The following is a 55,197-nucleotide window of genomic DNA, read 5'->3' as shown; positions in this document are numbered from 1 at the left end:
GCGTACGATCGGTGGCCGGGCGGTTCCGGCCTGATCGTTCGGCGCGGTACGGAATTCCACGGTCGTCCCTCGTGGACGTGGGGCGGCGAGCCCTGCACTGGTCGTCCGTGCGGCGCGACCGGCGGTGCTCGGCGCGGCCGGTCTATGCGCGCCCATCCCTTGGGGAAGGGGTGCGCTCACCCCGAACGATAGTAGGTATTGGAGCCCTCGCTATGGCCATATTGCTCGAGAAAGCCGAGACGTTATATCGCGCACCGGATCGGTCGCTCCGGTCGATCCGCTGCGCGTGTCCGCAGGGGCTGATCGGCTTCTCCTCGGGCTCGACTTTCTCGGGGTAGCGGCCGATGACCACTTTTCTCGACGCCGTGACCGCTGACCACTTCGATACCGAAGTGCTCCAGCAGCATTGGATTCCCCTCGCGAAAGAGGACACCGACACCGCTGCTGTGCTCCGGGAGCGGCTCGGCGTCGACTTCGCCGCCGCCCGCGACCGGGTTCGGGAGACCGACGACTTTCTCTATTTCCCGGTGGTCGCCAACTATCAGCGCGGTGAGACCATCGAACGCGAGACGATCGTCTTCGCGCTCGGTAGTGAGTTCCTCGTGACGCTGCAACCGTCCGAGCATTTCCTCCCGTTCGACAAGGCGGTCGCGAAGATGCGCCGCAACCCGGCGCTCACCGGATCCGCGCAGGGGGTGATGTACGCGCTGCTCTGGGCGCTGAACGAGACCTCGGAGCGGGTGATCCGTACCACGAGCGAAACCTTGGCCCAGGTGCGCGACGAGATCGAGACGGCGACGGGCGGCCACGACGAGCGCGGCCGCGTGATCGACCTGCGCCGCGCGATGTCGCGGATGGACGCGGCCGAACAGATCGTCTCCCGTATCAAGGAGACCCAGCTGCAACTGGCCCGCGCCGCACGCCACCTGGCCGCCGACACCCCGCCGGGGCATCGCGAGCTGGACGGGCTGAGCAACGTCCTCCTCGCGGACATCGACGGCGTGAAACAGCACGCGGGCATCCAGCACGACACAGTCCGCTATCTCCAGCACTCCGTGCTGACTTGGTCGGCGGTGCGGCAGAACCGGATCGTCACGGTTCTCACCACCATCGTCGCGATCTTCCTGCCGCCCACGCTGATCGCCACCCTCTACACGTGGATGCCCGAAGTGCAGTGGCAGTACGGGTTCCTGGCCGCCACTCCGATGACCCTGCTGGCCGCGGTGCTCCCGCTGGCCTACATCAGGAAGAAAGGCTGGCTGCGCTGAGTCGTAGCGGCACCGGTATCCGGCAACCATTACCTCGGGCGTAATCGACGCGGCGACCGGCGCACGGAATGGTAGGAGTCAGCCGATCGGATAGACCCGGATCGGATTACGAAAACCAGTACGGCACAGGAGGATTCATGATGTCGCGCTACCAGGAAGCGGTCGATCGGTACTTCGCCGCGTGGAATGCCACCGACGAGGAAATCAGGGTGAAGGCGGTCGCCGCCGCCTGGACCGAGGACGGCACGTACACCGACCCGCTCGCGGACGTCGGCGGGCACGCCCAGCTGGCGGCGGCCATCGGGGGAGTGCAAACGCAGTTCCCCGGCTTCGAGTTCCGTCTCCTCGGTCCGGTCGACGGCCACCACGACGTCGCACGTTTCTCGTGGGAACTGGTCTCGCTCGCAGACGGCAGGGCACCGGTCGCGGGCTCGGACGTGATCACCCTCGCCGCGGACGACCGGATCACGAGCGTGCACGGGTTCCTCGACAGGCTGCCGTCGGCGTAACGTCCCGTGGCCATGGGCGGGGCCGGTCATCGCACCGGCCCCGGGCGAGCGTGCGCATGTCTTTGCAGGCACCGGCGTCTATCCCGGGTGTGGCCGATATCAGTGCCCGACTCGCGCGCTGATACCGCCGCCACTCACTTGGCTTCCGCGTGTACTGGTAGCGGCGTCGCCCGACTGGTGTGCACTGGCACCGGCACTGCCCAACCGCGCTTGCGTCGAAAGCTGGCCAGCGCCGGCCCGTGCGCCGACAGCCCGGATGCGGAATTGGTCGCCGTAGGCCCGCCGCTGGATTGCACAACTATTCAGTCATAGGCCCGACTTCCCACGTGCCGCTGCACATCTGGCGGAAGACCACGATCGCGCCGAACGCCCCATCCGGATGGCGAAACGACGCAGGGGGTGATCCGGCCGTCGAGCTCGAATCCGTGGACGCCCCGGCGACTCGCGCGGGACGCCGAGGCCTGGTTGCGCCTATGGCGAACACGGTGCGCCGCGGGCGTCCCAGGGGCATGCTGGACACAGTGGTGCAATTCCGGCAAACAGGGTGGTGGTCGGCGTGGACAACGCCGCAATGGATGCCTACTCCCGCACGGTGATCGCGGTGGCGGCGTCGGTGACGCCGCACGTGGCCAGCGTACGGACCAGGCGGGGGAGTGGCTCGGCGGTGGTGTTCACCGACGACGGGTTCCTGCTGACCAATGCGCACGTCATCGGATCGGTCCGCTCGGGTGAGGTCGTTTTCGCCGACGGGGTGGAGTCCCGGTTCGAGGTGAGCGGTATCGATCCGCTGTCGGACCTGGCCGTGTTGCGCGCACGCGGCGGCGCGCCGGATGCGGTGACGCTCGGGGACGCCGATCACTTGGTGGTCGGCCAGCTGGTGGTGGCGGTCGGCAGTCCGCTCGGCCTGGCCGGTTCGGTCACCGCCGGCGTGGTGAGCGCGCTCGGACGCGCGGTTCCGGTCGCCTCCCGCCGCGCCGGACGGGTGATCGAGGACGTCATCCAGACCGACGCCGCGCTCAACCCCGGCAATTCCGGTGGCGCGCTGTCGGATTCGGCGGGCCGGGTAGTCGGGATCAACACCGCGGTGGCCGGAATCGGCCTTGGTCTTGCCATTCCGATCAATGCGACGACGCGCCGGATCATCGACACACTGCATCGCGAGGGACGGGTCCGGCGCGCCTACCTCGGACTGGTCGGCGTGCCTGCGCCGCTGCCCGAGCCGGTCGCCGAACGCACCGGCCAGGCCGCCGGGGTGCGCATCGTCGAGGTGATCCGCGGCGGTCCCGCCGACCAGGCCGGACTGCGCCGCGGCGATCTCGTGCTCAGCGTCGCGCGCTCGCACGTGCATGACGCACAAGGCATCCAGCGGCAGCTGTTCGCGGAGGCGATCGGCGCACAGCTGCCGGTGACGGTCCTGCGTAACGGCGCCATGGTGGATGTGATTGCGGTTCCGGTGGAACTCGCCGCGGACTGAGCGCTCTAGTCCGGGACCGGCACGGGCTCGGTGGACGCCACCGGCGCGGTCTTCCACCGTGCGTCGGCGAGCAGCCCGGCGAGGCCGATCGCGAGACAGGCACCGGACAGCACCAGCATCGCCGGATGCGTTGTCCCGGTGAGCGCGTCGCCGAGGATGACCGTGCCGATCGTGCCGGGCAGCACGCCCAGCAGCGTGGCGACCAGATACGGCCAGAACCGGATCGAGGACAACCCGCAGCAGTAGTTGATCACCGAGAACGGCACCGCCGCGATGAGCCGCAGCGAGCCGACGGCCAGCCAGCCCCGGCGTGCCAGCCGGTCATCGATGGCGCGCACCGCGGGATGGGTGAGCCGGGCGGCGACTCGAGCGCGGTCCAGCCTGCGCACGAGCAGGATCGCTAGCGCGGCACTGACGGTCGTTGCGCTCACCGCGAGCGTGATACCCAGTAGCGGACCGAACAGCAGTCCCGCGCTCACGGTGAACACGGTGCGGGGGATCGGCGCCACCGTCACGAGCGCATGGACCAGGAAGAACAGGAGCGGGAAGGCCGGGCCGACCGAGGCCGCCCACTCTTGGATCTGGCGTGGACCCGGCAGCGGAACCAGCAGCGCCGCGCCGGACAACGCGGCCGCGCCGAGGATCAGCGCGACGATACGCGGGTCACGGATCAGCCTCGTCACGACTCCGCCTCGCTGGCGCTCGGCTGCGCCGTGCCGGTTCGTGCTGTGTTTGATGGTTCCCTCGCTGCGCTCGGTCACCGGCGACAGGTTACCGGTTGGTAGTGGCGGGCAGGGTCAACCGGCCGGGAATCCGCCCGCTAGCATCAGGAGAAGCGGGACGAATGCTCGTTAACCGAAGTAGTCGCTGAGCTGGGCGAATACGCGGGTTCGGGTGCACACTGCCGGTGCGCTCGTGTCGAGGAAGAGGTACAGCAAGCTATGCCGATTGCTTCAGATTCTGGGGCGGATCCGGTGCCCGAGTTCGCCGCGTGGCGCAAGGGTGTGGCCGGGGTGCTGGCGAAGGCTCGCCGGGTCGATGTCACCGACCTTCCCGAGGAGCCCGAGCGGCTGCTCGATGAGACCACCTATGACGGGCTGACCATCGCCCCGCTCTACACCCGGCGCGACGAGTTGTCCGAGCAACCGTTGCCGGGAAGCTTCCCGTTCGTCCGCGGGCGCGACGCCACCCGGGACGTGCACCGTGGATGGTTCGTCAGCGCGCAGGTCGGTGAACGTGATGCCGCGGCGGCCAACCGGGAGATCCTGGCCGGGCTGGAGAACGGGATAAGCGCGATCTGGCTTGCGGTCGGCGAACGCGGCGTACCGGTGGCCGACCTGCCGACGGCATTGGCCGGACTGCTGTTCGAGCTGGCTCCGCTCACCCTGAACGCGGGCGGCGCCGTCGCCGACGCGGCGGAGCAGGTGTTCGCCGTACTCGACGGCTATGCGGCACCCGCGCGCGAGGACATCCAGGTCGCGCTCGGCGCCGCGCCGCTGACCAGCGGCTTCGCCGGTCTCGCCGACATCGGTCCGGCGGAGGCCGTCGCACTTGCCGGGCGGGCGGCGGGGCGGTCGGAGACGGTGCGCGCGATCACCGTGGACGGCACCGTCTTCCACGACGCGGGCGCCTCGGACGCCCAGGAGCTGGGCGCGGCCGTCGCGGCCGGACTGGCCTACCTCCGGGCGCTCACCGAGGGCCTGGATCTCGCCGACGCGCTCGGTCAGCTGGAATTCCGCTTCGCGGCCACCGATGACCAGTTCGCCACCATCGCGAAGTTCCGCGCCGCCAGGCAACTCTGGGCGCGGGTCGCGCAGGTGTGCGGTGCACCGGATTGCGGCGGCGCACCGCAGCACGCGGTCACCTCGGCCGCCATGATGAGCCGGCGTGATCCCTGGGTGAACATGTTGCGCACCACGCTCGCCGCGTTCGGGGCGGGCGTCGGCGGCGCCGACACCGTCACCGTGCTGCCGTTCGACTCCGCGCTGCCGCCCGGCGAACTCGGCGTCTCGAAGTCGTTCGCCGACCGCATGGCGCGCAACACCCAACTGCTGCTGCTCGAGGAATCGCATCTGGGCCACGTGCTCGACCCCGGCGCGGGCTCCTGGTACGTCGAGGACCTCACCGCCGCGCTGGCGGCGAAGGCGTGGGAGTTCCTGCAGGAGATCGAGGCGGCGGGTGGCTACCCGGCCGCGCTGGAGTCCGGTCTGCTCGCCGAGCGGATCGCCGCGACCAAGACCGCCCGCGACACCGATGTCGCGCACCGCAAAACCGCCGTCACCGGCGTGAACGAATTCCCGAACCTGGCCGAGCGTCCGCTGTCGGAGGCGGCACGGCAGCCAGGCCGGGTCGCCCGCTACGGCGCCGCGTTCGAGCAGTTGCGCGACCGGTCCGACGCCTACCTGGCCGAGCACGGCACGCGGCCGAAAGCGCTGCTGGTGCCGCTCGGTTCGGTCGCCGAGCACAACGTCCGGGTCACCTTCGTCGCGAACCTTCTGGCTTCGGGCGGAATCGAGTCGATCAATCCCGGCCCGCTCGAGGTGAGCGCAATCGCCGCGGCGGCAACCGAATCCGGTGCGCCCATCGCGGTGCTGTGCGGCTCGGATGCGCGGTACGGGTCCGAGGCCGGTGCGGCGGTGGAGCAGTTGCGCGCCGCGGGCGTGCCCACCGTGCTGCTGGCCGGTGCGGCGAATGCCGTCGCCGACTTGGACGACGCGCGGCGTCCGGACGGATTCCTCGCCGCGCGCATCGACGCGGTCGCCGCGCTGTCCGGCCTGCTGGAGAAGGTGGGAGCCTGATGACTACCCGTGAGATCAAGCACGTGATCGGCAGTTTCGCCGATGTGCCGCTGGCCGAGCGCGCGCCGGAGCCGGCCGCGGTCGACGCGGCGCAGGTGGCGGCCTACGTGCGGGCTGCCGCGGCGGCCAACCGGTACGCCCCCGAGCAGCTGGTGTGGTCGACGCCCGAAGGCATCGACGTGCCGCCGGTGTTCGCCAAGGCCGATCGGGATGCCATTGCGGCCGAAGGTTATCCGCTCGACAGCGTGCCCGGCGTCGCGCCGTTCCTGCGCGGGCCCTACCCCACGATGTACGTCAACCAGCCGTGGACCATCCGCCAGTACGCGGGCTTCTCCACCGCCGCGGACTCCAACGCCTTCTACCGGCGCAACCTGCAGGCCGGTCAGAAGGGTCTGTCGGTGGCCTTCGACTTGGCGACGCACCGTGGCTACGACTCCGACCACCCGCGCGTGCAGGGTGACGTCGGTATGGCGGGCGTGGCCATCGACTCGATCCTGGACATGCGCCAGCTGTTCGACCACATCCCGCTGGACCAGGTCAGCGTCTCGATGACGATGAACGGCGCGGTGCTGCCGATCCTGGCGCTGTACGTCGTCGCCGCCGAGGAACAGGGCGTCGCACCCGAGCAGCTGGCCGGAACCATTCAGAACGACATTCTGAAGGAGTTCATGGTCCGCAACACCTACATCTATCCGCCGAAGCCCTCGATGCGGATCATCTCCGACATCTTCGCCTACACCAGCGCGAAGATGCCGAAGTTCAACTCGATCTCCATCTCCGGCTACCACATCCAGGAGGCGGGCGCGACCGCCGACCTGGAGCTGGCCTACACCCTGGCCGACGGCGTGGAGTACATCCGCGCCGGTATCGACGCGGGCATGGAGGTCGACAAGTTCGCGCCGCGGCTGTCGTTCTTCTGGGCCATCGGCATGAATTTCTTCATGGAGGTCGCGAAGCTGCGCGCCGGGCGCCTGCTGTGGAGCGAGCTGGTCGCGAAGTTCAACCCGAAGAGCGCGAAATCGCTGTCGCTGCGCACCCATTCGCAGACCTCCGGCTGGTCGCTCACCGCCCAGGACGCCTACAACAACGTCGCCCGCACCTGCATCGAGGCGATGGCCGCCACCCAGGGCCACACCCAGTCGCTGCACACAAACGCGCTCGACGAGGCGCTGGCGCTGCCGACGGACTTCTCCGCCCGCATCGCCCGCAACACCCAGCTGCTCATCCAGCAGGAGTCGGGCACAACCCGCCCGATCGACCCGTGGGGTGGTTCGTACTACGTCGAGTGGCTCACCCACCAGCTGGCCAACCGGGCGCGGGCGCACATCGCTGAAGTCGAGGCGCACGGCGGCATGGCGCAGGCGATCGGCGAGGGCATCCCGAAACTGCGCATCGAGGAGGCCGCCGCGCGCACCCAGGCGCGCATCGACACCGGGCAGCAGCCGGTGATCGGCGTCAACAAGTATCAGGTCGAAGAGGATCACGAGGTCGAGGTCCTCAAGGTCGACAACTCCCGGGTGCGCGCCGAGCAGATCGAGAAGCTCCAGCGGCTGCGCGCCGAGCGGGACCCCGACGCGGTGCGGCGAGCGCTGGCCGAATTGACCCGTGCCGCGGCCTCTTCGGAGGGCGGCATGGCGAACAACCTGCTCGCGCTGGCCATCGACGCGGCGCGAGCCAAAGCCACCGTCGGCGAGATCTCCGACGCGCTCGAGCAGGTGTACGGCCGCCATCAGGCCGAGATCCGTACCCTCTCCGGTGTGTACCGCGACGAGGCAGGAAAGGTCACCAACATCACCAAGGCGAGCGAGCTGGTCGAGGAATTCGCCGAGGCCGAAGGGCGCAGGCCGCGCATCCTCGTCGCGAAGATGGGCCAGGACGGCCACGACCGGGGACAGAAGGTGATCGCCACGGCCTTCGCCGACCTCGGCTTCGACGTCGACGTGGGCCCGCTGTTCCAGACCCCGGAAGAGGTGGCGCAGCAGGCGGCCGACAACGACGTGCACGTCGTCGGGGTGTCGTCGCTGGCGGCGGGCCACCTCACGCTGGTGCCCGCCCTGCGGCAGGCACTGGCCGATGCCGGGCGCCCCGACATCATGGTCATCGTCGGCGGCGTCATCCCGCCCGGTGACTTCGACGAGCTCTACCAGGCCGGAGCCGCGGCGATCTTCCCGCCCGGCACCGTGATCGCCGACGCGGCGATCGACCTGCTGAAGAAGCTCGGCGCCGAACTCGGTCACGAACTCGGTAGCGGCGCCGCGGATTCCGCCGCCACGGAATGAACGAAGCGGGTTCAGCGGCGCGGGACACCGCGAAGGCGGCCGCGGGCCGGACGGTCGATGTCGACGCGCTCGCCGCGGCGGTCCGTGCCAATGAGCGGGCCGCCCTGGCGCGGGCGATCACGTTGGTGGAGTCCACCAGGGCCGATCACCGAGTGCTGGCGCAACAACTGCTGCTGAAGGTGACGCCCGGAGCGGGGGAGTCCGAGCGGCCGCCGGTCTCGAACCGAGTCGGCATCACCGGCGTTCCCGGGGTGGGCAAATCCACCTTCATCGACGCGCTCGGCATGTACCTGATCGGCAAAGGGCACCGGGTCGCCGTGCTCGCCGTGGATCCGTCCTCGACCAGGACCGGCGGCTCCATTCTGGGCGACAAGACCCGGATGGCGCGGCTGTCGGTGGAACGCAACGCCTACATCCGTCCCTCGCCCACCGCGGGCACGCTCGGCGGCGTCGCCAAGGCGACCCGCGAGACCATCGTGCTGCTCGAGGCCGCAGGCTACGACGTGATCCTGGTCGAGACCGTCGGCGTCGGCCAGTCCGAGGTCACCGTCGCGAACATGGTCGACGTATTCTGCTTCCTCACCCTGGCCAGGACCGGTGACCAGCTGCAGGGCATCAAGAAGGGTGTGCTCGAACTCGCGGACGTAGTCGCGGTGAACAAGGCCGACGGCAAGCACGAGGTCGAGGCCAAAGCCGCCGCCAGGGAACTCGCGGGGGCACTGCGCCTGATCCACCCGCACGACGCGCTGTGGCGTCCGCCGGTGCTGACCATGAGCGGGTTGCACGGGATCGGCCTGGACCGGTTCTGGGACACGGTGCTCGAGCATCGCCGCGTGCTCACCGAAGCCGGGGAGTTCGACGAGAAGCGCCGCCGCCAACAGGTCGATTGGACCTGGACCATGGTGCACGATCAATTACTGCGCAGGCTCGCGGACAACCCGGAGGTGAAAGCCCTTCGGGCGCAGGTGGAGAAGCAGGTCCGCGACGGGACACTGACCGCGGCTCTCGCCGCCGAGGAACTACTGCGAGCCTTCGACGGCCGCTGATCGCGGTCTCACGGGAAGCGGATCCACCTGCTGTTATTCGGCCATATTCGGGGTGCTCCGGTGGCCACGGAGGTCATCTACCATTGCTGCATGTCCCTTCCGCGCGCCGACCGGCCGGACCTCCCGGAGCACATGACCTGGGAGGAATTGGAGCGACTCCCGGAGGAGATCGCGGGGCAGATCGAGTTATGGAACGGGCGGGTGGTCTGGGTCCGCGGAGGTCCCGGCGAGCATCAGATATTCACAGCCCGGATGTGGGCAGCGCTGGAACGCTGCGCACGCCAGGACATGTCGGCTGATGCGGACCGCTGCTGGCGTGCCAACCTCGAGACGAACGTCTTCCTCGGGCGGAGCGGGAAATCCGACTTCGTAACGCCGGACTTCCTCGTGCACCGCTGCCTCGAATCCCCATATCAGGATGTACGCGCAGGCGATGTCGTATTGGTTGGTGAAGTCCTTTCCCCATCCAATACTCAGAACGATATCGAGGCGAAGAAAGGCCGCTACGCGAGCGCCGGAATCCCTTGGTACTGGGAGGTCACCCTGGCCCGCGAAGCCAGTGCCATCGCCATCGTCCGTGCCTATGCACTCGAGACCGGGCATGCACATCTCCCTGAGGGCGTACATCCGCTCCGGGCGGCCAACTACCTCGTCGTCGGCGAATGGACACCCGGCCACTCGAACGGCGTCCAGTACAACTTCCCATTCCCGATCGATATCCCCTGGGCTGAACTCGAATTCTGAACCGGCTACTCGGATCGATCGCCCAGTGATTCCAGCAGCAGCCGCAACGTGATCGCCAGCTGCTCGCGTTGCTCGGTGCTGAGTGGTTCGAGCAGACGCCGCTCGGTCGCCACGTGATCGGGTAGAGCCGCGTCGATGAGTTCCTGGCCCGCGGCGGTGAGGGTGACGCGGATTCCGCGGCCGTCGAACTCGCTGCGCGAGCGGCGCACCAGGCCGCGCTCTTCGAGTCGATCCAGTCGCTGGGTGATGGCGCCGGAGGTGACCATGGCGGCACGCATCAGCTCGGTCGGAGTCAGGCAGTGCGGGGGGTCGCTGCGGCGCAGAGTGGCCAGCACATCGAAGGACGCGGCGTCCAGGCCGTGCGCGGCGAACGTTTTGCGCAGTTCGGCCCACGTCAGCTGGGACAGCCTGGTCAGGCGTCCCAGCACGGCCATGGGTGCGACGTCCAGGTCAGGGCGCTGCACCCGCCACTGAGCGAGCACCTGGTCGACATGATCGGTCACCACCGCACTCTAACCAATAGCTCAGCGGTGAGTTATCTCATAGCGGCGATTGTTCAGCGCTAAGCTATGTTCCTTAGAGCTAAGTAATTCGGTCCGAAGGGGTGCGAATCATGCGTATTACGGTGTTCGGCGCGGCAGGTGACGTGGGGCGCCGGGTGGTGGCCGAGGCGTTGGCCCGCGACCATGAGGTCACCGCCGTGGTTCGTGATCCGGCTCGTGCGACCACCGTGCCCGCCGGGGCGCTGATCCGCCGGGGTGACGCGTCGAGTCTCGACGACGTGGTCTCCCTCAGTGCCGGACAGGATCTGGTCATCACGGCTACGCGGCCCGCCCTCGGCCGCGAGCACGAACTGCCCGTGGTCACCTCGGTGCTGCTCGCCGGGCTGGCCCGCACGGGCGCCCGGCTGCTCGTCGTCGGGGGAGCAGCCACCCTGGCCGTGCCCGGAGCGGGTGATGTGACTCTGCACGAAACGCCGGACTTCCCCGCGGAACTGCGCGGTATCGCCCAGGCCTGCGCCGATCAGCTCGCGCTGTGCCGGGCCGATACCGCCGCGGACTGGACCTACCTGAGCCCGCCCGCCGAGCTGGTGCCCGGCGAGCGGACCGGGACCTACCGTCTGGGTGCAGACGAATTGCTGGCGCGTGCGGATGGCCTGTCCGCGATCTCCATGGAGGACTTCGCGGTCGCGCTCCTCGACGAGGCGGAACGGCCCGCCCACCGGCGCACCCGGTTCACGGTAGTCGCAGCCTGACCGGCATTTCGACGCCGAACCGGGGTCATTCGATGCCGAACAACGTCGCCGCGTTGCGATAGCAGACCTGACGCAGCCAGTCGTCGCCGAGCTCGAGCCGCGCGAGCGCCTGGACCGAATGGCCGTAGGAATGCGGGATATTCGGGAAATCGCTGCCGAAGAGGATGCGGTCGGCGAAGGAGCGCAGCCTGCCGTGCTCGCCGATCGGGAAGGGGGCATCGGCCTCCGAGAAATCGGTCCACACCATGGTGGTGTCGAGTCGCACGTTCGGGTAAGCCTCGGCAAGGTCGAGGAATTCGGAGTACTCGGGTGTGCCCATGTGCGCGACGATAAGCGGCAGACGTGGAAAGCGTCGCAGCACACCGGCGATCGGTTCCGGACCGGTGTGCGTTCCCGGTGCCGGTCCGGAACCGCAGTGGATCACGACGGGGATTTGCGCGTCCTCCAGCAGGCCCCAAACCGGGTCCAGGAGCGGGTCTCCAGGATGGTAACCCCCGACTTGGACATGCGCTTTGAAGACGCGGGCTCCGCCCTGCACGGCCGCGGCGACATAGCTCTCGGCTCCCGGCTCGGGAAAGAACGTCGCGGTGTGCAGGCAATCCGGGGTGCGTGCCGCGAAGTCGGCAGTCCATTCGTTGAGCCATGCGGCCATGTCCGGCTTGTGTGGGTACACCAGCGCGGTGAAGGCTCGCACGCCGAAGTCGCGCAGGGTCTTCAACCGGACCTGCTCGTCAGCGCGGTAGGCGATCGGCCAGGCCCGGCCGAGCAGCGGACCGGCCGAGTCGAAGTAGGCCCACACCTTCCGCAGCACCTGGTCGGGCATGAAATGGGTGTGGACGTCGATGATGCCGGGCAGTCCGAGCTCGGTGCGGAAGGCGGACAGGTAGCCGGTGTCGTCGGTGCCGGTCACCGGACCTCCTGGGTAGCGGGCGGGTGGACCGCCCTTGCGAAATCGCCGACCCGGCTGATCAGCCGTTCGAAGAACAACTCCGGGTCGGTGCCGACCACGATGTCGGCGTTCGGTTCGCGTCCCCACATGCCCGCCCAGTCGGCGACCGTGGTCGCGCGGGTGATGGTGCCCGCCAATTCCACGTCCACCGTCGCGGGCCGGGTGCGCGCGAGCGACGGATCCAGCGCCACCGCTGCCGCGAACGGATCGTGCATGTGGGCGAGGTAGCCCAGGTCGTAACCGTCGTGAAAGTCGAAGTAGAACCGCACCGCGTCGGTGACGTACCGGACTATCGGATTGCTTGCGACCGAGCGGGCCTCGGGTGGCTCGGCAGCCGAGACGAGTTCCACCGGAAAGCTTTTCGCGCGCTCGGCAAGACGGACCAGGTGCTCGGGTCGCATCTCGATGGTCTCGGTGACGTCGAGCGCGCACACGATCGGTCTGCGGTCCGCCGGTGCCGCGGCGAAGGCGTCGAAGACCTCTTTGGCGGCCTCCGGATCGACGTGCACGTTCCACTCGTTGGTCGGCGTCGTGTTGCCGGGGTGGTTGAACGCGCCGCCCATGATCACCAAGCGATGCAGCAACCGCGGCAGCTCGGGTTCGATCCGCAGGGCGAGGGCGAGATTGGTCAGCGGTCCGGTGCAGAGTCCGACGATCTCGCCCGGATGCGCGCGCACCAGCTCGGCCCACATCCGCGCGGCCGAACGCGACGAGAGATGGCGGGTGGAGGCGGGCAGTTCGGCGTACCCGACGCCCTGTGGCCCGTGCGTGTCCTCGGTGGTGCGCAGCGGGATCGCCAGGGGGTCGGCGGCGCCGAGCGCGACCTCGATATCCGGTGCGTGGCAGACGTCCAGCCAGGCGAGGTTGTTGGCCGCCACCTGCGCCGCCGACACGTTGCCCGCGGTGGCGGCGATCCCCGCGATCTCGGCCTCCGGGGAGCCGAGCAGGTACAGCAGGGCGAGGGAATCGTCGATGCCGGTGTCGACGTCCAGGATGATCTTCTGCCGCACAGCATGAGACTAACCAGCCGGAGGGCGGTCCCCGCGCCGAGGTGCCGATAGCCGGATGGTGGCGGTAGTTAGTACATTCGTCTAGTACATTTGTCTAAGGCGTTGTAGCCTGTGGTCATGGGAAATCGCGAGGATCTACTGGCGGGAGCACGAAAAGTCATCATCGAGCGCGGCGTGGCCAAAGCCACGGCCCGTGACATCGCCTCCGCCGCCGGGGTGAGCCTGGCGGCGATCGGCTACCACTTCGGCTCCAAGGAGCAGTTGATCACCGAGGCGCTGACCGATGGCCTGGGCACCGCGATCGGCGACAGCATGGAGGCGCTGATCCGCCAGGGTGAGGGTGCAGCGCCGCTGGCCGCGTTCGCCGCACTGTGGAATGCGATGCCCGCGGTATTCACCGACAATCGCGACAACATGCTGGCGAGCATGGAAAACCTGGTGCGTGTCGCGCGCTCGCCGGAATCGCAGAAATTCTTCGCCGAGAGCCTGCCCGGGGCGTATTGCGACATGGCGGAGGCCCTGCGAGAGGCGCACCCGCAGCTGAGCGACGACCAGGCCGAGGCGGTCGCGGAGCTGTATTTCGTGCTCGTGCAGGGACTCGGCGTGCTGCAGACGATCGTCCCGGAGGCGAAACTTCCGGACGGGGACCGGCTTGCGCAGGCGGTGGCAGCCCTGGCCGCAGGCTAGGAGCGGGGCGGCAAGCTGTCAGCGACCGAACCTGCCGCGAGTCGCCGCGACGGTGAAGGCCGACCACTCGGCCGAGGTGAACACCAGTGCCGGGCCTGATGGGTTCTTCGAGTCGCGAACGCCGACAAGGTCGTTCGCGAGGAAGGCGACCTCGACACAGTTCTTGTCACCGCCGCTGCGGGTGCTCTTGAACCACTTCGCCGTCGATAGGTCGACCATCACTCGCGTACTCCTTTGCCATTTGCCGCAGCAGCCTTCTGCTGGCAACATCGTCCAACGCGGCCCGCTCGAGGCTCTTGTATGCCTGATGGTATCGCTCGAGGGCAGTCGATTTTGTCAGGTACAGATCACCTGTGAAGCATTCGGTGTATACAACCGGCGGTTCGATCGTTTGGCCTCTGTTGTCCATGCCGAACTCCAGCGCGACGAACGGACCGACCGCCACCCCGAGCGGGAATCCCGCACTGAAAGGCAGCACGCGAATCCTCACGTTCGGCCGAGTTCCTATGTCCGCCAAGTGCTTCATCTGTGACGACATCACCTTGTAGCCGCCCACCACACCGTGCAGCACCGACTGCCGCAGGATTACATCAAGAGCTACTGGCTGGAACTTCCGCGTGATCCTGGTCTGCCTGCGCATCCGCAATTGCACCCTTCGTGCATGCTCCTCGGCACTGTCGTCGGGATAGACGGCATGGATCAAAGCGCTCGCATAGGCCGGTGTCTGCAACAGTCCTGGCACCAGTTCGGACTCGTAAGTCGTCAGTTTCTGTGCAGAAGCCTCCAATCCCATGAAGAAATCGAACTTGGCGGGAATCAGATCGTCATACTCGTTCCACCAGTTCTGCACATCGCCGCGCGCCGCAAGCGCTTTCATAGCCTCGGTCTGGTTTGCATCGAACCCATAGATCTTGCACAGCGCCTCGAGGTCCACCTCGCGCAGATTCGCTACCATCCCCTTCTCGATCCGCTGCAAAGTGCTGGCGCTGCGCTGAATCAGCGCTGCGGCCTGCTGAAGCGTGAGTCCACACTCTTCCCGCCCTTCACGCAAGTACTTGCCCAGCTGACGCCGCGCGAGCGTCGATCCGTTCTCCGACATTGCCGCCCTCCCTGCGAGTTTCATTGCTCGCAACAGCACAGCACGCCGCAATCCCGCCCCGCGCCACCATCACGAATGCTCATCCGATCGCCGCATAATCCCAGGAAGTGTTGCATCCAGCGGCACCGCCACAGCGCAAATCGGCACTAACGGCAATTCTGTTCGCGAGGAACGCGAATGAAGCGACGCGACGGAACTCAGTCCATCGGTACGGGGTGGAATGAGCCTGTCTCGGGATTCCAGCCCTTGACCAAGACGGCATCGCTGGGTTCGGCAGGCCAGCACTGAATCCGGATGTGTTGCAGATCGGCGGAATCGTCCGAGTCCTCGTCGTAGTCCGCGTCATCCGGCGACCTCGTCAGAGATACGCGCAACCGCAGCCAACCCCTCGGAACTGTCACCAGATCGCCGTCCTCCTCGCCGTAGGTCGGACAAGTGAGCCGCAACGTGCCGGAGTCGGCTCGGAGACTGCACTCCGTCACAGTGCCGAAGGCATCCTTGTCATCGGCCGGCGGGGCGTCGGTCACGTCGATGGTGACGGTGACGTGACCATTGAGCCCCGTACGGATGCCGATCGCGTCGTTCGCCAGTGCCAAGTGGTCGGGCAGTGCGGAATCGAACCATTGGTCTGCCACTTCGGTGGAAGAGGCGCTATCAAGGAGGTGGATCTGCTGGTAATCGGAGAACACAGTCAGCTCTGTTGGCACGGTTCCTTCTTACCCGGCCCCAGGGCTCTAGCGCCCCGGAATCGTCTGGGGAGAAGGAAGTCGCGGACACTGACGCAGTTCTCGCTCGACAGTTCCCCCGGATGTAGCGCAGACGCAGCGCCACGACCACGAACAGCGGCTCGGCGACGCGATCGAGCGTGGTGTTCCACGGCGCTTCCGAAACGTTGCAGCTTGGCTGCGTAGGCTTCGTCTCGTCACGCAGTACGCCGAAACCGGCTATCGCGACATATCGGCCCCTCAGGGGGAAGTGTGCGGCGCGCCGCCCGAGGTAGCCGCCGGTGTCCCGATGTAGGAATCGAGGATGCGGACCATGAGATCGCCTAGCGCCTGGCGGCTGGCGGGATCCCCCGGTCGTGCGATCTCATGCAAGGTGAACCCGTCGATCAGGGCGATGAACTGCCGGGCGGGAATGTCGGGATCGGTGACACCGAACGCCTCGAGTGCCTGCTTCGTCGCGTCTTCGATTACCGCCATGATCCGCTGGACCGGTTGGCTGAGCTCCTGTCGCCGCCGGACAGCGAGATAGGCCTCGAACTGGGCAATCGAATCGTTGTTGTCCTGCTTGGAGACTAGATCGATCAGGCTTTCGGCCAATTGTTCGCGTGTGATTGCACCGGAGTGTGCCGTCCGCAACAGTGTGGCGACTTTGCCGGTGATGGTCTCGGCGACGCGGGTGATGGCGGCATCGATGACCTCGTCGACCGAGGCGAAGAAGTAGCTGGTCGTGGAGGCAGGGTGGCCCGCATGGTCGGCGACCGCTCGGAAGGTCACCCGTTCGAGTCCACGCTCGGCGATGATCGCGATCGCGGAGTTGATCAGCTCATCGCGTCGCTCGCGGCCCCGCGCATAGTGCGCCCGACGTCCGTTGCCCATAAGAGCACGGTACCCACCCCAATGAACTCTGGCCATTTGGCCAAAGTTTGCGTACTGTCGGGTACAGACCCGCTGTCCCTCCAGCGCCGACCACGCGGTCTCCCACCCCAAACCAAGGAGTTCTTATGGCCTATCACCGTCTGCACCTCGGCATCAGTCCGCAGGCGAGCACGACCTCCGATTGGGCGAGCCGATGAGCACTAACAACACCGACGTCCTGGTGATCGGCGCGGGTTTGGCGGGTTTGACCGCCGCGCGGGCGTTGCGCGCCAACGGGCTCGACGTCCATGTTCTCGAGGCCCGCGATCGAGTCGGCGGGCGCACGGTCAACCACGATCTCGGTGACGGCCGCATCGTCGAGGCCGGCGGGCAATTCGTCGGCCCCACCCAGGACCATGTCCTGAAGCTGGCCGCGGCATTGGGGGTCGACACCTTCCCCGCCTACGACAGCGGCGCCAGCACCTACGTCAAGAACGGCAAGGCGCGCCGGTTCGGCAACGGGGTCCCACCGGATCCCACCGCGCTACCCGATGTCGGCAGGCTCATGGCTCGTCTGGACCGCATTGCACACACCATCCCGCTCGCGCAGCCGTGGAACGCACCGAACGCGCGAGCCCTCGACGCCGAGACCTTGGCCACCTGGGCGCGGCGGGGCGCGCTCACCGACGGCGGAGTGGACCTGCTCGACATCCTGCTCGGTTCCGCGTTCGGCGGATCGGCGACCGACTCCTCGGCGTTGTTCGGCCTGTGGTACATCGCCGGAGCCGGCAACGAGCACACCCCAGGCACGGTGGCCCGCATGATGAATGTCGCCGGCGGCGCACAGGAATCGCGCTTCGTCGGTGGCTCGCAACGAATTTCGCTACTGCTGGCCGAACAGCTCGGCGATGCGATCACCCTGAACGCACCCGTACGCCGCATCGACCAAACCCCCGCACTGGTGACCGTCCACACCGATCAGGGCACCTGGACCGCCCGGCGGGTAGTAGTCGCCGTGCCACCGGTGCTGGCCACACGCATCGCATGGGACCCGGTGCTACCCGCCCCCCAGGAGGCACTGTTTCAGCGGATGAACTTCGGCACGCTCGCGAAAGTCGAAGCGGTCTACCCCGAGCCGTTCTGGCGCGCGGAAGGCCTGTCCGGTCAAGGCGCGTTCCGCGACCCGACCGTCCCGGTCTGCTCGATGTTCGACAACTCCCCACCCGATGGCGGGCCGGGCGTGTTGATGGGTTTCGTCGGCGCGCGCCAGTGGCGAGCGTGGGCGCCGAAACCGGCGGGTGCACGCATCGGGGCGGTATTGCGGGCATTCAGCACCGTCGTCGGCCCCCGCGCGCTACAGCCGTCGAGCGTCATCGAGAAGGACTGGACCGCCGAGGAATGGACCCGCGGCGGCCCGACATCGGTGCTGACGCCGGGCGTGCTGACCGAATTCGGCCACTGGCGTGATGTCCCGTTCGGCCGGGTGCACTGGGCAGGTGCCGAACATGCCGACTACTGGAACGGATTCATGGACGGCGCCGTCCGATCAGGCGAACACATCGCCACCGAGATCATCGAAACAGAAGGAGCACAACCGTGACCGACCGATTCGTCATCAGCGCCCACCGCAACCTCGTGGTGACGCCCGAGGAAGTGTGGGCACTGACCAGTGACACCAGCCGCTACGCCGACTGGGTCGGCAGCGTGTTGCAAGTCGAGACCCACCACGGGCAAGCACGCCCCGGCGGCACCTACACCGAACAGGTCCGGTCGATCGGGCCGTTGACCACCCATGCGCAGTGGACCGTGCGGCAGATCGAGCCGATGAGTCTGCGCATCGACTCCGGCGAAGGCTTCGCCCCGCTGCGCGATGTCGTCAACGTCTTTCGCTTCGCGCCCATAGGTGACGGTGCCGCCACCGCAATGACCTACGAGTTTCACTTCAGCCTGAACCCCCGCCCGCTCGGCGTACTGGTCCACCGGCTGCTGTCGAAGTCCATGCAGGCCGACTTCGACGCCTCCATGCGCACATTGGAAACCGTCATCCTCTCCGAGCGTGTCCATGTCGGGAAATGACCTCGCCGGGACGGTGATCCTGGTGGTGGGTGCGTCCTCGGGAATCGGGCGGCGCTTTTCTGAACTCGCCGCCGACGCCGGAGCCGCTGTCGCGATCACCGCCCGCCGCGCCGAGCTGTTGGATGAATTCGCCGCCGACCTCAACAGTCGCGGGCGCCCCTGTTCTGCTCATCCCGCGGACGCGACCGACGCCGCGGCTGCCCGCGAGGTCGTCGAGCAGGTCATCGACCTGCACGGCGGCATCGATGTGGTGTTGCTCAACGCCGGGGGCGCGCCCGCGCTGGACCTGCGCACTTCCAGCGCCGAGGCCATCACCGGCTACATGCGCACCAACTACGACGTCGCGGTCAACTATCTGGTGCCGGTCCTTGCCCATATGCGCGCACGCGGCCACGGCACCGTCGCCCACACCAACTCCCTGGCCGGCTGGTACGGAATCCCTCTGCAAGGGCCATACTCCGCGGCCAAGGCCGCGCTGCGGGTGCTGTTCGATACCTACCGAATCGAGTACGCCGGCACCGGGATCCGCTTCGTGTCCATCTATCCGGGGTTCGTCAGAACCGACGCCACGGTCGGCGACGGCATGAGCGCCCCTGGTGAAATCGATGAAGACACCGCCGCCGAACACATGATCCGCGCCGTAGTGCGGGCAAGGGACTCCTATGCGTTTCCCCGCTCGACCGCCGCCCTCGTGCATTTCGGACGCATCGTGCCGCCCCGCGTGCGTCGCGCGATCCTGGCCAAGCTGCTGCTCGACGACCAGCAGCCTGGAGGCGAGACCGGGGAGCAACGCCGATGAATGCGCCGTCCCCGGTCTCCGACCTGCGAAATACGTTCCAGCGCGGGACCACTCGCCCGATCCAGTGGCGTCGCGAACAGCTTCTCGGGCTGCGGCGGCTACTACGCGACAACGAGGTCGCCCTCACCACGGCTCTGCATCAGGACCTGCGCAAAAGCGCCACCGAGGCCCTGCTGACCGAAATCGGCGTCGTCATCACCGAGATCGATCACACCCTCACGCACTTGCGGCGCTGGCTGCGCCCGCGCCGCGTGCGCATACCGATCAAACTGCATCCCGCCCGTGCCACCGTCGTACGCGAGCCACTGGGCGTGGTGCTGGTGATCGCGCCCTGGAACTATCCCCTCCAACTGGTCCTGGGGCCACTGGTCGGCGCGCTGGCCGCCGGTAACACCGTCGTCTTGCGTCCCAGTGAGCTCGCCCCCGCCACGTCGCGGATTCTGGCCGAACTCGTGCCGCGCTATCTGGACAGGCGGGCCGTGCGGGTCGTCGAGGGTGGTGTGGAGGCCACGACATCGCTGTTGGGTGAGCGTTTCGACCACATCTTCTTCACCGGCAGCGGTCGTGTCGGCCGGATCGTGCTCGAGGCCGCCGCCGCGAACCTGACGCCGGTGACCCTCGAACTCGGCGGCAAATCCCCTGTGTGGGTCGACGAGACCGCAGACCTCACTGTCGCCGCACGCCGCATCGCGTGGGGCAAATTCGTCAACGCCGGACAAACCTGCGTCGCGCCCGACTACGTGCTCACCACACCCCGAGCCCGGCCCGCCGTCGAAGCCGCGCTGCGCGAGGCGATCACCGAGTTGTTCGGCCACGATCCCCGGCACAGCCCCGACTACGCACGCATCGTTTCCGCCGATCACCTTGCACGGCTGACGAAGTTCCTCGATGACGGCGCCGTGGCGGCGGGCGGGCAGGTCGACGAGCACGCACGCTACTTCGCACCGACGGTGCTCACCGACGTCGACCCCACCTCGGCGGTGATGCAACAAGAGATCTTCGGACCGATTCTGCCGATCGTGGAGGTGGCCGACGTCGATGCGGCGGTCGACTTCGTCAACGACCGCGACAAACCGCTGGCGCTGTATGTGTTCACCGGATCGGCGCCCGTCCGCCGCCGGTTTCAGCGGCACACCAGCTCGGGCGCCGTCATCTGCGGAACCGCGCTGCTGCACCTGGCAGTGCCAGAGCTGCCCTTCGGTGGTGTCGGCCCCAGCGGGATGGGCGCTTACCACGGTGAACGCTCGATCGCGACGTTCAGTCACGACAAAGCGGTGCTCGACAAACCGTTGCGTCCCGACCTCACCAGGCTGATCGAACCGCCCTACAACCGTTTCGGCCGCTGGCTGGTGCGACTGCTGTCGACCATGCCCTCGACCACCTCCCACCTCGCGGCCACGCAGCGCTGGGCCGCGCCCACCCGAAAGGTTCGCGATGACAGGCAATGACGCACGACTCCGGGCGGTCGCGTTGGGCGTTCATGTGCTCGATACCCTTGTCCGCCCGGTGGAGGAAATCCCCGCCGGACAAGGCGGGACGCTCGTCGAGCAGATCGCCATCAGCGCCGCCGGCACCGCCGCGGCCACGGCAATGGTCATGTCCAAGCTCGGTGTGCAGGTGCGCACTTGCGGTGTGGTCGGCGATGATCCGATCGGTGCGTTACTGACGACACTGCTGCAGTTCGACGGCGTCGACACCACCCTGCTGCACCGCAAATCCGGGGTTCAGACCTCGGCGACGGTGTTGCCGATCCGTCCCGATGGATCGCGCCCGGCCTTGCATGTCATCGGCGCCAACCAGTATCTGCCCCAATACATCCCGTGGGAGGCGCTCGACGACGCCGACATCGTCCACCTCGGTGGACCGGAGTTCTACGGTGGTGACCTCAGCGGGAAGATCTTGCGCCGCGCCCGCGAACAAGGGGCGGTCACCTCCGCAGACAGCCTGGCCCCTGGTGTGCCCGAGGCGCTGGCCTACTTCGAATCGGCCTTACCCGAGATCGACTATCTGTTGCCCAACGACGAACAGGTCATGGGCTGGACCGTCGCGTCCACTCTGCACGAAGGGTGCCGCCGACTCGTCGAACGTGGCGCTCGCTGTGTCGTGGCGACCGCAGGGGCCGATCCGACGGTGATCGCCACGGCCGAAGGCATCACCGAGGTTCCCTCTTACGCTGTCGATGTCGTCGACACCAGCGGCTGTGGTGACGCCTTCTCCGCCGGGTTCCTGCGCGGGATCTCTCTCGGCATGCACCCCGAGCAGGCCGCACGACTGGGCAACGCCACCGCCGCCCAAGTGGCCCAGGGGCTGGGCAGCGACTTCGGCAGCTACACCCTCGACACCGTGCAGGACTTCATCACCCGTCGCGAACAGGAGCCTTCTCGATGACCACCGAAATCGACGCCGCTCGCGCAGCGGTCGCCGAAACCAGCCGCCAACTCGCCGCCCGCCACCTCGTCCTCGGCACAGCCGGCAACGTCAGCACCCGCGTTGGAGACCTCGTAGCCGTCACTGCCACCGGCGTCACCCTCGCCGACACCACCGCAGACCACGTCACGGTCGTCGACCTGGACGGCCACCACCATGCAGGGCACCTGCGACCGACCTCGGAACTGGAAATCCACCTCGGCGTCTACCGCTCCTCGCAAGCTCATGCCGTCGTCCACACGCACTCCCCGGCAGTCGTCTCCCTGTCCTTGATCACCACCGAACTCCCCGTCGTCCACTACCAGCAACTCCTCCTCGGTGGACCCCTACCGGTCGTGCCCTTCGCCGCATTCGGCACCGAGGAACTCGCCTCGACAACCTTGGCCGCACTACGACACCGAACCGCCGCGATACTGGCCAACCACGGATCGGTCGCCGTCGGAAACTCACTCGACGCCGCCTTCGACAACGCCGTGCTCCTGGAATGGTTGTGCCGGGTCTACCTCGATGCCGCAGCGGTAGCGCCACCGGCCTCGCTGACCGACGCGCAAATCCAGGAAGTCGTACAAGTCGCCTTCCGCACCGGATACGGCAGCACCCACCCGATCCAGTAGGGCTGCGCGGAGGTCCGGGAGGGCAAGGCCCACATCCACGCCACCTTCGCTGCCCACGGCGACCACGTGATCAGCGGGCACGTCCACTCCGCCGAGATCGGCACCCGGTTCGCCCGCGTCTAGATCCTGCCCGTCGGATAGTTGTCCTTCGTTACGAGAAATGCCAGTGAACCGCCGCGTGCCGCCGGTGGATCGTGGTCCAATGTGGTCGAGTAGCAGTCAGCAGGCTCGCCGGGAACCTCGTGCGGGCCAATGCGATTCGAAAGGACCGTCGCAGTGGTCGAGGTGAGCGTGCGCGCGTTGCGGCGTGCCGCTGCGCACCGGCTGACGGCCTTGGACCAGGCCGACGAGCTGACCGGCGAACACTGCGGCTCACCGCGCACACGATCGGAGTCAGCGAACGCACGGTGTGGCGGTGGGTGCAGGCCGGGCCGGGATCCTGGCCGCGCTGCGCCCCGCAGTGCTGCGGCGGCCGCCGTACGGGCCAGCCGGAGGGCTACCGGGCATGGTGCGCATCGACCACGACCGGCGCACCGATATCGCGATCGTGTTCGTCGGTGGCGGGGACTGCTCGATAGCTACCTCGCGGGTAAGGAGCGCAGCCTCGTAGGCGTCGATGATCCATTCTCCGATCGCCTGCCACCGGGACTCCGCAAAGGATTTTCCCGGCGCCCCGGCGCCCCGGCGCCCCGGCGGGACGGTCAGTGCGCAGGCAGCGGCCAGGCGGGACGATCCGCGCCGTAGGCGGGCGCGGGCCAGGCGTAATCCGGGTATTCGGCGAGGGCGGGTGGGGCCGTGACGATTTGCCCGTGCCGGACCGCCTGCGCCGGGTTCGGCGCCGCGGCCTTGGGATGACGCGGCGTGCGATCCGGCGCGTCGAGCAACCAGGATGCGGTGCGTGCCAGCGCGACCCGCACGTCCCGGCCGACGCCGTCCTCGCCGCGGGCGACCAGCGCATCGATCACGCCCGCGGCGAGCAGATAGCCGGACGCGTGGTCCAGCGCCTGCGCGGGCAGCGCACCCGGTACCGCGGGCGCGCCTTCGAGGATCGAGATCCCCGAGGCGGCCTGCACGATGCTGTCGAAGCCGCGGTGCCCGCCCCATGGACCGATCTCGCCCCACGCGGATACCCGCCCGTGGATCAGGCCAGGACGGCTGGCGGCGCGCACGCCCGCGCGCTCCAGCGCGCCCGGCCGGTAGCCGGTGATCAGCACGTCCGCGGCGGCTATCAGCTCGTCGATCCGGTGTGTGCGGAGGTCCACCAGCGTGGAGCGCTTGCCCTGGCAGGTGTCCGCGTACTGCCACGGGATCTCCGGCAGCTGCGGCGGATCGACGCGCAGGACCTCGGCGCCGAGCAACGCCAGCGCCCGCGTCGCGACCGGTCCCGCGATCACCCGGGTCAGATCGAGCACCCGCACACCCCGCAGCGGCTGCAAAGGTGCTGCACCCGACGGCAACCCGGGTTCACCGCGGTCCGCGCGCGGTGCGATCGCCACCACGGGACCCGCGGCGGCGGCCTGTCCCTGCGGGCTCGCGGCCCACTCCTGCTCGGTGCGGACCCGGACCGCGATCGCGCCGTGCGCGGCGGCCCGATCCTCCAGATCGGAGGCGCGGCTCATGGCCATCTGGGCGACGGCCAGATCGACGGGCGCGGACTCGGGCAGGTCGAGGGCGGCGAGCAGGCGGGAGCGGTGGTGCGGATAGTTGGCGTGCGTGCGGACCCAGCCGTCGAAGGTGGGGAAGAAGCCGGACAGGTCGGTGAACAGCGTCGGCCCTCGGTCCCCGACGCGTAGCAGTTTCTCGCTGGAGAAGGCCGCGGTGATGCGGCTGGGGTCGATGCGGTGGGCCACCGGGTCGAGGCCACGCGCTTCGCGCATGCGGTTCGCCGCTGCCGTCAGCGTCGCGACCGAACCGGCCGCCAGCGCCCAGACCGGTAATGTCGCGGCGAGATTGCTACCCGGATCGGGCGCGGGGGAGATGGGCGAGGCGGTGACACCGATACCGGCCTCGTAGTCATGGACGAGCCGTGCGTGCGTGTTCACTCGCTTCAGCGTAGTTGCCGCACCGGAGCAGGCGCGTGCCGCGGTTGATCTTCGCGCGGGCTCTTAGAGGCCACGACTGCCGGCCCGCGCCGCCGATCTCTGGTGCCACCTGCGGCGTTGCGGATGGGGGTGGGAACGTTGCTGGTGCGCAGGCGTGCAATATCACACGTCGCCGGAGCCATCGCCGCTCGGATCTCGTAGCCATCGGTGCCGCGCCGCCGAGCATACAGAGGCTGCGATCATCCCATCGCGGGTAACTTCTCGGCGCGATTGCGGAGCGAGTGCCGACAAGCGGGTCGCATCGGAGCCACAGTGCAGCGCGGTTCAGGGCGTTCGCCGGACAGCGGGGTTGCGTCAATGTCCGGCGATATTGCCGGCCGAGATGTGAAAAGAGCTGTCACACATGCCTTCTCGCCAGTGAGGATAGCGGCAGGCGACGAGACGCGGGAATTCGGTCAATATGTCCAGGTGCTGCACCGCGGCTCACGGCGCGGAAAACAGCGCGTGAATCCGATGACCTGTCCGTCACGTGCGGACATAGGGCTAGAGCATGACTGGCCGCACCGCAACACCACGCGGCACCGATATGTGAGGTCGAGCGACGATGACGAACGCCCATGCCGGCAGTGCGGAGCACGCAGTCCCGACGACGAGGATCATAAGGAACCCCCCTGGGCGGGAGAGGACCCCGGCTTTCGGCAACGATATGCAGCCGCGTTCCGCACTGATCCCCGACCGGGTTCGCCGAGCGCCGATCAAACACGACTACGAACTGATGGCGGTGCAGGATGCCCAGAACGCCGGGTATCTGCGGGAAATCCAGGATCTCGCCGCCGAACGCGCCGCGCTCGGCGGGAGGAAAGGCCATGACCAGGCCAACCGGCTGCGCGTGGAGCAGCTCGAGGCGGCGCTCGCGGCGGCCACCGCGGATGCCATCGCGGCCGGGGTTCCCGCGGGCGACGTCGATCGTGCGGTGGAATACGGACGCGCAGGCGACTACTGGGCCGATCGCCCTGCGCATCGCTATCTCGGGCGCATCGCCCAGCTGACCCACGAAATGGATTCTCGGCTCAGCGAATTGGACGACTACCGGCAGCGGATCGCCGAACTCGAACGACGACTGGCGCGGACCAGCCGCGGCGACGCCTGATCCGTCCGGTCCGGCACGCGACAACGTGCAGTCCGCGGCCGAGGACATCGGCGCCGCGGGCGCGGATGAATTCGCCCGCTGGTTCCCTGCACTGGGCGCCGGTGAGGTGCAGCGTAGGAGCGGACCACCGCCGATATGAAGCTGACGCGCTCGACAGCGATCCCGCGGTTCTGCGGCCGGAAGCGGTATCGGTGCCGCGCGACCGGGAACGCCGCCGGACGGCTACCGTGAGCTGGTTCAGGGTGACGCCGGAACGGACGACGGGCAAGGAGGCCGAACGTTGGCTGGAACTTTCACCGATTCGGAGTGGTTGCGGACTTTGCGATCCGAGACGGTCGTGAATCACCGTCTGCTGTGCTTCCCAGCCGGCGGCGGACCGGCCACGGCGTATCGGAATCTGGCACTGCGATTCGGTACGGGCGTGGCGGTGCACGCCGTGCAGTACCCGGGGCGGCAGGACCGGTTGGGCGAGGAACCGATCACCGAACTCGGCGTGCTCGCCGACCGGATCGCCGCGGAAGTGCTGGCGCAGGGAGTGATCGACCGGCTGTCGTTGTTCGGGCACAGCATGGGCGCGACGGTGGCGTTCGAGACCGCGCGCAGGCTCGAACGCGGCGGGCAGCCGGTCGCCACGCTGTTCGTCTCCGGCCGTCCGGCGCCGACGTTCGAGGAGACGCGGCGATTGCACCTGGCCTCCGACGACGAACTCATCGGCGACCTGATCCGGTTGGCCGCCGATCCCGCGCCACTCGAGATGCTGCGCGCGGAACCCGGTCTCGCCGACCTGGTCCTGCCGGCGGTCCGTGCCGATTACCAGGCGGTGGAGACCTATCGCTATCAGCCGGGCGATCCGCTGCGCGCCGATATCGCGGCACTGGTCAGCACCGAGGACCCGACGATGCGGCCGGAGCAGGCCGACGAATGGCGGGCGCACACCAGCGGTGGCTTCGATCGGGCGACGTTTCCCGGCGGGCATTTCTATCTCGACGAGCGCACCGTGGCGGTCGCCGACTTCGTCGCGCGCCGTCTCGCGCACGCCTGAAGGAGCGGCGGACTTCTCAGTGCGGATGGTTCAGCCGGACGGCGGCCGACCGCTGCCACCGGATCGATACGTAGCCGATCCAGGAGGCCGCGACCAGCACGGCGGCCAGCAACCGCACCAGCCCGAGGGCGTCCTCGGGGTAGAGCACGCCCGTGATGTAGTGGTCGATGAATCCGCTCGACGGCAGCCGGACCAGGCCCGCGCGCTCGCGCGCCCAGTTCTCCACATGGGTCAGCGGGCATTCGAGCCCGAATACGATCGTGCTGAATCCCCACCCGGCCGTGACGACGTGCAGCCAGATGGTGCGCGGAAAGCGCCACGCAAGGAATCCGCCGACCACCACGTAGGCCACGAAGGCGAAATGCGTGGCGGCCGTGGCGTCGGCCAGCAGCCGGTACAGCACGCCTCCAGGGTATCCCTCGCCGGGAATCGACGGTCCCACGACTGCGGGCGCAACCGGTTCTACCAAGGGGATGGCTGGTAGTCCTTGAGGAAGCAGCCGTACAGGTCGGTGCCGTTCTCGCCCTGCACGATCGGGTCGTAGACGCGCGCCGCGCCGTCGACCAGGTCCAGCGGCGCGTGGAACCCTTCCTCGGCGAGGCGGATTTTCGTGTAGTGCGGGCGTTCGTCGGTGATCCAGCCGGTGTCGACGGCGGTCATCAGGATGCCGTCTTGCTCGAACATCTCCCGAGCGCTGGTGCGGGTCAACATGTTCAGCGCGGCCTTGGCCATATTGGTGTGCGGATGTCCCGGCCCTTTGTAGGCGCGGGAGAACTGCCCCTCCATGGCCGACACGTTGACGACGTACTTGCGCCGCGCGGCCGCGGCGGCCATCGCCGGCCGCAGGCGGGAGACCAGGATGAACGGCGCGACCGAGTTGCACAACTGCACTTCGAGCAGTTCGGTGGGATCCACCTCGGCGACGGTCTGCACCCAGCTGTTGGTGTGCGCGAGGTCCGGCACCAGGCCACCCGCATCGATCGCGACGCCGCGCGAAATGCGCTCCGGCGTTGCCGATCCGGCGACCAGTGCCAGCTCGGCGACATCGGCGGCCGACAACGCCGGAGTCAGCGAGGCCGTCAGAGCGCTGGGGTGGGCCTGCATGGTCTTGCCGAAACTCACCACGTCCGGCAGCGTGCCCGCGGGCAGCGGTCCGGACTCGGCTTCGACCAGCGCGCTGTAGGCCCCGGCAGAGCGGCGCACGGTTTGCGCTGCGTTGTTGATCAGGATGTCCAACGGCCCCTGCGCGGCGACATCGTCGGCCAGCGCGACGACCTGGGCCGGGTCGCGCAGATCGATGCCGACGATGCGCAGGCGGTGCAGCCAGTCCGCGCTGTCGTCCATCGCGGTGAAACGCCGGATGGCGTCGTTGGGGAAGCGGGTGGTGATGGTGGTGTGCGCGCCGTCGCGCAGCAGTCGCAGTGCGATGTACATGCCGATCTTGGCGCGGCCGCCGGTGAGTAGCGCGCGGCGCCCGGTGAGATCGGTGCAGGCATCGCGCTTGGCGTGGCTGTTCGCGGCGCAATCGGGGCACAGCTGGTGATAGAACGCGTCGACCCGGGTGTAGCGCTGCTTACAGATGTAGCAGGGGCGCGGACGGATCAGCGTGCCCGCGCTGGCACCGGTCGTGGTCGAGCTGATCGGGATGCCCGCGGTCTCGTCATCGATCCGGTTCGGCGAGCCGGTCGCGGTGGCCGCGACCACCGCCCGGTCGGCGGCCGACACCGACTCGCGCGCTGCGGACCTGCGCCGCTGCTTGAGCTTCTTGAACATGTGCCCGACCGCGCGCTGCACCGACACCGAGTCGGGATGATCCTTGTCCAATGATCCGGCCTGCTCCAGGACGCGCAGGCAGGTCGCGAGGTCCTCGGGATCGATCATGCTTTCGGCCATCGCGGCGGGGGACATCCTTCAGTGAGCTGGGGCAAGCGACCGGCCCATTGTCGCAAACCCGCCCGCGGGGTAGCTCTCCGGTTGCGATCAGCTGCTGCGCCGCGGGCTGATCGCCGCGCGGTCGGCGCGCAAGTCGTCGACGAAGTTGGCGATCGCCTCGGCGACCAGCAGCGGTTCGGTGACCGGCAGCCAATGATCGGCCGGGACGGCGCGGCGCCACACCTGGTCGACCCAGCGCGCGGAGGCGTCGTAGACCGCGGCCGGGACGAACGGATCGGTGGTGTCCACCAGCAACTGCACCGGAACGGCGGTGCGCCGCACCCGCGGCTCCCTCAGGTGATGCGTGAGGTTGACCTGCGCGATCCGTGCACCAGCGACGAGATCCGCCGGCCACGTGCGCGCGAGGCGCGCCGGCACCGGCGAGATACCGCCGAGCCGCCGCACCAGCAGGCCACGGACGCGCGGTGGGTAGAGCCTGCGGGCGATCGCGCCGGGCGTGAGCGCCCACCGTGCCCCGCGCAACCACCAGCCCAGGTCGCCGAGCTCCCGGCGGGCACGCGGCGCCAAGGCGCGCAACCACAGGCCGAGGTGGTCGAGATTCGGGCCGGAGATCGCGGTGAACGACGCGACGCGGGTGTTGGCCCGGTCGTCGCAGACCGCCTCCCACAGTTGCACCGCGCCCCAGCCGTGGCCGCAGATGTGCACGGGCCGGCGCGGGCTGGCGGCATCGATCACCGCGAAGAAGTCCTCCGCCAGCCGGTCGAGGCGATACTCCGAGAGCAGTCCGCGCCCGGCCGAACGGCCGTGTCCGCGGACGTCGTAGCCGATCACGCGGAAACCGTCGGCCAGCAGCGCCGCAACCGTGGCCCAGGTGCGATGGGTATCGGTGAGACCGTGCACCAGCACCAGGGGTTCGGCGGCAGGATCGCCCCATTCGAAGACGGCGAGATCGGCGCCGTCCCGGGCGACCGTCCAGACGCGGTCGGGGCGGGGCGCTTCGGTGGTGTCGAGCGGTTCGGTCATGTCCTGCCTCGTTCGTACCGATTCCAAGGGCACGTCGCCGTCGTGCACCACGTCAGTAATGCCATACGGAGAGTACGAAGAATCGACCGGGCAGGGGAGACGTGCGATGCCGAATATGGCGCAGCTCACGGGGATACGGCTGCCCGCGCCCGGATGACGTGGCGGACGGACCGAACGAAGAACGCCACGCTTGTTGACAACTCGCCAATAGTCCGGGAATCTGAGGGCGGAACCGGCGACGGGGCCGGACCGGAGCGAGCAAAGGATCGGGCGATGAAACGCGCGGCGTGGAGTGACGACGAGGTCGAGGCGGTACGAGACCTGGCGAGAACCTTCTTCGAGAAGGAGGTCGTCCCCCACGAGGAGAAGTTCGTCGCGCAGGGGCACCCGGACCGCGCGCTGTACAACCGGGCGGGCGAACTCGGGCTCCTGTGCCCGGCGATCCCGGCCGAGTACGGCGGTGGCGGCGGCACGTTCGCCCACGAGGCCGCGATCATCGAGGAGCAGGCGCGCGCGGGTGACGGTTCGATGGGCATCCCCGTGCACAGCTCGATCATCGCGCCCTACCTCGACGAGTTCGGCTCCGAAGAACTCAAGCGGCGCGTGCTGCCCAAGGCCGCCAGCGGCGACATGGTCCTTGCCATCGGCATGACCGAGCCGAGCACCGGATCGGACCTGCAGAACATCAAGACCCGCGCGGTGCGGGACGGCGACGAATACGTGATCACCGGTTCGAAGATCTTCATCACCAACGGCTGGCTCTGCGACGGCATCGTCATCGCCGCCAAGACCGACCCGGCCAAGGGCGCGGCGGGGGTCTCGTTGATCTTCGCCGAAGTCGGCGACCACACCCCGGGCTTCACCCGCGGACGCATCCTGAACAAGATCGGGGGCAAGGCCCAGGACACCGCCGAGTTGTTCTTCGACGGCCTGCGGGTGCCAGCGACCAACCTGCTCGGGGGAGTCGAGGGTCAGGGCTTCTATCAGATGATGCGGCTGCTCGCGCAGGAGCGCTTGGTCACCGCGATCATCGCGGTGGCCATGATGGAGAAAGCCGTGCAGCTCACCGTCGAGTACACCAAGGGCCGCGAGGCGTTCGGCAAACCACTGTTCGCGATGCAGAACACCAAGTTCGAACTCGCGGAGTGCGCGACCATCGCCAAGGTCTCCCGCACCTTCCTGGACGATTGCATCAGCAGGCACCTGCGCGGCGATCTCGACGTTTCCACCGCTGCCATGTCGAAGTACTGGTTGACCGATCAGCTCGGTATCGTGGTTGACCGCTGCCTGCAACTGTTCGGCGGCTACGGCTATATGACGGAGTATCCGATTTCGCAGCTCTACACCGGCGCCCGCGTCCTGCGCATCCTCGCGGGCAGCAACGAGGTGATGAAGGATCTCATTGCGCGGTCTCTCTGAAACCAGCAGTAGCGCCGACCCGGCGCTACCGCGCCGCCGTAGGCTCGAACCCGACGAGCGGCGCGCGCAGATTCTCGCCTGTGCGATCGACATGTTCGGCGAGCGGCCGTACGCGGCCGTGTCCACCGCCGAGCTGGCGCAGCGGGCCGGGGTGGCCCGCGGCCTGATCAACCACTATTTCGGCAACAAGCGCGACCTCTATCTCGCGGTGGTGCGGCGGATGGTGACGCTGCCCAAGCTCGACGACATGATCGTGCCCACCGGCACCGCACGCGAACGCGTCGACGCCAGTGTGCACTGGCTGCTGGACACCATCGCCGAGCACGGCAGCACTTGGGTGAAGGTGACCAGCCACGAGGGCGTCGGCGATGACCCCGAGGTGCAGCAGATCCTGGACGCCGCCGACGACGCGGCAGCCGAACGCCTGCTGCTGATGGTGGGGCTCGCCGACTCGGCACACGGCGCCGAATTGCGCGCGATGGTCCGCGCGTACGGCGGCCTGGTCAAGGTCGCGGGCCGGGAATGGATCACCCGGGGCACGCTCACCCGCGAGCAGGTGCACGAGCTGCTGTGCGACATGCTGCTGACGCTGGTCACCGAGTCGCTGCCGAAGGTGGACCGCAGACGATGAGCCCGTGGCCGGGCGGTTACCCGCACGGATATTGCATACTTCGGATCAACTTTTGGCGCTGGGCACCCTATTCTGTGTCGGTATATCGGGGCGGGTCCGGACAGTTCGAGGTTCCTGCGCGGTGTGTTGGTGTGGAGAGGGACCTGGATGACACGAGCGGAACGGCGTGAGACGGATCGCTGGCCTGCGGCACAACCGGAGGAGCGTTGGTCGGAGCCGGAGTCCGACCGCCGCTGGCCGGAGGACGAGGACGAACGCTGGCCGGAGCAGCCGCCGAGCCGCCGCCGGACCGGGCGGCTCCGGGTGGAGATTCCGCCGATCGTCAATCCGTACGCGATCATCGCGCTGGTCGCCGCGCTGCTCGGGCTGTTCCCGGTCGCCATCGTATTCGGATTCATCGCCTTCAGTCATCCCCGCGGTCGCGTCATGGCGATGTTCGCGCTGCTGCTCGGGGTCGCGGAGATCACCGCGGTGGCCGGATTCGTGCTGCTGTCGGGCAACTGGTTGCCGGATGTGATGAACCGCACGTCCGCTGTCGGGCCGACGCCCGTCGCCTCGGTGCCGTCGACCGTGGAGCGTCCGTTGGCGACGACGACGCCCGCCGCGCCGAGCCCCGCCCTGACGACCACGCCGCCGACAGCCGCCCAAGGGCCCGTCACCAAGGGTTCGGTGTGCACCGAGGCCCAACTCGGCCAGATCGGCAGCGGCACCGACGGCAGCACGCTGATCTGCCTCACCACCGCCAGCGGCTATCAGTGGTCCGGTCCGCACACCGTGGCGACCGCCGTGCAACAGGCCGGGGCGAAGTGCGACGCATCGGGACCGAAGACCGGCCGTACCGCCGACGGCCGCGCCCTGGTGTGCGAGGTCAGCGGCCGCAGCGGCACCTGGGTCCTGTGGACCGAGTAGCGGTCGCTATTCGGCCTTCCTCGCCCGGCTCGGCTGCACGCGAGGCGGCTCGTTGGGCATCTTCGGATACTGCGGCGGCCAGGGAGCGTCCATGAGCCCCGCCGCCATGTCCCGCTCGGACATCTCCAGCAACGGGGCGATCGACTGCGGCGTCCGGTCGGCCCACGGGTCGCCGAATTCGGCGTAGCGTGCGGGTACGGTGGCGATGGTCAGATCGTCGGGGACCACCGAATCCAGATCGGACCAGCTGATCGGCGTCGACACCTGCGCACCGACTTTGGGCCGGACACACCAGGCGCCGAAAACCGTTTTGTGCGGCGCGTTCTGATTGAAATCGACGAACACCCGATTCCCGCGCTCCTCTTTCCACCACTGCGCGGTGATGTCCTCCGGATATCGGCGCTCCAATTCCCGCGCCAGCGCGACCGCGGCGGCCCGCACCTGATAACCGTCCCACTTCGGTTCCAATGCGACGTAAATGTGTAATCCGCGCGAACCGGAGGTCTTGATCCGCGATTCGATGCCGAGTTCGGCGAACAACTCCCTTGTCCGCACCGCGGCATGTTGGAGATCGGCGAACGCGATGCCCGGGGAAGGATCGAGGTCGATGCGCAGCTCGTCGGCGATCTCCAGACTGTCGGCGCGGTTGGGCCAGACATGGAATCCGAGACACCCCTGATTCACCGCCCACAGAATATGGGCGAGATCGTGCGCGACGAGCGCGTCGCTGGTGGTGCCGTTGGGCGTGGAGACCTCCACGGTGCGCAGCCACTCCGGCGCGGATTTCGGCACCCGCTTCTGGAACCAGGATTTGCCCGAGGCCCCGTCGGGATAACGCTCCAGCAGCAGCGGCCGTCCGCCGACCACGTTCAGAAACGGTTCGGCGACCGCATGGTAGTAACGCACCAGATCGAGTTTCGTTTCGCCGCGCTTGGTGAAATACACCTTGCCCGGGTTGCTGATCGTGACGGTTCTGCCGTCGACCTCGATATCGACCGACTCACTCATGCCTCCACCTCGCTGGCGCTCGGTTCCGGCACGAGCGAGTGCTCAGCTGTGTCGATTGTTCGCTCGCTGCGCTCACTCATGCCTCCACCTCGCTGGCGCTCGGTTCCGGCACGAGCGAGTGCTCCGTCGCACGCGCAGCGCCTTCGCCGAACAGGGCGCTCAATTCCGCGGGCGCGACTTCGTCCAGCTGCGCGTAGGTGCACGACTCGGGGGTGCGGTCGGTACGGAAACGCACCAGCCTGCCGCCGTGGCGCAGCCGGCCCGATTGGACGTGCTCGTAGCGGACCTCGGCGACCAGTTCCGGTCGCAGCGCTTCCCAGGACAGATCTTTGCCGCCGGTCCAGCGACTCACCCCGCCGGGCATCTTGCCCTCGGCCGCGGCCTGCGCCGCGGCGTCGGCCCATTCCCGCCACGGGTGGTTCGCCAGCGCGTTCGCCCGCAGCGGCGCGAGTTCCTCGACGAGCTCTTTGCGCCGCGCCGCGGTGAAGCTGCTGGCCACGCCGACGTGGTGCAGGTTGCCCTCGTCGTCGAACAGGCCGAGCAGCAGCGAGCCGACCCCGGCGCCGTCCTTGTGCCAGCGGAAGCCCGCCACCACGCAGTCGGCGGTGCGCTCGTGCTTGACCTTGAGCATCACCCGCTTGTCCTGCAGGTAGGCCAGGTCGTCGGACTTGACCATGACGCCGTCGAACCCGGCGCCCTCGAACCGGGTGAACCAGTCCTCGGCGACAGCGGGGTCATGGGTGATCGGAGTGAGGTGCACGCGGGCGAGCGCGGTATCCAGGATCGTCTCCAGCAGCCGCCTGCGTTCGGCGAACGGCTCGCCGGTCAGGTCCTTGTCGCCGAGCGCGAGCAGGTCGAACGCGACGAAACTGGCGGGCGTCTCCCTGGCGAGTTTGGCGACCCTGGACGCGGCCGGGTGCAGACGGTTCTGCAAGGTGTCGAAGTCCAAGCCGTGCTCGGTGACCACCACGATCTCGCCGTCCACCACGCACCGATCCGGCAGCGCCTGCCGCAGCAGCTCGGCGACTTCGGGAAAGTACCTGGTCAGCGGGCGGTCATTGCGGGAACCGAGTTCGACTTCGGCGCCGTCGCGGAACACGATGCAGCGGAAGCCGTCCCACTTGGGTTCGTAGCTCAGGCCCGGCTCGCGCGGTACCGCGGACGCGGATTTGGCCAGCATCGGCCGGACGGGTGGCAGCACCGGTAGGTCCACGCGATCCTCCTCGGGTTCGATCCTCACCCATACCGACGTCGCACACACAGCAAACTCATCGGTATGCCTTGGTTTCGGCTCGATCGTAGGGGGCCGCACCGACACCGGCGTGGACGCCGCCGCTCAGTTCTCCAGCCACCCGTGCTGGTCGGCGAACGCGGTGAGCCGGTCGCGGATGGTGAGGATCTCGCCCGCGGTGAGGGCGGGGCTGGCATCCAACAGCAACTCGGTGATCAGACGTTTGTGTTCGGCGACGGTGAGCTGTCCCGCACCCGGTCGGTCCTTTGCCTTGTGCCGGGCTGGTGGGGCGGATGATCCGCCGACGACGTTGAGATTGACCGCCTTCGGCCCCCGGTCGCCTTCGGTCACCTCGAATTCGAACACCCGCCCCTGACGCAACTCGTCCTCGTCCAGACCGATGTCGTTGACATGGACGAACACGTCCGGTCCGCCATCTTCCGGCCGAATGAATCCGAATCCCCGAGAGCTGTCGAACGACACCAATTTCCCGATGGACACCAACACCCGCTCCTCGTCGCCGTCGCTACCCGGTCACTTTAGCCCGCCTTTTCCTCGTCGTTGGAGGAAAGCGCCTTTTGCAACGAATTGAAAACGGTCAGTCCCTGACCGACCATTCCGTTCACGAGTTCGCCGACCCCATCGGGTCCGTTGAGCACGGTGAGATTCGCGTTCGCCAACCCCTGCGACGCCTGCTTGACGATTTCCGGAAGTTGTTCGATCAACAACTGGTCCAGCGCGATCCGGTTGTTCGACGCGGCCGCCGCGGCCTGGATCCGGGTGCGGTCGGCCTCCGCCTCGGCCAGGATACGCACCCGATCCGCTTCGGCCCGAGCGGGTTTCACGACCTCGGCCTGCAACTGCTGTTCCCGCAGCTCCGCCTCTTTGCGCGCCTGCTCGGCCTGGGCGGTGAGCACCTCTTGCAGTGCCATCGCCTCGGCGAGCGGTCCGGCCTGCGCCGCTTCGGCGTTCGCCTTGTCGATATCGCGCTGGTACTGCGCGCGCAGAATCGCCGTCTCGCGCTGATATTCCGCCTGCCTGCGCTGGGATTCCTGTTCGGCCTGCGCCGCCACCTGGGCGGCCTGTGACTGGGCGATCTGCGCGTCCCGCTGCACCGCGGCATTGTGCGGCGCGGCCAGCGCGGCGATATAGCCGAGGTTGCCGTCGTCGATGGACTGGATCTGGAAGGAATCGACCCACAGGCCGATATTGCTCATTTCCACTTTCGAGGCGACGAGCACTTCGTCGGCCAGCCTCTGCCGCTCCCGGATGATCTCCTCGACCGTCATCGACCCCACGATCGAGCGCAGGTGCCCGGAGAAGATCCGTCCGGTCAGCACCGACATCTCCCGCTCCTGCTCGGAGAGGAACCGCTGCGCCGCGTTGACGATGGACTGGGTGTCGTTGGCGACCTTGAACGCGATCACCGCGCGGACGTCCAGCTGGATCGCCTGCTTGGTGACGCAGCGCTCCTTGATCTCGGATTCGAACATCGCCAGCGACAGATACCGCACCTTGCGGAACAGCGGAATCACCCAGGCGCCGCGTCCGATGATCACTGTGAACGGTGCGTTGTCGCGGCTCTTGCCGCCGCTGACCAGCATCGCCTCGTCCGGGTCCGGCACGTGGTAGCCCAGCACGTCTGTCTCCCTTACTGTTTCAGGTTGCTTCCGCCGGATCCGGGCCGAGCGGAATCCATGGGACGACATCGACGATGCGCCCCGGATGGACCGCGATGACGAGCACGGGCGAACCCGCCGAGATCGGCTCGGTGGCCTGTGCGATGTACAGCTCGGTTCCCCCTCGAATCGCGACCAGAACCTCACCCAGCGTCCCGGCGTCCCGGATCGGCGATGTGAGCGTACCCGTCAAACCCACCACCGGGTCGGTCATCCTACGATCTCCTTTTCCGCCGCTCGAACCGTCACCCTACGTCTCGCACAGCACCTTTCGATATCGAGTAGGCACCCGGCGGACCCGATGCCGGCGCGGGTATACCGCGGCCGCGCAGGTATGTTTTTCGCATGGGAGGGCGTCTCGCGCTGGTGGTGGGTTCGGAATGTGCGGCATTGGGGGAACTGGGGTTCACCGAGGAACTGGCCACCGGGCTGTACACGAGTCTGACCGAGGTGGGCGGTTGGCGGTCGGCGACCGAGCTCGACGGACCGATCCTGAATCCCACTGCGGCGCAACTGTTCGCCGCGGTGGACGCCGCGTTCGCGGCGGCGTCGGAGCGCCAGGCCACGCTGCTGGTGGGTTTCATCGGACACGGCGTGGCGACCAATGCGGAGGACTTCTACCTGCTCGGGCATGATTCTCCGTCGGCGCCCAACTCGCACAACGCTTTTCATCTCACCCAGGAGATCAGGGAGCGGCTCGATCGCGCGGCGCTCGACGGGCTGGTCATGCTCGTCGACGCGTGCGAGGCCGGGCAGGGCGTGCGGGGCGCGGCGCGCCGGTGGACCGATCTGCTGGCGCAGGCGGGCGGGCGGATGGAGCTGCTGGTCGCCTCGGCCGACGGGCCGGCGTTCTCCGGATGCTTCACCAGAACCATGCTGGCCACCTTCGACACCGGGCTGCCGCTTCGCGGGGAGAACCTGCTGCCCTCGGACCTGGTCGACCCGATCGCGGTGCAGTGCGCACAGCAACAGCCGCAACATCTTTCGTTCAATTCCGGGGCGGTATCGACAGAGCAGGGCGTCGACCCGGGATTGTGGCTGGTACCGAACACCGCCCGGCACCGGGACGCGGTGAGCGGCCGCTCCGCCGCGGGCTTCGTCGACCAGCTGACCAGAAGGCTGCTGCTGACCCCCGACGTGCGTGAGCGTCTCGCCGCGATCGTCGACGCGGGCAGCTATCGGCTCCGGGCGGTGCTGGGGCCGGCGGGGGTGGGCAAATCGACGCTGCTGGCCATGCTGATCCGCCCCAGCTTGGTCGACGGGCTCGCCGTGACCCCCGAATACATCACCGCCGCGGTATTCCTGACGGTGAGCAGTTCGGTGGAGTCGGTCGCCGCGGAGCTGGCCGCGCAGCTCGGTGCGCGCGTGCCCGGCTTCGCGGAGGCGGCGCGGGCGGCGCGCACCCCTCGGGCCAGGGACGAGTCCGACATCTTCGACATCATGGTCCGTCATCCGCTGACGCGACTATCCACCGCAGGCCGCCGCGTCACCCTGGTGTTCGACGGGCTCAACCAGCCGCAGGAGGGGACCAGGCGACTGCTCGTCGCCGCGATCGCCGATCTGACCCGGCGGGAGGATCTGCGGCATGTGCGCGTGATCGTCGGCATCCGGCCCGGTACCGGCGTCGAGGACGACCCGGCGCTGGCGCATATGTACCGGATCGAGGTCGCCGAACCGGGCGCCGACGACATCGCCGCGGTGGTGGAGACGGCGCGTGGGACGGCGCCGATCGGCCCGGTCGACTGGATCGGCTGGATCCAGCGGTTGCTGGCCGAGACGCCGACGGACAAGCGGGGTTCGCGAGTGGTGTCGGGCGGCTGGTTGCTGGCGCGGCTCCTGCTGGAGGTGGCCGGGCGGTTGACCGACGGCGCCGTCGCCGCCGGGATCGGTCTCGAGCACGTCGTCGCGCTGCGGTTGGAGACGGCGATGCGGCCGCTCGCTGCCGAAACCGCCGGGGCGACCGGAGCTCTGCTGGGTGTGCTGGTGGCGGCTGGGGTCGGCCCGGTGTTGCCGCTGGAGTTGCTGGACGCGGCACTGGCGTCGTTGGGTGTGGACCTCAACACCGTACGGATCCGCGACATCGCCGTGAATCTCGGAGCACTGGTCATCCGCGGTCATCCCGGTACCGTCCGCGAGTCGCTCGGTGTGAGCCACGGCGCGTTCCTGCCCGCCTTGGACGAGGAATGCCGCAGGCTCGGGGTGTCCCTCACGGACGCACACCGCGCGCTCGTCGCGGCGATCCAGTCCACCCCCAGCGACCGCGCCGCCGACTACGCGCGCGGCGCGGCGGTGCGCCACTGCCTGGCCTACGGCGATTCCGCCTTGGCCATCGACTTCCTGGTGAAGCTGGAAACCGGGAGATCGGCCGACGATCGTGACCTGTGGGCCGCGTGGCTGCCCGACTTCGTCGAGGCGCTCGGTCCCGATCACCCCGACACCTTCACCGCCCGGGACCGGCGCGCCTACCACCGCGCCGAGAGCGGCGATCTGGTCGGCGCCATCGGCGATTTCGAGCGGCTGCTCGCCGACCGGCTGCGCGTGTTCGGCCCCGACGACCTGAACACGTTGAACACCCGGGACCGACTGGCCAGCTACCGCGCTCGCTGCGGCGACCACTCGGGCGCGGGCGCGGAGTTCGAGCGGCTGCTCGCCGACCAGCTCCGCCTGCTCGGACCCGGCGATCCCGAAACCCTGCGCACCAGAACCAATCTCGCGTCCAATCGGGGTGACATCGGCGATTTCGCCGGGGCGATCGCCCTCTTCGAGCAGCTGCGCGCCGACCGCGCCCGAGTCCAGGGACCGGATCATCCGGACACCCTGCGTACCCGCAACAGCCTGGCGTACTGGCGAGCCGGCAGTGGCGATCTCGCCGGTGCCCGCGCCGAATTCGAACAGCTGGTGGCCGACTATCTGCGCGTCCTCGGTCCCGACCATCCCGAGACGCTCGGCGCTCGCAACAACCTCGCCGCGTTCCGGGCCCGCAGCGGTGACCTGGCCGGGGCGGGAGCGGAATTCACCCGCTTGCTCGCCGACCGGCTGCGGGTGCTCGGGCCTGAGCACCCCGACACCCTGCTGACCCGCGGGCGGCTGGCCACCTATCGTGCCGACAGCGGGGATCTCGCGGGCGCGATCGCCGACCTGGAGAAACTTCTCGCCGACCGGCTGCGGGTACTCGGACCCGATCATCCGGACACCTTGGATACCCGCAACGATCTCGCCGCCTGCCGCGCCCGCGACGGCGATCTCCCCCGGGGGATCGCCGAACTCGAGGTGCTGCTCGTCGCGGAGTTGCGCGCCCTCGGGCCCAATCACACCGCGACCATCCGGACCAAGGACACCCTGGTCTACTGGCGTGGCCGGTCCGGAGATCAGCCGCCCGTCCCGGCGGCGCGATCGCCGGAGACCAGCGGGCCTGATGCGGGCCGTCAGGAGCGGTAGAGCGAGCGGTACGCGGTGAGCGTCGCGACGCAGTGCTCGATGATCTGTTCCCGGGAAGCGCGCAACGACCCATTGAGCCACGCGGAGAACATGCCCGCGTTGCCGCTGGCCATCGTCACCGCCGCCAGCCTGCGCTTGACCGGGTCATCGATGTGGGCGAACAGATGGTCCTGCATGACCCGGGTGAAGACCGGCATCACCGCGAAGGTGGTCTGGCCGAGGCCGGTGCTCGAGTAGGGCTCGACCAGGAACAGCCGCGACTTGCGCGGGTCGGCCAGCACCTTGTCCACCAGGATTTCCGACAGGGCGCGGTCCCGCGACGGGTCGTCGGTGGCGGCGAAGGCCGTCATCGGCTGCAGGAATTCGTCGGCGATTTGGCGGTAGAGCACGTCGAGCAGCTCGTCGCGGCCGGTGAAGCTCTCGTAGAAGTAGCGGTCGGTGAGGCCCGCCTTGCGGCACACCGCGCGCATGGTGACGCCGCTCGCACCCGACTCGCCGATCAGATCGAGCGCGGCCTCCAGCAGCGCCGCCCGGCGCGCCTCTCTGCGCTCGGTGAGCGTCGTTCCACCCCAGATCCGTGGGCCGCCGTCTCCGTCTGATTGCTGACCTGTCTGCACGGCCCAACGATAGTGCCCTGGCGGCGTGCCCCGGCGCGGCGCTCACCGCCCCGCGCACCACGGGCTTGCCGAAACCGATTCCCGGCGGTCACGGTGTGGTAACTGAAGGTTTACTCGAGCCGGTTACCGTCCCCGGGTCTATCAGTGGTTCTGTGGTGGAGGGTAACGGCGCGTGAACAACTCCGCTGCGGGGATCTTGTCCGAGCCGATCGGCGACGGCTTCCTGCCCGTCCTGGCACGCGGCGCACGACCAGCCGTTCGGCTTGTTCCGCCGCCGCGGCGCCCGGTGCTGCTTGCTCGCGGTCCGCGTCCGGCGCACGTGCCGCTGGCGCCCGCCCAGGAACGGATGTGGCACGCCGCGCGGGCCGGAAATTCGAGTGACTGGAATGTGGCTCGTGCGGTGCGCTTGTCCGGACCCGCGCTGCGACCCGAGGCGCTCGTCGCGGCGATCGGTGACGTCGTCGCCCGGCACGAACCGCTGCGCACCCGCTATCCGGAGACCGCTTCCGGTCCGGCCCAGGTGGTCGTCCCGGCGGCCGAGGCACTTGTGCGGCCCGAACTCATCCCGGTCACGGAGGGCGAACTGCCCCGGCGCATCGCGGAATTCGCCGCGCGCGAATTCGATCTGGCCGCGGGCCTTCCCCTGCGGGCACGGCTGTGCGTGCTCGGTCCGCACGACATCGTGCTGGTCTGGACCGCGCCGCCGACGTGGATGAACTGCTCGACCAGGTGCGCCGGGTGGCACTGGCCGCGTTCGCCCACCCCGACACGCCGAACCAGCGGTTGAAACGCTGTCTGCTGCAAGACGCGAGCTGCCCGCTGTTTCAGGCGACGCTCATCCTGCAGCGCGGTGCGGCCGCCCAGCCCGCCGACACCGGCGGCGACCTGACCGTCACCGAGACCGACACCGGCGTGATCCGCGCCAAACACGATCTGGAGTTCGGCCTGGTGGAAATTGTTCACGGCCACAGTCGAATTGTTCGCCACCGGCTACCGCGGCCCGCTCGCCCCATTGCTGGGTCACGCGCGGCGCCCGATTGCGATTCGGTAGCGGCCCGGCCAGGGTCGGCGCCGCCGAAGGTCAGCCGCGCTCCAGAGGCAGTCCCGCGTCGCGCCACGCGACTACGCCGCCCGCGAGGCTGGCGGCGTCGTATCCGGCCCGCCGGGCCCGCGCGGCGAACCGCAGGGACAGCTCCCCGACGGGACAGACGAAAACCACCGGGCGCGACCGCGGAAACGGGATGCCGTGACCGAACATGTCGTCGAGCTGGTCGTCCCGGATGTTGAGCGCGCCGGGCACGTGGCCGATGCGGTAGGCCATCGCGCCACGGGTGTCCACGATGGCCGGGCGGCCGGTCCGGTCCAACTCGGCGAGCTGCGCAGGGGTCAGGACCGGTGTCGCGGCCAGTTCCGCCGCGGTCGGCTGCGCCTCACGTTCGGCGCGGCCGAACAGCTCCGGCCTCCACTTCTTGATATACGACAGATACGGCTCGAGCCGGTCACAGACGATGAACACGGCGACGATCGGATCGTCCGGGTCGGCCGCCGAAAGATCGAGCGCGGCAAGTGTTTCCAGAGTGGCGGCGTAACTTGCGCCGCTGGTCGGCCCGGCCAGCACGCCGTATCCGGTCGCCAGCCGCAGCGTGGCGTCCACGGCGTCGCCCGCCGCCACGGTGACGATCGAGTCGTAGAAATCGGGCTGGAACAGCCCCACATCCCACATCTCGCTCTCCGACCGGATACCGGGAATGAAGTCCGATCGTTCGGAGACCACCGCGACGGTCCGCAATTCGGGATTGTGCTTGCGCAGGTAGGTGGCGGTGCCGCGGGTGGAACCGGTGGTGCCGAGCCCGCCGATCAGGTAGTCGATCCTGGTGATGCCATCAGCCGCGAGGTCCTCGTGGATCTCCCGCCCGGTGCCCTGATTATGCGCCTCGACGTTCTTCTCATTGGTGTATTGCGACAGATGGTGGTACGCGCCGGGCTGCTGCGCCATGGTCGACTCGATCACCGAGTAGACGTCGTTCGGTGTGGTCGGGTCCGGGCATTCGGACAGTCCGGGCAGTTCCACGATCTCGGTGCCGAACAGCTCCAGGAGTTCGCGGACCTCGGCCACCTTGATCCGATTGGTCACCGCGCGCAGGCCGATGCCGTGCACCGCCCCGAGAACGCGCAGGGCCTTGGCCGTGTTGCCGCTCGAGGCCTCGATGAGCGTCTGTCCGCTCGCGCGGATCTCGTCCAGGTCGTCGCGGATCATCCCCCAGGCCACCCGGTCCTTGACCGAGCCGAACGGGTTGTGCGACTCCAGCTTCGCGTAGAGCTCGACGTTCGCCAGCCCGTGCACCGCGGGATCGAGCCGGAGCAAAGGTGTGTTGCCGATGAGTTCGGTGATGTGGTCGTAGCGCATCAGGAAGCCTCGACGGATCGGACCGGCCTGGTGGGGCGGTGTTCGGTGGGTGGCACGGCGGGGTGGGGCCGCGACGGTTCGACGCGCACGTCCGGTTCGTAGTCCGCGTCGGGGACGATCTGGAAGTGGTCGGCGTGCCGGGTGACGGCGAGTTTCGCGGGCAGCGGATGCATCGAGGCCGTGGCCGCGGACAGATCCATGTGGTAGGCGGCCGTATTGGGGAACACGGCAGCATCACCGGGCCTTGGCTCGGCGTGCAGCCACACCTTGTGGTTGGTGATCAGGTCTCGTTCCAGGCACAGCCGTCCGGCGAAGTACACGCCGAGGGGTCCAGGGCGGACATCGGCGGTACGGGCCGCGGCGTCGGTGGGCAGCAGGATCGGATCGACCATGACCTCTTGGTCGGCGGGCGTCACCGAATCACGACTGAGATCGACATGCACCAGGACGCTGCCGTCGGCGACCTCCTTGACGAACTCGACCGTGGCCACCGTGATGCCCGCGTGGTCGACCAGCGCCTTGCCCGGCTCCAGCCACATATCCAGCAGGTTGTCGCCCGCCACCTGCGCCACCGTGCGCCCTCCGTGCCGATCCAACGGCGCGCCCAGCAGGTCGTCCAGCATGCGTGCGGCCGGAATGGTGTTGGCGTACTTGTGGAACACCGGCGTCCCGTGCACGGCCCCGCCCGTGACCTGATAGCCGAAGGTATTGCTGCCCCAGCTCATCGGCTCGCCGCGCCCCAGCAGCGATTCGCGCAGCGCGAGCACGTAGGCGTCGAACCGCTCGGCGTCGGCGGTGAAGACTTGACGGAATCCGCCGCCGATGTCGAGCACCGACGGTGCCAGCCCGCGATCGTAGGCCTGCTCGATCGCGTGGAGGCAGGCGTCGATCGCACGAACCCGCTCGCCGAGCTCGCCGGAGTCGAGGTGGAAGGCCAAGCCGAGGAACGCCAGGCGCCCGCTATGCGCCGACAGTAGATCGAATGCCTGCCCGAGCTGCGCGAGCGGCACGCCGAAGCGGCTCACCTGACCGGTCTCGAATCCGGAGACGCGAAGCAGCACAGGCACCTTGGCGCCGCCATCGGCCAGCTCGGCGATCCGGCCCAGCTCCCACAGGTTGTCCACGTTGACGGTAACCCCGCGGCCGACGATATCCCGCAGAAACGATTCCCCCTTCGGGCCGGTGACCTCGATGCGCGCCGGATCGAATCCGGCGTCGAGGGCGCAGGCGAGTTCGAACGGTGAGGCGACGTCGATGGCGATGCCCGCACGCTCCGCGGTGCGGACGAACGCGCGGGACTGATTGACCTTGTGCGCGTAGCAGATTCGGTGCCGCGGCAGCCCGCGATCCAGCACGGTGCGCAGGTCGGCGAGATTGTCCGAGTAGACCTGCGGGAAGACCAGGTGCGCCGGAGAGCCGAAGCGCGCCAGCGTTTCGGTCACGGCGCCTGGCGCGTCGAGGAAGGCGCGTACCAACGGATGCAGCTTCGCCGGTAGCGCCGGAGGCCGAGGCGTCATACCGCGGCTTCCGACGGTTCGGTGGCCGCTGCCCGCGTCGCGGCGTCCGGCCGCTGCGCGACCGGGTTGTAGCCGCCGTCCCGGATCGCCTCGAACGCCCTGGCCCGGTTGCGCGGGCTACGGAACTCCGCGACCACCCGCTTGCTGTCCAGATCGATGTCGAGCACCCGGATGTCCATCGATTCCAGCACTCCGCCGATGGTGCGGACGCAATGCTTGCAGGTCATGTCGGGCACGTAGAACACCTGGTCCTCGGCGGTGGCGGCGCGGTCTGCGGTTGCCTCGTCGAGTTCGGCGCTCACCTCGACGACCTCGCAGCGATCGACGATCTCGGAGAACACGGTGACGAACCGGTCCACCAGCGCCGGGAGAATGCTGTAGTGCCCGCTGTCGAGTTGATGCGGCATGGCCGCCAGGCAGGCGGGGTGGCTCCCGGCGGGCAACAGCGCGTACTGACGGGAGATCAGGTCGAGATCGTCGTGGTACTTGGCGATCGCCGCCGCGACCGTGAGCCCCTCGGCGGTGGTGGCGCGGTGCATGACGGCGTGCGCGTCGGCGATGGTGGCGTCCTTCATCGCGCGCAGCGTCGCCACCGTCTCCGCCGAATAGCGGACGGTGCCGTCGGTCTGCGCGACGAGGCTGACCGGAATCATGCCGCGCCGATAGGTCGACGCCTGCAACTCCCAGTACCAGCGTGTGGCGACCGCGGCGAATAGTCCGGAATCGCGTATGCCTCTGGCGAATTCGGTGGCATCGCGGTACTGGGTCTGCCCGGCCAGCAGCGCATGCTGGGCCAGCGTGCGCCCGGCCGCTTCGACGCCGACCCGGAAGATGTCACGCGGATCGTGATCGGTGGTCGTGCCGGCCAGCACCGCGTGTTCCCGCGGTCCGAGCGTCGAGATGCGATCGGCGAAACCGGGATTCGCGTCCAGCGCGTGCCATAGTGCCAGTACGGTCTCGCGCATCGCGATGGGCACCGAGGGGCCGAGGCCGTCGGTGCGGAAATGCCCGGTATTCGGAATGCCGTCGCTGTCGGTCCAGGCGATCCGGTGCGTGGCACTGGTCACCTGATCCGCGCGGCACGGCCGCATGAATCGCTCCAGATACAGCCGCTGCGAATACGTGAGATGACTCCCGGCCTCGGGACGTAATGCGCTACAGGTGAATTCGAAACGACGCGGCGGAGGAGGCGGCGTCGCCGCGGTGAACAGCCCCGGCTGCGCCAGCTCGGCCAGCACCCGGGACGCGGCCCGCCGGTCGTAGCGCGGGGTTTCGATGTTCACGTGACCTCCTCGGCGACGGACTGCACGCACGCGACGAACCGGTCGATCTCGTCGGGCGTGTTGTAGATGTGCGTGCTGACCCGCACCGAGCCCGCGCCGTCGTGCACGGCAGGGACGCAGTGCACGCCGGTGCGCACCAGGAAACCCAGCTCGCTCAACACGAATCCCAGGTCGGTCGCCGAGATCCCGTTCAGCGTGAACGAGGCGATGCCGTAGCCGACCGCGCATGCCGCATGCGCGGGTCCAGGCAGGAACTCGACGCCGGGGACCGGTCGCAACCCGTCGATCAGGCGCAGTGTCAGGGTGCGGTTGTGCACCGCGATGGCGCCGACGCCGAACGACTCCAGCACCTCCAGCGCGCTGCCGAGCGCGAGGATGCCGGGGATATTGGGGGTGCCGCCCTCCAGCAGTTCGGGCATCGTTCCCGCGGTGAGTCCGGTGGCGTCCGGCCGCACCCCGGAATTGCCGCCGGGCAGGAACGGCACGAGGCGGGCGTGCACGCGCCTGCGGCAGTAGAGGATTCCGGTGCCCGGCGCGCCGAACATCTTGTGCGCGGCGAAGGTCGCGAAATCCGCGCCGAGCGCGGTCACGTCGACCGGAAGATGCCCGCCGCTCTGCGAGCAGTCGAAGCACAGCAGGATGTCGGGGTCGATGCGCCCACGCAGTTCCTCCAATGTGCTGAGCCCGCCGTAGACGTGGTGCAGATGGCTGGTCGTGATCAGCCGGGTCCGCGGCGTGATCTTGGCCAGGATGTCGTCGGTGTCCGCCTCACCGGCACCGGTCACCCGGTAGGGGATCAGCCCGATGCGGCGCCCGAACCGGGCGAGCAGCCCGCGCAGATGCAGCCACGGATACACGTTCGAGGCGTGATCGCCCGGGTTGTAAAGGATTTCGTCGCCGTCGGCGAGCGCGGCCAGGCCCCAGGACAGTGCGACGGCGTTCACCGCCGCGGTGGCTCCGCCGGTGAAGACCACCTCGTCCGGATGCTCGGCGCCGATGAAGGCGGCGGCCCGCTCCCGCACGCGAGTGATCCGCGCGGTGAGGCCGGTGGCCCACGGGTAGGTGCCGCGTCCCACGTTGGCGGTGGCGCTGCTGTGATAGCGGTGGATCGTCTCGATGACCGGCAGCGGTTTCTGCGTTGTCGCGGCGCTGTCGAGGTAGATCTCGGTGGTGTCGGCGAGCGCGGGGAACAGCGACCGCACCGTGGCCGGCACGAGCACGGGCGCCGCCGTTAGCCGGGGAGCATCCGCCCGCTCGAGCGGCGATCTCGAGGCAGGGGACCGCAACGTGACGCTCCCTTCATCGGCTGCTCGGACGCCAACCACGATACGCATTTTTGTACGGACCACGAAGTATTGTCGTGGACAAGGGGTTTCACGACTAGCCTGAACGACATGCCGCTGACCCTTCCAGAGCGTCAAGAGTTTCTCGCGCAGCCGCACATCGCGGCGTTGTCGGTGTCCGCTGGCGCCGGTCGTGGCCCGCTGACCGTCCCGATCTGGTACCAGTATCGTCCCGGTGCGGAGGTGTGGGTGCTGACCGGCTCGCAGGCGCGGAAGATGCGCCTGCTCCGGGAAGCCGGCCGGTTCACCCTGATGGTGCAGCAACTCGAGCCGACTGTCCGGTATGTCAGCGTGGAGGGCCCGGTAACCCGGATCATCCCGATGACCGACGAGATGTCCCGCGAGATGGCCGCGCGGTATCTGCCCGCCGAATCGGTCGACGGCTATCTGAAGGCGGCCGCGGCCTTCGGTGAGCAGGTCGCGGTCTATCTGCGGCCGGAGCACTGGCTCTCGGCCGACCTGGGCAACCCCGGCGAGTACTAGTACCGGCCCTGCAGGTACTCGACGAGGTGCTCGCGTTCGGTCGCCAGTTCGGAGATCGCGCTCTTCACCACGTCACCGATGCTGACGATGCCGACCAGCCGGCCCTCGTGCACCACGGGCAGGTGCCGGATGCGGTGCTCGGTCATGATGCGGCGCAGGCCGTCGACCCGGTCGTCGACAGCGCAGGTGCGCACGTCGGAGGTCATGATCTCCGAGACGGGTGTGTCCAGCAGGTCGGCACCGCGCGCGTGCAGACTGCGTACCACGTCGCGCTCGGAGACGATGCCAGCGATCGCGTTGCCGTCCGGTGAGACGACCACCGCACCGATATTCCGCTCGGCCAGCGCGGCGAGCAGCGTGCGCACTGTCGTGTCGGGTGCGACCGTGGCTACGTCGCTGCCCTTCCTGCGCAGGATCTCCGAAATTCGCATATTTCACCATCCAGACGTCGAGGCACTACCAGGATCGCAAGTTCGCGGTTCCGTGACCAGCACGAATCCGTTACGGGCCACGATTCGGTCACGGGACTGCCGTCAGAGGCGCCGGGCGACGCTGCGGTCGAGGTCGCGCGCCAGCAGTGCGATCGCCGCCTGCGAGATGCCCGCCGAGGTCGCCAGATCGATCGAGGTCAGCTGGGCGATGCGCCGCAGCCGGTAGTCGACGGTGTTCGGGTGCACGTAGAGCTGGCGTGCGGTGAGCTGGCGGTTCATGTCGTTGCCGAGGTAGGCGCGCATGGTGTCGAACAGTTCGGGATGGGCATCCAGCGGATCGAGGATGGTCGCGATCCGCCGCGTCGCCGGGCCGCCGCGGGTGAGCTGGTATTCGACCGCCAGATCCGACATCTGATACAGACCGGGTGGTCTGTCACCGACGCGGACCAGATTGAGCAGCTCGTGGGCCTGATCGGCGGACTCGGGTATCTGATCGGTGTCGCTGGCCACCACCGTCGCGGTGAGCGGGACTTCGGCCGCGGTGGCCAGCAGGTCGAGCGTCGCGTCGGTGAGGGCGCTCTCGGCGTCGTCGCCGAGCGGGATGAGCAGGGTGCCGCCTTTGATGCTGAGCAGCGCGAGCGCGCGGGAGGCGAAGACGGTGGCCAGCTCCGACTGCAGCCTGCGTAGTTTGCGGCGCGCGGCGACGTTCCCGTCGACGCGTGGATCGCGTTCGTCCGGGTGTTCCGGAACCGACAGCGCGACAACCTGATAGGACTCGGCGATCGGAATGCCGGTCTGCCGTGCCAATGCCGAGCTGCCGCGACCGCTGAGCAGGGCCGAGGCGAGGGTCTGCGCCGCCGTCTGGTGCTCCTTGGCGACCAGATGCTGCTCGTCGACATAGGCGTCCGACACCGCCGCGGTGATCGCCTCCAGTAGCTCGAGGATGAGGTCGGTGGCGATCAGCACCTCGCCCACGTCATCCGCCTCGGCCCGCGCGGTGACCAGGCCGAACGCGATGCGCAGCCCCTCATGGTAGGCGCGCAGGATGGTGCTGAGCGGCACGCCCTCGCGGGCCCAGCGGGTGGCGGCCGCGCGCACCGCGCCGAGCTGTTCGTCATCCGGCACGGCGCGCCGGTCGAGCATCTCGGCGGCCAGACTGAGGCAGCTCCGGGTGAGTTTGGTGACGTCTCCGCGTAATTGCTCGCCGGGTAGCGTCCGGCAGGGGGCCATACGGTTCTCGAAGTATCCGACCATGCGCGAGGCGACGCGGTCGGTGTTCTTGAGTGGCATCGAAGCCGGCTGTCCACCGATTTCCAGCGCCGAGTCGGACGAACCAGCGGACAGGTCCAACGCGAAGTAGGTCATGACGAGTTCGCTCCAAATGCCACATCAGGCGTGCGAGAAATGGCGCCCGAGTCGATTCGGATCACTATACGAAAGGGTGGTGCGCACGGGTAGTGATCGGTGAGATCCGTTGAAAGCCCGGAGTATTGCGTGTGCGGCGATGGTGACTCGACGCCCGGCGCGCAGGCCGGTGCGTTCATGGTTCTGTGACGAAGCGCCGCGCATGCCCGAAGCGTTGCGCACCAGACGTTCCGGGGGCTTACTCGTCGTCCAGTCCGGCGGACAGGTAGGCGGCGGCCGCCAGCCACTGCCTGCATTGCGGGCCGTGGACCTCATGTGCGGAGAGAATGTCGCGGGCCTGCCGGTAGGTGAGGCCGCGTGGCTCCACCGCGCAGTCGGACATGGCGAAATCCGGTGCCGGATACTGACGCAAGGGCTCGGCACCGGCGCCATCGATGACGGCAACCGGATGGGGAGTTCGGAATGGCTGGATCATTCGACTGCCCCTTGCGTCCACCGTGCGGCGGGAGGCTGACCTGATGGCGACGCGGGCTCGAACTCCCTGCGTACCTCCCGGATTTCATATCCGAGTCTATGCCTGCGTCACTTACAGATGCAAGTACATCTGCACGATCGGTGGGAGAAAAAACGGCGGCGGTCGTTCGGTCTCGGACCGGCGACCGCCGCTGTGCCGCTTGCGGTTTGGCGTTCAGGGGCCTTACGGCTTGCGAGCGACCGCGCCGTACGCGGAGATGGGACGGATCTCGCCCACCTGCGTCTCGGTCGGGCGCCACTGAGTAATGGACACGAAACCCGGCTCCACCAACTCCAAACCGTCGAAGACGGCCTTGATCTGAGCTTGGGGGCGGGGAATATAAGGAGTGCCACCGGTGCCGGTGTAGTTCTCGCACAGCGTGACATACGCCTTGCTGTCGTCGGTGCCGTCCCACATCACCAGATAGCTGCCGGAGGGCACCGAGTCCAGTACGGTCCGGACGATCCGCAGGAGGTCGTCATAGGTCTTCGCGTGGCCGAGCACGCCCATGAACATCACGCCGATCGGCTCGTTGAAGTTCAGGACGTTCTTGGCATCGGCGATGATTCGCTCGGGGTCGTGGTAGTCGGCGTCGACGTAGGTGGTCACGCCTTCCGGCGTCGTGCTGGTGAGCAGCGCCCGCGCGTGCGTGAGCACCAGGGGGTCGTTGTCCACGTAGACGATCTTGGATTCCGGTGCGACGCTCTGGGCGACCTCGTGGGTGTTCTGCATGGTGGGCAGGCCGGTCCCGATGTCGAGGAACTGCCGGATGCCCTGCTCGCCCGCGAGATAGCGCACCGCGCGGATGAGGAACTGGCGTGACTGCACCGCCATGGTGGTGATGTCGGGGTCGACCTCGACGCCCGCGTCGCCGGCGATGCGGTCGATCTCGTAGTAGTCCTTTCCGCCCATCCAGTAGTTCCAGATCCGCGCGGAGTGCGGGATGTCGGTCCGGATGAGGGGGCTGTGGTCTTCGGGCATGGTGGGGCTCCTGGCGAAACGTGTGTTCGGCGGCACTGCCGTGCGGGTGGGCGCTGCGGGTGTCGCGAATGACTGGTACATCCGATGTGCACTGTGACACTACAAGATTCGTGTTACCTCGGCCGGTGGGATCGGCAGCTGATCACGGTGTTCAGGCAGCGACACGATCGTGTTTCACATACTCGTCCGGATGGCCCGAATTAGCAGGGGCGCAAGGGGCGAACTTCGTGCTATCGTCCCGTGTTGGTGCAAATGCAAGAACGTTTGAACGTGCATCTGCACGAACCGATTCGCCGAACTGCGGTAACCGAGGAGTGGGCAAGATGTCGGATACATCCACCAACAAGATCATCGGAACTTGGCGCAAGAGTTCCTTCAGCAATCCGAGCGGCAACTGCGTCGAGCTGGCCGAAGCGTCCAATGGCCAGGTCGCCGTCCGTAACTCGCGGGATCCCGAAGGCGGGGTCATCTTCTATACGCGTCCGGAGATCGATGCGTTCGTCCGTGGCGCGAAGGCCGGAGAGTTCGACTATTTGACTAGCTGAGCGGTAGCATTAGCGGTCGGTGCGGTGTGTCTTCCGACCGGTGGTTGTGACACACTGTGGGCAACCCCGGAGTATCGGAGACGAACTCGATGATCGCTGAACCCGATGACGATGGCCACGTGCAATCTATTGTCGCAGAACGTGGCCCAACCGTGCTACGCATCGCATTGGGCGGCCAACTGCGCAAGCTCCGGGAGAACAAGGGCATCACCCGCGAAGCAGCGGGTGATGCGATCCGGGGTTCGCACGCCAAGATCAGTCGTCTCGAGTTGGGCCGTACCGGTTTCAAGGAACGCGATATCCGCGACCTGCTGACCCTGTACGGGGTGCACGATCTCGAGGAGCGGCAGTCGTTCCTCGAATTGGCCAGGCAGGCCAACGAGCCAGGGTGGTGGCATCGCTACAACGATCTGCTGCCACAGTGGTTCGGCACCTATCTCGGCCTGGAGCAGGCCGCGAGCAAGATTCGCACCTACGAGGCGCACCTTGTGCCCGGCCTGCTGCAAACACCCGAATACGCCAGAGCGGTCGTAGCGCTCGGGTATGACGACGCCGACACGGATCGGCGAGTCACGGTGCGGCAACGCAGGCAGGAGATCCTGTTCCGGCCGGACCCGCCGGTGGTCTGGGCAGTGATCGACGAGGCCGCGTTGCACCGGCCGGTCGGCGGCGCGCAGGTGCACCGGGAGCAGATGCTGCATCTGATCACACTGGCCGACCTGCCGAACGTGACGATCCAGGTGCTGCCGTATTCCGCGGGCGAGCACGCCGCGGCGGGGAGCTCGTTCAGTATTCTGCGTTTTGCGGAAGCGGAGCTCCCCGACATCGTGTATCTCGAACACCTGACCAGTGCGCTGTATCTGGAACGGCGCCAGGACTTGGCGCTGTACCTGTCGGTCATGGACCGGCTCAGCGTCCAGGCCGAACGCCCGGACAAATCGATCGAGATCATCGAGAAGTACGCCGCCGGTCGCTGAGACCGCGCGGCGGTATGCCGAACGGCTGAAACAATTACGAGGTCCACCTCCGATCGGAGGTGGACCTCGTGGTGCGCCTCGCTTCGACTGCCGGTGGCCGCACCGGCGGTGGCCATGGGTGCACGCCCCGCGCCGGTGGTTGCGTAGAGCGTCGGGGTGCGCGACGGAAGAGTACGTGCGGCACAAGGCGATTCGGTACCCGCCGGGCATCGGACGCCGGGTACCGGTGGGTTTACTGCTTGATGAAGCTGGAGGCGATTCGCCAGAATGTCGCGGGCTGTAACGCGTCGAGATCCCAATCGTCGGCCATAGCGTGTGCGATGGTGACGATTCGCTCTATATCGAAGTCGTGCCGTGTTGCCGCACCCGTGGATTCGACGGCATCAATGACATACGCCACGGCGGTTTCTCGGGAGAACGCGGTGCTCGAGTGGCCGCTTCGGGCCGACGATGTGCTCATAGTTCTGTCACTCGCTGGCTGGTCGGCCAGTCCGGCGTCGGCTGATCCGAGCCTGCCGCCGGTAAGTGGTTGTTCCATTCGAATGCCCCTGCTGTTCGGCAGCGGCAAACCCACGGCGAATTTCGCCTTCGGCTCACCAACACTGCCTCCCCTGGTGGTCCCCTGTAAAGCGTTGCGGCACTGAGTTTATGTCGCTGCGGCTTTCAGATGCAAGCACATCTGCACGATCGATTGCACGTGCGCACTGTGCATTTCGGCTGCGTGAGTTTGCGGACGCGGTGCTCGCGACCGAAATTCACTCGCGGCCGAACAGGACGTCCGTGCTGTAATCGATCTGTGTACCGGGCTCGACGAATTGATCGGCCGCCTCCCGCCAGGCCAGGAAATGCTCCGTGAAACGGTGTGCCTCGGCCGCCTCGTCGTCGGTGTAGAGCTGGTAGAGGAAGAAGCGGTGGGGGTCTACCCGATCTGCGCAGATGTCGAAACGCAGACAGCCGGGCTCGGTCCGCACCGAGGCGTCGGCGCTGCGGGATATGGCCGCCAGGAACTCGGCGCGGGAGCCGGGGCGGATCTTCATCGAGACGATACGACTGAACACGGTTGTTCTCCCATCGTGACCGTTTGGGTCGATCGGCAAGGGCTGCGGCTGGATTTTCGTCCGGCTCAGTCGGCCAGCAGCGCAATCGCCTGGCTAATCGGAGTGTGGCCGGAAATGAGTTCGAGCGTCCTGCCGAAGGTGTGCGCGGCGGGCAGGAGCCCGGCCAGAACGGCTGCCACATCGGCGCGGGGGACGGCCGCGCGCCCGACCGGCGGCGGGGCGAGCGTCACCAGTCCGGTGCCGGGGGAATCGACCAGCACACCGGGACGCAGGATGGTCCAGTCCAGATCTCGTCCCCGCAGGTCGTCTTCGGCTCGGGTCTTGGCATCGACATAGGCCGCCCACACCTCGTCGGTGCCCGGCGCGGGTGGCCGACCGGCGCCCATCGTGGAGATCTGCAGGAAGCGACGCACTCCGGTCCGCTCGGCGGTCTCGGCCAGCCGGACCGACCCGCCCAGATCCACGGTGTACTTGCGTTCCACGCTGCTGCCCGGACCGGCGCCTGCGGCGAAAATCGCCGCGTCGCCGCCCTTTACGACGTCTGCCAGGTCGTCGCTGCCTGCCTTCTCCAGGTCGCACACCACCGGCTCGGCGCCGGCGGCGCGCACCTGGGGGGCATGCTCGGGATTGCGGACGAGCGCGGCGACCTCGTGGCCGTCCGCGGTGAGTAAGGGGGCCAGCAGCAACGCGATCTTCCCATGTCCGCCTGCGATGACGACGCGCATGGATCGCTCCTTTCCGTCTAGGCGGTACCCGCGCTAGCGCTCGGGGCCGCCGGGATTGCAGCGTGCTTCGACGGTAGCCGGATAACCGACCGCCGGACGCCAGGGTTCCAAATTCCAGCTCGGCTTGGCCGGTTGCACCAGCCGCGCCCACACCCAGTGGCAGAGGAACTGGTCGCGCATACCGGGCGCATCGGCGTCCGCGGCGAGGGCCAGAACCTCCTGCCACGCCCGCTCGTCCGAGCCGGGGAAGGTGTTGTGCCGCCCTGCCTCGGTAGGAAAGACGAGCAGCCGGGCCCCGTCGATCGTCTCGGTCCAGGTGACGTGGTCCACCAGCGGCTGTCCCGCGTAGGGGTCGACGGTCGGCACGGCGCCGAGCGGAGTGGAGACCGGGGATGCCGGTGGGATCGGGGTGGCGGTCGTCGCGTCGGTGGTCGTCGTCGTTGTCGTCGCGAACGTGGGCTCGTCGGAACCACAGGCCGCCGTCAGCGACAGCAGGCCGACGGACAACAGCGCGGCGGCCCGGCGCCAGCGGACGAGGCGGTGCGGGTACCGCTGCGCCACGATCGAACCTCCTGTGTTCTCCTCGGCACCGTCGGGCGTGCTCTGTCGAGCTTAATGGGCGCGGCGGGACGAGGTCCGTCCCGGACCGCGCCGAGCGGTGCGAAGGCCGAGGTAGCCGCATGGCAAGCCGGAACCGGGCGGGGCGGTCGGGCCACCGATTGTGGTGGCTTGCCGGTGCGGCTCCGGGCCGGAGATAGTCGGTCATGCGTTGTGGACGGTTCATGGCGGGGGCGGCGGTGGTCGTGGCCTCGATGACGGGTGCGCTGGGCGGGCCCGCCGACGCGCGGGTGGGCGAGGCGCCGGGGACCGTG

57 protein-coding genes (1 of these 57 running past the window's edge) are annotated in these 55,197 nt (G+C 68.2%); 27 read left to right on the top strand and 30 right to left on the bottom strand.

Annotated elements, in window-relative coordinates; all coding sequences use genetic code 11:
- Positions 1–344 precede the first annotated feature (344 nt).
- The 3 genes from AB0M45_RS06265 (at position 345) to AB0M45_RS06255 (ending at position 3,251) form a co-directional block, all read left to right on the top strand.
- Entirely contained in the window at positions 345–1,268 is a 924-nt protein-coding gene (locus AB0M45_RS06265; RefSeq protein WP_364323506.1) for a CorA family divalent cation transporter, read from the top strand.
- 137 nt (positions 1,269–1,405) lie between these two features.
- A complete protein-coding gene (locus AB0M45_RS06260) occupies positions 1,406–1,777 on the top strand; it encodes a nuclear transport factor 2 family protein (RefSeq protein ID WP_364323504.1) in 372 nt (123 codons plus the stop codon).
- 571 nt (positions 1,778–2,348) lie between these two features.
- Positions 2,349–3,251 carry a trypsin-like peptidase domain-containing protein gene (locus tag AB0M45_RS06255; RefSeq protein WP_364323671.1) on the top strand — a complete coding sequence of 301 codons (903 nt, stop codon included), beginning with the start codon at positions 2,349–2,351 and terminating at the stop codon, positions 3,249–3,251.
- A 5-nt stretch (positions 3,252–3,256) separates the two neighbouring features.
- On the opposite strand, the gene AB0M45_RS06250 is transcribed toward AB0M45_RS06255, so the two are convergent.
- Positions 3,257–3,934 carry a TVP38/TMEM64 family protein gene (locus AB0M45_RS06250; RefSeq protein WP_364323669.1) on the bottom strand — a complete coding sequence of 226 codons (678 nt, stop codon included), beginning with the start codon at positions 3,932–3,934 and terminating at the stop codon, positions 3,257–3,259.
- Between the two features lie 258 nt (positions 3,935–4,192).
- On the opposite strand from AB0M45_RS06250, the gene AB0M45_RS06245 reads away from it, so the two are divergent.
- The 4 genes from AB0M45_RS06245 (at position 4,193) to AB0M45_RS06230 (ending at position 10,118) form a co-directional block, all read left to right on the top strand.
- The gene (locus tag AB0M45_RS06245; protein ID WP_364323502.1) at positions 4,193–6,049 is read left to right on the top strand and encodes a methylmalonyl-CoA mutase family protein; all 1,857 of its coding nucleotides are present in this window, start codon (positions 4,193–4,195) and stop codon (positions 6,047–6,049) included.
- Positions 6,049–8,328, top strand: coding sequence for a methylmalonyl-CoA mutase (gene scpA, locus AB0M45_RS06240; RefSeq protein ID WP_364323500.1), 2,280 nt, complete (start codon positions 6,049–6,051; stop codon positions 8,326–8,328). The genes AB0M45_RS06245 and scpA overlap by 1 nt, the downstream gene beginning before the upstream one ends.
- The gene (gene meaB, locus AB0M45_RS06235; RefSeq protein ID WP_364323498.1) at positions 8,325–9,374 is read left to right on the top strand and encodes a methylmalonyl Co-A mutase-associated GTPase MeaB; all 1,050 of its coding nucleotides are present in this window, start codon (positions 8,325–8,327) and stop codon (positions 9,372–9,374) included. The genes scpA and meaB overlap by 4 nt, the downstream gene beginning before the upstream one ends.
- A gap of 132 nt (positions 9,375–9,506) precedes the next feature.
- Positions 9,507–10,118: a Uma2 family endonuclease gene (locus tag AB0M45_RS06230; RefSeq protein ID WP_364323496.1), complete on the top strand. Its 612-nt coding sequence runs from the start codon at positions 9,507–9,509 to the stop codon at positions 10,116–10,118.
- A 5-nt stretch (positions 10,119–10,123) separates the two neighbouring features.
- Here AB0M45_RS06230 and AB0M45_RS06225 read toward each other — a convergent pair whose 3' ends face one another.
- On the bottom strand, positions 10,124–10,621 hold the full coding sequence (locus tag AB0M45_RS06225) for a MarR family transcriptional regulator (protein WP_364323494.1): 498 nt from the start codon (positions 10,619–10,621) through the stop codon (positions 10,124–10,126).
- Between the two features lie 110 nt (positions 10,622–10,731).
- Between AB0M45_RS06225 and AB0M45_RS06220 the strand changes: the two genes are divergently transcribed.
- A complete protein-coding gene (locus tag AB0M45_RS06220; protein ID WP_364323492.1) occupies positions 10,732–11,373 on the top strand; it encodes an NAD(P)H-binding protein in 642 nt (213 codons plus the stop codon).
- 25 nt (positions 11,374–11,398) lie between these two features.
- Here the strand turns inward: AB0M45_RS06220 and AB0M45_RS06215 are convergent, their stop codons facing one another.
- On the bottom strand, positions 11,399–12,283 hold the full coding sequence (locus AB0M45_RS06215) for an amidohydrolase family protein (protein ID WP_364323490.1): 885 nt from the start codon (positions 12,281–12,283) through the stop codon (positions 11,399–11,401).
- Positions 12,280–13,332: a nucleoside hydrolase gene (locus tag AB0M45_RS06210; protein ID WP_364323488.1), complete on the bottom strand. Its 1,053-nt coding sequence runs from the start codon at positions 13,330–13,332 to the stop codon at positions 12,280–12,282. Before AB0M45_RS06210 ends, AB0M45_RS06215 begins: the two co-directional genes overlap by 4 nt.
- Before the next feature lie 117 nt (positions 13,333–13,449).
- On the opposite strand from AB0M45_RS06210, the gene AB0M45_RS06205 reads away from it, so the two are divergent.
- Entirely contained in the window at positions 13,450–14,019 is a 570-nt protein-coding gene (locus AB0M45_RS06205) for a helix-turn-helix domain-containing protein (RefSeq protein WP_364323486.1), read from the top strand.
- An 18-nt stretch (positions 14,020–14,037) separates the two neighbouring features.
- On the opposite strand, the gene AB0M45_RS06200 is transcribed toward AB0M45_RS06205, so the two are convergent.
- The 4 genes from AB0M45_RS06200 to AB0M45_RS06185 all read right to left on the bottom strand — a co-directional run bounded on the left by AB0M45_RS06200 (position 14,038) and on the right by AB0M45_RS06185 (position 16,719).
- Positions 14,038–14,241: a DUF397 domain-containing protein gene (locus AB0M45_RS06200; RefSeq protein WP_364323484.1), complete on the bottom strand. Its 204-nt coding sequence runs from the start codon at positions 14,239–14,241 to the stop codon at positions 14,038–14,040.
- Positions 14,186–15,118, bottom strand: a complete 933-nt coding sequence (locus AB0M45_RS06195; protein WP_364323482.1) for a helix-turn-helix transcriptional regulator — start codon at positions 15,116–15,118, stop codon at positions 14,186–14,188. The genes AB0M45_RS06200 and AB0M45_RS06195 overlap by 56 nt, the downstream gene beginning before the upstream one ends.
- A gap of 197 nt (positions 15,119–15,315) precedes the next feature.
- Positions 15,316–15,825, bottom strand: coding sequence for a hypothetical protein (locus tag AB0M45_RS06190; RefSeq protein WP_364323480.1), 510 nt, complete (start codon positions 15,823–15,825; stop codon positions 15,316–15,318).
- 258 nt (positions 15,826–16,083) lie between these two features.
- Positions 16,084–16,719, bottom strand: coding sequence for a TetR family transcriptional regulator (locus tag AB0M45_RS06185; RefSeq protein WP_364323478.1), 636 nt, complete (start codon positions 16,717–16,719; stop codon positions 16,084–16,086).
- 193 nt (positions 16,720–16,912) lie between these two features.
- Here AB0M45_RS06185 and AB0M45_RS06180 point away from each other — a divergent pair, with 193 nt between their 5' ends.
- From AB0M45_RS06180 to AB0M45_RS06150, 7 genes are all read left to right on the top strand, one after another.
- On the top strand, positions 16,913–18,298 hold the full coding sequence (locus AB0M45_RS06180) for an FAD-dependent oxidoreductase (RefSeq protein ID WP_364323476.1): 1,386 nt from the start codon (positions 16,913–16,915) through the stop codon (positions 18,296–18,298).
- Complete coding sequence (locus AB0M45_RS06175; protein WP_364323474.1) at positions 18,295–18,774, top strand: SRPBCC family protein; 480 nt, start codon at positions 18,295–18,297, stop codon at positions 18,772–18,774. Before AB0M45_RS06180 ends, AB0M45_RS06175 begins: the two co-directional genes overlap by 4 nt.
- Complete coding sequence (locus tag AB0M45_RS06170; RefSeq protein ID WP_364323472.1) at positions 18,761–19,573, top strand: SDR family NAD(P)-dependent oxidoreductase; 813 nt, start codon at positions 18,761–18,763, stop codon at positions 19,571–19,573. The genes AB0M45_RS06175 and AB0M45_RS06170 overlap by 14 nt, the downstream gene beginning before the upstream one ends.
- Positions 19,570–21,021: an aldehyde dehydrogenase family protein gene (locus tag AB0M45_RS06165; protein ID WP_364323470.1), complete on the top strand. Its 1,452-nt coding sequence runs from the start codon at positions 19,570–19,572 to the stop codon at positions 21,019–21,021. Before AB0M45_RS06170 ends, AB0M45_RS06165 begins: the two co-directional genes overlap by 4 nt.
- Entirely contained in the window at positions 21,008–21,961 is a 954-nt protein-coding gene (locus AB0M45_RS06160; protein WP_364323468.1) for a PfkB family carbohydrate kinase, read from the top strand. Before AB0M45_RS06165 ends, AB0M45_RS06160 begins: the two co-directional genes overlap by 14 nt.
- Entirely contained in the window at positions 21,958–22,614 is a 657-nt protein-coding gene (locus AB0M45_RS06155) for a class II aldolase/adducin family protein (RefSeq protein ID WP_364323466.1), read from the top strand. The genes AB0M45_RS06160 and AB0M45_RS06155 overlap by 4 nt, the downstream gene beginning before the upstream one ends.
- Positions 22,615–23,029: 415 nt before the next feature.
- Positions 23,030–23,224: a hypothetical protein gene (locus AB0M45_RS06150; protein ID WP_364323464.1), complete on the top strand. Its 195-nt coding sequence runs from the start codon at positions 23,030–23,032 to the stop codon at positions 23,222–23,224.
- Positions 23,225–23,315: 91 nt separating this feature from the next.
- Here AB0M45_RS06150 and AB0M45_RS06145 read toward each other — a convergent pair whose 3' ends face one another.
- On the bottom strand, positions 23,316–24,656 hold the full coding sequence (locus tag AB0M45_RS06145) for a CoA transferase (protein WP_364323462.1): 1,341 nt from the start codon (positions 24,654–24,656) through the stop codon (positions 23,316–23,318).
- Between the two features lie 706 nt (positions 24,657–25,362).
- On the opposite strand from AB0M45_RS06145, the gene AB0M45_RS06140 reads away from it, so the two are divergent.
- Positions 25,363–25,806: a hypothetical protein gene (locus AB0M45_RS06140; protein ID WP_364323460.1), complete on the top strand. Its 444-nt coding sequence runs from the start codon at positions 25,363–25,365 to the stop codon at positions 25,804–25,806.
- 280 nt (positions 25,807–26,086) lie between these two features.
- Positions 26,087–26,848, top strand: coding sequence for an alpha/beta fold hydrolase (locus tag AB0M45_RS06135; protein ID WP_364323458.1), 762 nt, complete (start codon positions 26,087–26,089; stop codon positions 26,846–26,848).
- 16 nt (positions 26,849–26,864) lie between these two features.
- Here AB0M45_RS06135 and AB0M45_RS06130 read toward each other — a convergent pair whose 3' ends face one another.
- From AB0M45_RS06130 to AB0M45_RS06120, 3 genes are all read right to left on the bottom strand, one after another.
- Positions 26,865–27,251, bottom strand: a complete 387-nt coding sequence (locus AB0M45_RS06130; protein WP_364323456.1) for a DUF2784 domain-containing protein — start codon at positions 27,249–27,251, stop codon at positions 26,865–26,867.
- 59 nt (positions 27,252–27,310) lie between these two features.
- Entirely contained in the window at positions 27,311–28,741 is a 1,431-nt protein-coding gene (locus tag AB0M45_RS06125) for an SDR family NAD(P)-dependent oxidoreductase (protein ID WP_364323454.1), read from the bottom strand.
- Between the two features lie 87 nt (positions 28,742–28,828).
- Entirely contained in the window at positions 28,829–29,764 is a 936-nt protein-coding gene (locus AB0M45_RS06120) for an alpha/beta fold hydrolase (RefSeq protein ID WP_364323452.1), read from the bottom strand.
- 273 nt (positions 29,765–30,037) lie between these two features.
- On the opposite strand from AB0M45_RS06120, the gene AB0M45_RS06115 reads away from it, so the two are divergent.
- From AB0M45_RS06115 to AB0M45_RS06105, 3 genes are all read left to right on the top strand, one after another.
- Complete coding sequence (locus tag AB0M45_RS06115) at positions 30,038–31,183, top strand: acyl-CoA dehydrogenase family protein (RefSeq protein ID WP_364323450.1); 1,146 nt, start codon at positions 30,038–30,040, stop codon at positions 31,181–31,183.
- Positions 31,167–31,814, top strand: coding sequence for a helix-turn-helix domain-containing protein (locus AB0M45_RS06110; RefSeq protein WP_364323448.1), 648 nt, complete (start codon positions 31,167–31,169; stop codon positions 31,812–31,814). Before AB0M45_RS06115 ends, AB0M45_RS06110 begins: the two co-directional genes overlap by 17 nt.
- Before the next feature lie 147 nt (positions 31,815–31,961).
- A complete protein-coding gene (locus AB0M45_RS06105) occupies positions 31,962–32,723 on the top strand; it encodes a DUF4190 domain-containing protein (protein ID WP_364323446.1) in 762 nt (253 codons plus the stop codon).
- A 6-nt stretch (positions 32,724–32,729) separates the two neighbouring features.
- On the opposite strand, the gene ligD is transcribed toward AB0M45_RS06105, so the two are convergent.
- The 5 genes from ligD to AB0M45_RS06080 all read right to left on the bottom strand — a co-directional run bounded on the left by ligD (position 32,730) and on the right by AB0M45_RS06080 (position 36,855).
- Positions 32,730–33,731 (bottom strand): non-homologous end-joining DNA ligase, encoded by a 1,002-nt coding sequence (ligD, locus tag AB0M45_RS06100; RefSeq protein ID WP_364323444.1) that lies wholly within the window; start codon positions 33,729–33,731, stop codon positions 32,730–32,732.
- Between the two features lie 76 nt (positions 33,732–33,807).
- Positions 33,808–34,944 (bottom strand): ATP-dependent DNA ligase, encoded by a 1,137-nt coding sequence (locus AB0M45_RS06095; protein ID WP_364323442.1) that lies wholly within the window; start codon positions 34,942–34,944, stop codon positions 33,808–33,810.
- A 123-nt stretch (positions 34,945–35,067) separates the two neighbouring features.
- On the bottom strand, positions 35,068–35,469 hold the full coding sequence (locus AB0M45_RS06090) for a cold shock domain-containing protein (protein ID WP_364323440.1): 402 nt from the start codon (positions 35,467–35,469) through the stop codon (positions 35,068–35,070).
- Between the two features lie 32 nt (positions 35,470–35,501).
- Positions 35,502–36,602 carry an SPFH domain-containing protein gene (locus tag AB0M45_RS06085; RefSeq protein ID WP_364323438.1) on the bottom strand — a complete coding sequence of 367 codons (1,101 nt, stop codon included), beginning with the start codon at positions 36,600–36,602 and terminating at the stop codon, positions 35,502–35,504.
- A 19-nt stretch (positions 36,603–36,621) separates the two neighbouring features.
- Entirely contained in the window at positions 36,622–36,855 is a 234-nt protein-coding gene (locus tag AB0M45_RS06080; RefSeq protein WP_364323436.1) for a hypothetical protein, read from the bottom strand.
- A 131-nt stretch (positions 36,856–36,986) separates the two neighbouring features.
- Between AB0M45_RS06080 and AB0M45_RS06075 the strand changes: the two genes are divergently transcribed.
- Positions 36,987–40,079, top strand: coding sequence for a tetratricopeptide repeat protein (locus tag AB0M45_RS06075; RefSeq protein ID WP_364323434.1), 3,093 nt, complete (start codon positions 36,987–36,989; stop codon positions 40,077–40,079).
- On the opposite strand, the gene AB0M45_RS06070 is transcribed toward AB0M45_RS06075, so the two are convergent.
- Complete coding sequence (locus AB0M45_RS06070) at positions 40,067–40,696, bottom strand: TetR/AcrR family transcriptional regulator (RefSeq protein WP_364323432.1); 630 nt, start codon at positions 40,694–40,696, stop codon at positions 40,067–40,069. The two genes, AB0M45_RS06075 and AB0M45_RS06070, sit on opposite strands and share 13 nt — an antisense overlap.
- Positions 40,697–40,868: 172 nt before the next feature.
- On the opposite strand from AB0M45_RS06070, the gene AB0M45_RS06065 reads away from it, so the two are divergent.
- On the top strand, positions 40,869–41,483 hold the full coding sequence (locus AB0M45_RS06065; protein WP_364323430.1) for a condensation domain-containing protein: 615 nt from the start codon (positions 40,869–40,871) through the stop codon (positions 41,481–41,483).
- Between the two features lie 294 nt (positions 41,484–41,777).
- On the opposite strand, the gene AB0M45_RS06060 is transcribed toward AB0M45_RS06065, so the two are convergent.
- From AB0M45_RS06060 to AB0M45_RS06045, 4 genes are read right to left on the bottom strand one after another with little or no spacing between them, the layout of a single operon-like run.
- A complete protein-coding gene (locus AB0M45_RS06060) occupies positions 41,778–43,103 on the bottom strand; it encodes a pyridoxal-phosphate dependent enzyme (protein ID WP_364323428.1) in 1,326 nt (441 codons plus the stop codon).
- Positions 43,103–44,620: a decarboxylase gene (locus AB0M45_RS06055; protein ID WP_364323426.1), complete on the bottom strand. Its 1,518-nt coding sequence runs from the start codon at positions 44,618–44,620 to the stop codon at positions 43,103–43,105. The genes AB0M45_RS06060 and AB0M45_RS06055 overlap by 1 nt, the downstream gene beginning before the upstream one ends.
- Positions 44,617–45,903: a heavy-metal-associated domain-containing protein gene (locus AB0M45_RS06050; protein WP_364323424.1), complete on the bottom strand. Its 1,287-nt coding sequence runs from the start codon at positions 45,901–45,903 to the stop codon at positions 44,617–44,619. Before AB0M45_RS06050 ends, AB0M45_RS06055 begins: the two co-directional genes overlap by 4 nt.
- Entirely contained in the window at positions 45,900–47,123 is a 1,224-nt protein-coding gene (locus AB0M45_RS06045; protein WP_364323422.1) for an aminotransferase class V-fold PLP-dependent enzyme, read from the bottom strand. Before AB0M45_RS06045 ends, AB0M45_RS06050 begins: the two co-directional genes overlap by 4 nt.
- A gap of 174 nt (positions 47,124–47,297) precedes the next feature.
- On the opposite strand from AB0M45_RS06045, the gene AB0M45_RS06040 reads away from it, so the two are divergent.
- Positions 47,298–47,729 carry a pyridoxamine 5'-phosphate oxidase family protein gene (locus tag AB0M45_RS06040; protein WP_364323420.1) on the top strand — a complete coding sequence of 144 codons (432 nt, stop codon included), beginning with the start codon at positions 47,298–47,300 and terminating at the stop codon, positions 47,727–47,729.
- Here AB0M45_RS06040 and AB0M45_RS06035 read toward each other — a convergent pair.
- From AB0M45_RS06035 to AB0M45_RS06020, 4 genes are all read right to left on the bottom strand, one after another.
- On the bottom strand, positions 47,726–48,160 hold the full coding sequence (locus tag AB0M45_RS06035; RefSeq protein ID WP_364323418.1) for a CBS domain-containing protein: 435 nt from the start codon (positions 48,158–48,160) through the stop codon (positions 47,726–47,728). The two genes, AB0M45_RS06040 and AB0M45_RS06035, sit on opposite strands and share 4 nt — an antisense overlap.
- 102 nt (positions 48,161–48,262) lie before the next feature.
- Positions 48,263–49,525, bottom strand: coding sequence for a helix-turn-helix domain-containing protein (locus tag AB0M45_RS06030; protein WP_364323416.1), 1,263 nt, complete (start codon positions 49,523–49,525; stop codon positions 48,263–48,265).
- 238 nt (positions 49,526–49,763) lie between these two features.
- On the bottom strand, positions 49,764–50,000 hold the full coding sequence (locus AB0M45_RS06025) for a hypothetical protein (RefSeq protein WP_364323414.1): 237 nt from the start codon (positions 49,998–50,000) through the stop codon (positions 49,764–49,766).
- Positions 50,001–50,222: 222 nt separating this feature from the next.
- Positions 50,223–51,020 (bottom strand): SAM-dependent methyltransferase, encoded by a 798-nt coding sequence (locus AB0M45_RS06020; RefSeq protein ID WP_364323413.1) that lies wholly within the window; start codon positions 51,018–51,020, stop codon positions 50,223–50,225.
- 323 nt (positions 51,021–51,343) lie between these two features.
- On the opposite strand from AB0M45_RS06020, the gene AB0M45_RS06015 reads away from it, so the two are divergent.
- Together AB0M45_RS06015 and AB0M45_RS06010 are read left to right on the top strand one after the other, a co-directional pair.
- Entirely contained in the window at positions 51,344–51,565 is a 222-nt protein-coding gene (locus AB0M45_RS06015; RefSeq protein ID WP_330231264.1) for a DUF397 domain-containing protein, read from the top strand.
- Positions 51,566–51,654: 89 nt separating this feature from the next.
- Complete coding sequence (locus AB0M45_RS06010; protein ID WP_364323411.1) at positions 51,655–52,542, top strand: helix-turn-helix transcriptional regulator; 888 nt, start codon at positions 51,655–51,657, stop codon at positions 52,540–52,542.
- A 232-nt stretch (positions 52,543–52,774) separates the two neighbouring features.
- Here AB0M45_RS06010 and AB0M45_RS06005 read toward each other — a convergent pair whose 3' ends face one another.
- The 4 genes from AB0M45_RS06005 to AB0M45_RS05990 all read right to left on the bottom strand — a co-directional run bounded on the left by AB0M45_RS06005 (position 52,775) and on the right by AB0M45_RS05990 (position 54,886).
- The gene (locus AB0M45_RS06005) at positions 52,775–52,942 is read right to left on the bottom strand and encodes a hypothetical protein (RefSeq protein WP_364323410.1); all 168 of its coding nucleotides are present in this window, start codon (positions 52,940–52,942) and stop codon (positions 52,775–52,777) included.
- A 355-nt stretch (positions 52,943–53,297) separates the two neighbouring features.
- Positions 53,298–53,600, bottom strand: coding sequence for a putative quinol monooxygenase (locus AB0M45_RS06000; protein ID WP_040778103.1), 303 nt, complete (start codon positions 53,598–53,600; stop codon positions 53,298–53,300).
- 65 nt (positions 53,601–53,665) lie between these two features.
- Positions 53,666–54,325, bottom strand: coding sequence for an SDR family oxidoreductase (locus AB0M45_RS05995; protein ID WP_364323409.1), 660 nt, complete (start codon positions 54,323–54,325; stop codon positions 53,666–53,668).
- Positions 54,326–54,358: 33 nt separating this feature from the next.
- The gene (locus AB0M45_RS05990; RefSeq protein WP_364323408.1) at positions 54,359–54,886 is read right to left on the bottom strand and encodes a DUF2599 domain-containing protein; all 528 of its coding nucleotides are present in this window, start codon (positions 54,884–54,886) and stop codon (positions 54,359–54,361) included.
- A gap of 221 nt (positions 54,887–55,107) precedes the next feature.
- On the opposite strand from AB0M45_RS05990, the gene AB0M45_RS05985 reads away from it, so the two are divergent.
- Positions 55,108–55,197, top strand: partial view of a lipase family protein gene (locus AB0M45_RS05985; protein WP_364323406.1) — the 5' end (the start) only. The gene runs 1,020 nt beyond the window's last position; the window shows 90 of its 1,110 coding nt (coding positions 1–90); it begins with the start codon at positions 55,108–55,110; its stop codon lies beyond the right edge, outside the window.

Origin of the sequence: Nocardia sp. NPDC051787 (assembly GCF_040681325.1) — a bacterium.
In the GTDB taxonomy this organism is placed as follows: domain Bacteria; phylum Actinomycetota; class Actinomycetes; order Mycobacteriales; family Mycobacteriaceae; genus Nocardia.
Note: the sequence above shows the minus strand (reverse complement) of the source record. Positions and strands in the feature narration are given on the sequence as shown.

What these genes read in the sequence shown, in the direction of transcription:
- AB0M45_RS06265 (WP_364323506.1), top strand. Translation starts at nt 345, where the DNA reads ATGACCACTTTTCTCGACGCCGTGACCGCTGACCACTTCGATACCGAA.
- AB0M45_RS06260 (WP_364323504.1), top strand. Translation starts at nt 1,406, where the DNA reads ATGATGTCGCGCTACCAGGAAGCGGTCGATCGGTACTTCGCCGCGTGG.
- AB0M45_RS06255 (WP_364323671.1), top strand. Translation starts at nt 2,349, where the DNA reads ATGGATGCCTACTCCCGCACGGTGATCGCGGTGGCGGCGTCGGTGACG.
- AB0M45_RS06245 (WP_364323502.1), top strand. Translation starts at nt 4,193, where the DNA reads ATGCCGATTGCTTCAGATTCTGGGGCGGATCCGGTGCCCGAGTTCGCC.
- scpA (WP_364323500.1), top strand. Translation starts at nt 6,049, where the DNA reads ATGACTACCCGTGAGATCAAGCACGTGATCGGCAGTTTCGCCGATGTG.
- meaB (WP_364323498.1), top strand. Translation starts at nt 8,325, where the DNA reads ATGAACGAAGCGGGTTCAGCGGCGCGGGACACCGCGAAGGCGGCCGCG.
- AB0M45_RS06230 (WP_364323496.1), top strand. Translation starts at nt 9,507, where the DNA reads ATGACCTGGGAGGAATTGGAGCGACTCCCGGAGGAGATCGCGGGGCAG.
- AB0M45_RS06220 (WP_364323492.1), top strand. Translation starts at nt 10,732, where the DNA reads ATGCGTATTACGGTGTTCGGCGCGGCAGGTGACGTGGGGCGCCGGGTG.
- AB0M45_RS06205 (WP_364323486.1), top strand. Translation starts at nt 13,450, where the DNA reads ATGGGAAATCGCGAGGATCTACTGGCGGGAGCACGAAAAGTCATCATC.
- AB0M45_RS06195 (WP_364323482.1), bottom strand. Translation starts at nt 15,118, where the DNA reads ATGTCGGAGAACGGATCGACGCTCGCGCGGCGTCAGCTGGGCAAGTAC.
- AB0M45_RS06185 (WP_364323478.1), bottom strand. Translation starts at nt 16,719, where the DNA reads ATGGGCAACGGACGTCGGGCGCACTATGCGCGGGGCCGCGAGCGACGC.
- AB0M45_RS06180 (WP_364323476.1), top strand. Translation starts at nt 16,913, where the DNA reads ATGAGCACTAACAACACCGACGTCCTGGTGATCGGCGCGGGTTTGGCG.
- AB0M45_RS06170 (WP_364323472.1), top strand. Translation starts at nt 18,761, where the DNA reads ATGTCGGGAAATGACCTCGCCGGGACGGTGATCCTGGTGGTGGGTGCG.
- AB0M45_RS06165 (WP_364323470.1), top strand. Translation starts at nt 19,570, where the DNA reads ATGAATGCGCCGTCCCCGGTCTCCGACCTGCGAAATACGTTCCAGCGC.
- AB0M45_RS06160 (WP_364323468.1), top strand. Translation starts at nt 21,008, where the DNA reads ATGACAGGCAATGACGCACGACTCCGGGCGGTCGCGTTGGGCGTTCAT.
- AB0M45_RS06155 (WP_364323466.1), top strand. Translation starts at nt 21,958, where the DNA reads ATGACCACCGAAATCGACGCCGCTCGCGCAGCGGTCGCCGAAACCAGC.
- AB0M45_RS06140 (WP_364323460.1), top strand. Translation starts at nt 25,363, where the DNA reads ATGCAGCCGCGTTCCGCACTGATCCCCGACCGGGTTCGCCGAGCGCCG.
- AB0M45_RS06125 (WP_364323454.1), bottom strand. Translation starts at nt 28,741, where the DNA reads ATGGCCGAAAGCATGATCGATCCCGAGGACCTCGCGACCTGCCTGCGC.
- AB0M45_RS06120 (WP_364323452.1), bottom strand. Translation starts at nt 29,764, where the DNA reads ATGACCGAACCGCTCGACACCACCGAAGCGCCCCGCCCCGACCGCGTC.
- AB0M45_RS06115 (WP_364323450.1), top strand. Translation starts at nt 30,038, where the DNA reads ATGAAACGCGCGGCGTGGAGTGACGACGAGGTCGAGGCGGTACGAGAC.
- AB0M45_RS06105 (WP_364323446.1), top strand. Translation starts at nt 31,962, where the DNA reads ATGACACGAGCGGAACGGCGTGAGACGGATCGCTGGCCTGCGGCACAA.
- ligD (WP_364323444.1), bottom strand. Translation starts at nt 33,731, where the DNA reads ATGAGTGAGTCGGTCGATATCGAGGTCGACGGCAGAACCGTCACGATC.
- AB0M45_RS06080 (WP_364323436.1), bottom strand. Translation starts at nt 36,855, where the DNA reads ATGACCGACCCGGTGGTGGGTTTGACGGGTACGCTCACATCGCCGATC.
- AB0M45_RS06075 (WP_364323434.1), top strand. Translation starts at nt 36,987, where the DNA reads ATGGGAGGGCGTCTCGCGCTGGTGGTGGGTTCGGAATGTGCGGCATTG.
- AB0M45_RS06060 (WP_364323428.1), bottom strand. Translation starts at nt 43,103, where the DNA reads ATGCGCTACGACCACATCACCGAACTCATCGGCAACACACCTTTGCTC.
- AB0M45_RS06055 (WP_364323426.1), bottom strand. Translation starts at nt 44,620, where the DNA reads ATGACGCCTCGGCCTCCGGCGCTACCGGCGAAGCTGCATCCGTTGGTA.
- AB0M45_RS06040 (WP_364323420.1), top strand. Translation starts at nt 47,298, where the DNA reads ATGCCGCTGACCCTTCCAGAGCGTCAAGAGTTTCTCGCGCAGCCGCAC.
- AB0M45_RS06035 (WP_364323418.1), bottom strand. Translation starts at nt 48,160, where the DNA reads ATGCGAATTTCGGAGATCCTGCGCAGGAAGGGCAGCGACGTAGCCACG.
- AB0M45_RS06030 (WP_364323416.1), bottom strand. Translation starts at nt 49,525, where the DNA reads ATGACCTACTTCGCGTTGGACCTGTCCGCTGGTTCGTCCGACTCGGCG.
- AB0M45_RS06025 (WP_364323414.1), bottom strand. Translation starts at nt 50,000, where the DNA reads ATGATCCAGCCATTCCGAACTCCCCATCCGGTTGCCGTCATCGATGGC.
- AB0M45_RS06020 (WP_364323413.1), bottom strand. Translation starts at nt 51,020, where the DNA reads ATGCCCGAAGACCACAGCCCCCTCATCCGGACCGACATCCCGCACTCC.
- AB0M45_RS06015 (WP_330231264.1), top strand. Translation starts at nt 51,344, where the DNA reads ATGTCGGATACATCCACCAACAAGATCATCGGAACTTGGCGCAAGAGT.
- AB0M45_RS06010 (WP_364323411.1), top strand. Translation starts at nt 51,655, where the DNA reads ATGATCGCTGAACCCGATGACGATGGCCACGTGCAATCTATTGTCGCA.
- AB0M45_RS05995 (WP_364323409.1), bottom strand. Translation starts at nt 54,325, where the DNA reads ATGCGCGTCGTCATCGCAGGCGGACATGGGAAGATCGCGTTGCTGCTG.